Source organism: Vibrio sp. 10N.222.55.C6 (assembly GCF_041473395.1).
GTDB classification, from domain to species: Bacteria; Pseudomonadota; Gammaproteobacteria; order Enterobacterales; family Vibrionaceae; genus Vibrio; species Vibrio crassostreae_C.
On sequence record NZ_JBFRSD010000020.1, the window covers coordinates 57,043 to 110,208 of the forward strand.

A 53,166-nucleotide genomic window follows, 5' to 3' on the forward strand; every position below is an offset into this window, starting at 1 on the left:
GGCTAGCTAAGACAGAAACCAATTCTAACGTTTAATATTGCTTTAAAATGTGAAGATATAGCCAAATAACCCAACCGTTAGTTCCGCAATTATCAGAACTTTGAACTTAGCCAGTTTCTGATTTTATCGAAATCAATTTAGTACTTTAAACCAAGCTAAGGTTGCTCTTACCTCTCTATACTGTACCCTTGCATTATGACTGTTTAACATGAACGAAAGATGAATAATCCTGAATTTTGGCACAATAAATGGGCAGCCAACCAAATTGGTTTCCACCTCGAAGATGTAAACCCACTTCTGATTAAATTTTGGGAAAAGACTGAGCCTAGCTACGAGAAGAGTGTGTTTGTTCCACTTTGTGGCAAAAGTGAAGATCTGATTTGGCTAGCTTCAAAGCATGAAGATGTTCAAGGTGTCGAGTTAAGCCAGATTGCGGTTCGCGCATTTTTTGCAGAGCACCTTTATACCCCGACTGTGACTCAAATTAGCGGTCAGCACGAGCTCTACCAATTCGATGAACTGAACATCTACACGGGCGATTACTTTTCAGCGCCAATCCAACCTGTCGATACCATTTATGATCGCGCGTCTTTAGTCGCATTGCCTGAAGAGATGCGAGTGCAGTATGTCGAGCGTTTGAAACAACTACTGAAACCGGGTGGTAAGATTCTTTTGGTAACACTGGATTACGACCAAAACGAAATGGCTGGGCCTCCGTTTAGCGTACCTAAGTTAGAGATTGCTCAATTGTTTGCAGGATACAAAATTACATTGTTGAATCAAGATATAGCGAACGATGAACATCCGAAGATTGCTAAGAAAGGCTTGTCTCGCTTCTGTGAAGAAGTGTATTTGATTGAGTCAGACGCTTAAGTTCAGTCTGCTTAGTTAAGCGAACAGATAACACCAACAAAAAGACGGGCTCGATAGCCCGTCTTTTTATGGTTCAGATTTGAACTCGTGATTGTTCAGAATTGAATAGCAGGTTAGTAAATCACTTTTACTTTTGACGCGCTCTCAATTGCATCTTCAATCGCTGTCTCAGTGCTGTTGCGACGAGTAAGCGCCACACCAAGACGACGGCGACCATCGATATCAGGCTTACCAAACAAGCGAACTTGCGTTTGTGGTGCGTCTAGCGCTTCTGCAAGGCCTTCAAAGCGGATATTCGTTGATGTGCCTTGACCAAGGATTACGGCAGAGGCACAAGGGCCATACTGAGTAATTGATTTGATCGGCATACCTGTAAATGCGCGTACGTGTAGTGCAAATTCCGATGAGTCTTGAGACATCAGAGTAACCAAGCCAGTATCATGTGGGCGAGGGGAGACTTCATTGAAGATCACGTGGTCGCCTTTAACGAACAGTTCAACACCAAAGATGCCGTGACCGCCTAATGCGTTAACCACTTGCTCTGCCGTGTATTGCGCCGCTTTAAGTGCGTTGTCAGACATGACCTGTGGCTGCCATGATTCGCGGTAATCACCGTCTTCTTGGCGGTGACCGATAGGCGCACAGAAGTGAACACCGTCGACTGCGCGAACGGTAAGTAGCGTAATTTCGTAATCGAAGTCGATGAAGCCTTCAACGATTACACGACCCGCGCCAGTACGACCGCCTTCTTGTGCGTAGTCCCAAGACTTCTGAATGTCTTCCTCTGTTTTGATAACGCTTTGGCCTTTACCTGAAGAGCTCATTACTGGCTTAACAACGCAAGGCATGCCCACGAATTCAACAGCGGCTGAGAAATCTTCAAAGGTGTCTGCAAAGCGGTAAGGAGAAGTGCTCAGCTTTAGCTCTTCTGCAGCTAGGCGACGGATACCTTCGCGGTTCATCGTTAGCTTAGTCGCATTTGCAGTGGGAACGACATTTAAACCTTGCGCTTCCAGCTCTACCAACTTGCTGGTGGCAATAGCTTCAATTTCAGGAACCACATAATCTGGTTTTTCAAGTTCAATGACTGCTTGCAGTGCATCGCCGTCTAACATGTCTAATACATGACTACGATGTGCAACTTGCATTGCTGGTGCGTCTGCATAACGATCACAAGCAATAACTTCCAAACCTAAACGTTGGCACTCGATAGCAACTTCTTTGCCGAGTTCACCTGAACCTAATAGAAGTACACGAGTAGCATTTTCACGAGTAGCGGTACCAAACATAGAAATTCCTTCCGATCTTTTAAACGATTGATTGAAAACGGGGTGATCATACTTATTTAAATGACAAAAGCAAACGTTTGCGCAAGTTGCTACGTTAATTACAAGTATAAAAAAAGCAGCCCCGTTAAATAGGGCTGCTTATTTAAATTATTGTTAACTAGATGTACTTAGATTGCTAAGTAAGTCACTGGAATGTCGGGATTAATCGCTTCTAATGTAGATTGCGTATCCGCTAGGTGACTGATGCTACCTTCGGCAATTTCAACCAACGCTGCACTTTCAATCTGTTCAAAATCGAAGCCAGCCAGTTTAAGTTGAATCAACGCCACTTGTAGAGGAGGTAAGCTCGGGTTGAACGCTGCGTTTTCAGCGTAAGCACCGGTGAAAATCTCACCCGACGTCAATTGCAGTGAAACACCACTTAGGTTTTTGGTGTAAGGAGCATGGCTGCGGTTTAGTGCTGCTAGCGCTTCTACAACAATAGGCGTTGTTTCTTCGGTCGTGTACTTATGATCAAGCTTAGTCATTAGGCCAGTCGTCACACCTAAATCAGCAGGGCCGAATGAGTCTGGTAGGTACTCTTGCAGAGACATTTCATCACGTTGTGGAAGCTGAACTTTAAGTTCTTTTGCTGTGGTCAGTTCGTTCATGAATTGACGACAGTGACCACAAGGACTGAAGTTTATGGTGATATCTGAGATACCTAGTTCGCCTTTCGTCCAAGCGTGGCTGATTGCAGATTGCTCAGCGTGAACGGTTTGACCAAGTTGAGCACCAGCGATTTCAAGGTTTGCACCAAAATACAGAGTACCAGACAAACCACGCACGATAGCACCAACATAAAAGTCAGATAACGGAGCGTAAGAATACGCTGCGGCAAAAGGAAGTAGCGCAATACGTAGCTCGTCATCCGCTAGACCACTTGCTTGCAGTAGGCTAGCAAATTGTTCTGGAGACAATGTCGCGTCAAAGTTGTCTGCTAATACGATGTCACTCAAAAGTGCTTTGATTGCTGTTGGAGCACTTTCCAGCGCCAGGGTGATACGACTGTTCATGTTGAATCCTTAATTGACCTTAGGCTTTAATTCTATGCAATGCTCAGGAATTTTCTGTGACCTTTATCACTACTGCGTTGTTGTTGTTACATTGGTTTGCATAATTAGAGTGAGGTCACAGATGAAATCGATTGCAAGAGTAAAAACTACCATTGATATCCCACTTATTGGCCTAAACAGGGCGCGATTTGACTGCTATTGCCGAGTAATTGCGAGAAAAAAGCCCAAGCTATCACTGAAATAATCAGGTTATGCTTGGGCTTATTGATATCTGTAACGCTTAAAATTCGCGAACCAGTGAGTTTAGCTATTTACCAACTCATCTATTAGAGCGCGTATAAACTGTAATCAAAGTGGTTAAGAATAGAACCAAACCACGAGCGAAAATATACTCGGTGCGATGATTGAGGTAATGACGCCACAAAGCACAAGAGCCAAAGAACTGAATGCTGCATCTTCCTGATTCTTTTCCGCACAAGTCGCGGTGCCTAAAGCGTGAGACACGGTACCCATGGTTAAACCACGGGCGATCGGGCTCTTAATACCAATGAGGTTGTAGATTGGGTAAGCAAAAATTGCCCCAAATAGACCCACAATCAATACCAGTATTGCCGCAATCGCTGCTTCACCACCTAAATGGCTCGATACTTCCATCGCAATTGGTGTGGTGACTGACTTACCTAATAAACTCGCAATCAAAGTTAAGTCCGCTTTAAAAGCCACTGCTATTAATGCCGTTGTTGTCATCGACATCACACTGCCTAGCGTGCACGCAAAGGTAATGATGCGCCAGTTGGCTCTGATTTGAGGTAGCTGCTCATAAAGTGGGTAAGCAAGTGCAACAACCGCAGGCTGCAGCATGTAGGTAATCCAAGTGTTGTCAGCATAGTAAGTCTCAAACGGTACTCTAAAGAACGTGAGCATCGGAATGATGATACCAATGCTGATAAGCAGGGGGTTACACAGCGGCGAGTTTACTTTTTGACTTACCCAGCGAGCAAATAGGAATACCACGATGGTGAGTAGAATCCACATGATCAGTTACCTCTCGAAAGCAAGCGGTCTAAGAACCATGATAAGGATACTAACACCAATAATGTGCCACCAACGGCGCTCGCCATAATTGGCAATGCGTTCGCGATGAGCATGTCGAAGTGATCCATCAACCCAACACTGATCGGAACAAACAGTAAGATCATTAGGCGGATAATCAAGCTTGCGCCGGGTTGTACCCAGTGCGAAGGAACAATACCAATCACCATGGCGGCAAACAGAATCAACATGCCAAAAATACTGCCAGGGATTGAGGTATCCAAAAAGTGCTGTAACGCGTTACCTGCTGTAAGTGCACCTATGATTAAGGTGAAGGAGATTAAGCAGTAAACCAGTTGGATCAATCTTTCTTTCAAAGTGTTACGTCTCTTGATAATGGAATTAGCTAGCTAACTTTTCTACGTATTGATAAACCGCCTTCAAGATAGCCATTTTCTTCTCGTCGCTTTCATGTTCATGCGCGAGGTTTTCAAGGTTTAGCATGTACTCTTCTAAACGGCTTTCATAAAACTCACGACAATGGTTCGCCCATTTCAATTGCTCAGCTTCGTCGAGCGTCCATGGGAAATGACGAGCACGGTAACGGAACAGTAACGGTTTAATACGTTCATCACCGAAGGTGATATCTAAAGCTGCCAAGTTATTCGGGTCAGTTTCGCGAATGATGTTCATCGCTGTTTTATCAGCAGGTGAGAAGAAACCGTCATAAAGGTGTGTATCAACATCATCACTCTTTTCGTACTCTCGCTCTTGTGAGTACAGGCCGATCAGTTTTTCGCGGATCTCTGGGTGTTCGCGCAGCAGTGCCAAGTTCTTCAAGCATTGTTGGCGATCGATACCGATGGTTTCGGCATTTTCAGCCGTCAGCGTTTTGGCTGGAGCAAGAATAGGGCACTTGTTCAGTTGAACCAATTTGATTGGTACTGGTAGCTCGTCTTCACCCAGTTCACTGCGTTTGGTGTAGAGTCTGTCTCTGAGTTCATCAGCGTCCAGTTCTAACAGTGGGCTTGGATCTTTGGCTAAATCAACCACGATAACCGCATTTTGATTGGTTGGGTGCCAAGCCATAGGCACAATCCAACTTGTGTAGTTGCAGTCACGGCCAAACATGCCCGAAACGTGCATCAATGGTGTCATGTTTACGATATCAACCAGATCATTCAGCTTACGCTTATGACGCATGTTGTAAAGGTAATCGAACATCTTAGGTTGCGCAGCTTTCAGCTTCTTCGCTAACTCGATGGTCGCAATAACATCGGCCATCGCATCGTGCGCGTTCTCGTGTTCAATGCCGTTTGCCACAGATAGGTGTTCCAGTTTGAAGCTTGGGTAACCTTCTTCGTTCTCTGGCCAAACAATGCCTTCAGGACGCAGTGCGTGAACAGCGCGCATTACATCTAATAAATCCCAACGAGAGTTGCCATTCTGCCAGCTCCACGCATATGGGTCGATGAAGTTTCGGTAACAGGTGTAACGCGTTACTTCATCATCAAATCGAATACTGTTGTAGCCAAGGCTTGTGGTGTTAGGTTTCGCTAACTCAGCATGGATCTTAGCGATAAACTCAGGTTCAGGAAGACCTTGTGAAGCCGCTTTCTGTGGTGTGATACGGGTGATCAACGCAGCTTCAGGCGCAGGGAGGTAATCAGCGGGAGGTTGGCAATAGATAACCAGAGGCTCTCCAATAACATTGAAATCTTGGTCGGTACGAACACCTGCAAATTGACTCGGACGGTCTTTTGCTGGGCTAACGCCCCAAGTTTCGTAATCGAAAAAGAAGTAGGTCGGCTGATTATCTGAACTCATTGAATTTCCTGAACAGCAAGCGCAGAACGTTTACTGTGGCTGAAGGTTAGTTTTGTTCAGTATCTGATAGTATGCGGTACGCGTGCAACCCAGATCACAAATAAATTGCCGGAAAACGGTGCTTTACTATTCAATCGAGTCAGTGGGGAAGGTTTTGAAACCAATTGAGGCGGTTTCTTAGTTAATACAATCTGTCTATCGTCCGTTTAATCCGATGGAGGCGAGAGTATCAACTGGACTTTCTGCTTCATGGTTAACTCTCGGTTCTTCAAATCTTTGAATATGGCCTTCCATTCTTGAAAGGTGACCACTATCGGGTTAAAACTGTTCACTGGCTTGGTGACGCCGTAACGCACGGTTTCAACTTCAAGTTCGAACGTACCAAACAACTTATCCCAAATGATCAAAACACCGGCGTAGTTCTTATCGATGTATTGCGGGTTTTTGCCGTGATGTACTCGATGATGCGAAGGGGTGTTAAAGATGTATTCAAGTGGCCCCAAGCTTCGTATCCATTGTGTATGGACAAAGAACTGCAAACCTAGATTCAGAAGCACCACAAAGATGACCCATTTAGGGTCGAAACCTATGATGACGAGCGGCACCCAAAATAGCCACATGCCTGCGAATGGGTACATCAAACTTTGACGGAAAGCTGTGCTAAAGTTCATCTGTTCTGAACTGTGGTGCGCGACGTGCGCGGCCCACATCCAGCGAATACGATGGCTTGCTCTATGGAACCAATAATAGAAAAAGTCTTGCAACACCATCAACACAATGAAACTCAGCACGCCAATTTCAATGTCCATTAAACGCCAACCAAACATCAAGAGATACAACTGCACGACCAATAACCCGGTGATCAAATCGGAGAGTTGATGCATTCCTGCAAGCGTGAAGTTACACATCACTTCTGAAAGTTTATAGCTGGAATTATCTGGCAATCGACCTTGCTTCTGACCGATAAAATACTCAGCCAACATGCACACCACGAATAAGGGCGCTAATACCAGCAGTAGCCATTCTGGGTGATTGATTAATGCGTCGATATTCATGTTTTATCCTTGTTGAGACGCCATACGCGTTCTTAGTATCAAGTTTACTTAGACTTGCTCGCCTGAGATTCAATCAGCAGAATTTCGCTACCAGCGAGCAAAGTGATCTTCTGTTAGGCCAAGAACACCATCGAGTTGATGTGTCACTCCATTGTTGTCTTCAATCGAGCCAGAAAAATGACCAATGAACTGACGAAAGTTACTCTTTAACAGCCATAAATTGAGCTTTTCGTTGCGGTTATTTAAGGGCGTAAAGGTCAGGTTTATACGTCCATCTTGTGATGTTATCTGCCAAGGCAAGTTCGTGTCTTGGCGACTGAACGTAAACTGTACCGGGTTAAGCAAGTGTCTGGTTCCATTGACCCATAACACGTTTTCGCAGCCTCCGGTTTCATTCACGCCCGCCGCGAGGTTTAAGCCAATATCTGTGCCATGGGATTGCGTGTTGATACTTGCCCAGCGCCAACTGGTTTCACGTCTCATGTAACCCGCTGAAAAGTCATAACCAGCACGAGCTTGTTCGAGAACGAGTGATTCTCCTTTGATTTGGATGTCGCCGCTGATGCGTAAAGCATTGTGCTTTTGGGTGTAAGTCCAACCTGAATAACCGGTTGGGCTGCACATCGCCATTGGCAAGCTGTCGGTTTCAGGCTCTAAAGCGATATCGGCCTTGATGAGTTTGGTATTCAAGCGAACTCGCCATTGCCCGCCTTCAATATTAAAGGTGATACTTTGGCCTGCAATGTTTGTCGTACCGTCAAATGGCGAAGCGGTAACTTGTTTATCAAACCCTAATGGCCTCAACCAAGATGACTCTTCTAGATGGTTGTTTTCAATATCGTACAGATAACAAAATGCCGAGCCCAAGTAGCGAATATCCGCGATAGCGACACCAATAATGTGTGTGTCGGTGATGATGCTGACAAACTGAAATTGCTTGTAGTGGAAGTGCTTCTGCCAAGGGGCTGCTTTTGAATCCATCGAGTTTCGGTAGTCAAAGCTCTCGATGTTCAGGTGCTTGGGGATGCCATCGAAATGTCCAATGATCGGCTGACCATTAGAATCAATCAAACTGTGTGGGGCTGGGTTCGTTTTTATCATTGCGATGGTTCACATTAATTTAACAATTAAAGCCATTGTGCGATGAGTAGCGTAGAATTGGGAGGTCATATTCGGACAAGAGCGCGTTGCCAATCACGATTTTGTCAGTAGTGTTGTTGAAGCTGAGTAGTCATGTTGATGGGAATGGGCTCGATATAAGGAGAGGCTATTGAAGATTATCGCGGAGTATAAGCCAACCGGACATCGGCATCAGTTGGGGACATTAGATATCGCGCTGCTGTTGAATACGTTAGAGCAACGAGGTATCGATATTGAAAGGTTACTCAATGATGTCGGTTTGCCGAACATGGATTGGCGAGACCCGAATGGAAAGCTGACTTACGCTGATAAACTTGCGTTATTTAGCGTGGCGAATCAGAGCTTTCCTCACGATGGCTTAGGGCTTTGGCTGGGGGAACACGCTAGCTTGAGCCACTTTGGTGTGTTGGGTTATGCGCTATCGACGAGTCAAAATGTCGGGGAGGCCATCAAGTCGGGCTTTAAATATCTGCGCCTGAACGGTCCTATCTTCTCGGTTAAATTGTTTCTAGATTCCGAGCAAGCAGTGATTCAGATTGAGAACACCTTGGAAGTGGGTGATCTCCTTCCTTTCTGCAGTGAATATTTCTTGAGTTCAATCCTCTCTTTGTTCAAAGAACTGACTGGTCATGAGTTGGATATTCATACTTTGGCTTTGCCTTACGCTCGTCCCAATTACACCAAGCTTTATGACAACCGCTTCCAGTGCCCGGTGATTTTTGAGCAAAACCATTGTGAACTGCGTTTTGATGCCTCGGTTTTATCACAAACCTTATTGACTCATGATGCCGCGACACTGAAGCGCTATCTTGCGTCTTGCCAGTCGATAGTCGAAACGCTGGACTCTGAGCACCTGCTGACTAACCAGATCAAAACGATCTTTTATCAAACCGCAGGCAGTTTCCCGAATATTGAACAACTCGCGGATGAGTTTGGTTTTAGCTCTCGTACGCTCAGGCGAGAGCTAGTGACCCATGAGTCCAGTTATCAAATATTGCTTACCGAAGTTCGAGTGGAACTGGCCAAAGAGCTGTTACTCGGCACAACCATGAGTATCGATGACATCGGTGAAAGGCTCGGTTATAGCGACCCCGCAAATTTCAGAAGGGCGTTTAAAGGTTGGCTCAATAAAACGCCCGCGCAGTTTCGTGACGGTTTAAGTTAAAGCGTAACTTGCTAAAAAACTGTTCTCTGAAATCGGTGACTTGCTGTTGATAGTAACTGTCCCAATCGTGTTGAGTCCAAGTGGCATAACTCGAGCTTCGCTGAGAGTCTAAGGTCGCTTTGAGCTGATCCAGTTGCTCGTGATAACTCATCACGGTTTGTTGCTGTTGTGCGACTTGCTGTTCTCGCGCGGCAATGTTGCTAGCCTTCGCTTCATCTAAGTAGGCATCTTGAAGGTCGGCTTTGACTGATACTATCTCAGCAGGGCTATAGCTGCTGGGTATCAAAGAGACTGCCAATTCATATTTTTGAAGCTGTGTTTCGGCGTTTAACGTGTCCGTATTGTTTTGCCATTCACTAAGCAAATCTTGATAGTTGGCCAAAAACTGGCTCGCTTCGTTTTCTTTAAGGGTGTTTGCGTCGAGCGTAAAATCCAGATGCGCAAACTGGTCTGCGAATAGCTGGTGGGCCAACTCGCCCCATATTTGCTGTGCAGACTGCTTGAATAAGGCAACACGATCTTCAAGAGTCTCTATGGATTCAAGTGGGATGGTACTTTGGGCTAATTGCCAGTCGACTGATAACTGCGGATAGTCGCTCAGTAACTCAAACCATATGCTCGGCAATTCTGATTTCAATCGTGCGAGTTGCTCTGCGCAGTCATCGCGTTGTTGACAAAGCTTCCAGAACCCATCGAGTTCATCGAATAAAGCCTTACCTTCGAATTCACTCAAGTTTTCAGCAAGAATTTTACCGTCCAGTGCTCCAGCTTGGGCTTGATTGCTCTGCGATGCTGAATTTCCCGAACTGGTGGTTGCAGTTGGTGTGAAATTATCGTCATCAGTTGTCGTAGAAACACGCGGCTTAGCTTCTGTGTGTTGAGCAGAAGATAGCGGTGTTTCAATTGATTTTGATGACCATGAGTAGCCAACAATGCTCGTCACCGCGACGAGCATTAGGATTAATATAACTCGATGCATTATTGGTTCACCGCGCTACTTGATCACGGCACTGACAGGGAAGTGGTCTGAAAGGTTGTAGTGCTTCCATAATTCACTGCTTGTTGATCTTGGGACATCCACGCGATTGTAGTTATGCGCTTTAGCGGCATACTCTGAGCTCACTACCACATAATCGAGATACTCAACGTTCTCGCCACCCGACATAGGCTCTCCCGCAAAGTTGTTGATGCGTGGGTCAAAGGTTGAAGCGGTGTAACCTGAGTATGTTGGTTCATCAGCCTGCAGGTTAGCAAACATCTGTTGATAGTCGCTTGGGAACTTGAGCTTGTTCACGTTGAAGTCACCGCTGTAAACCACAGTTTCTGATGCCGGGATATTCAGAGACTGCGCCAGTGCACGCATCTGCTTGAATTGACGTTGTCGGTAATCACGAGCGGTGTCCGTATCGAATGATGCCGTGTGGGTACCGAAAACATGGTAAGCCTGACCATTCTTGATAACTTCCGCGTAGTTAACACCTTTATCAGCAAAGCAATCTGTGCCCGTGCAATCAGGGAAAACATACTGCGCTTCATTAACGATAGGATAGCGGCTGACAATGATCACACCACCGTCGTATATGTTAATCCCATCTTTATCGAGCATTTTAGTTTGATAAGGATACTCTTTCGCAAGCTCACGCAAGAACTCATCTCTGCCGTTAGCAAACACCTCTTGAAGCGCCAACACGTCATAGCCCTTTACATATTGAGGGAGTAGGTCATAGCGGTCACCAATATGTGAAGCGATGGCAGGCAGCGCCCAGATGTTATAAGTCATGACTTTAAGTGTATTGGCATCCGGCTCTGGTTGCTCATCCACTTTTGGAGGGGTGATGGTGTAATAAATATCATCGTAGCGCGCTGTAGAATCGGCTTTAAGTGCTAGCTCTGCGTTGACCCCGAACGCATCGGTTGTGCTGCGATGAATATTACGATCGTCATGCAATGTTAGGTTGACGTCTGCGGCACTCAAACCATGTTGCAGTGTCGAGTTATACCAATGTCCCTTCATGGTTTGGTTGAGCGTGACACTTTCGCCCACAGCGTTTGATACCACAGTGTCAAACTCATAGGTCTTCCCAGATTTCACACCAGTCCAGCGGTTGAAACTTATCAGCTTCTTCGTCTCCCAAGGACCAATCTGTTCAACATGCTGTTGCCACTCATCACCGAGTTGAAGCAGGTCGGTACCAGTGTGGTTGGCTTGAATGGTCATCACTTGATTGGTGTTATTGGTGAGATACACGTCGGTGTCTGCGATCGCAGAGGTCGAAGCGATTGATGTGGATGCCACAAGTGCAGCTAACCAAGTCCATTGAGTTTTCATCGTTTACATTATCCTTATTGATTGATGTCTAGAATAACGTAGTCAAGAGTTATGACATTGGAGTTATAACTCTATGGCATTTATTCAAATATGAGATATATGCCAAGGTTTTATAAAATTGATTAACCATTGAAAATTAACATATTGTCTTATCGGAATGATAAGTGGTACGCGCGCGAATAATAGGGTCAGTTAATGCTTTCGAGTCGGTGGAACAGCCAATATTGGCGTGCTTAAGTGAAAACTGTGTGTCGCGGTAAAGTGGAGGTTGTGAGCAACAAGAAGGGAATATGGACACAGCTTAGAGCTATCAGCATAAATTTTGCGATTGTTCTGTAATTTACTCTTGTTCAGTAAACAGAAACCTCAAAAACAGGTATGATAGTGCCGTTTTTAATCCTGAACTGGGAAAGTCATGGCAAAGTTAACACTCCAAGAGCAGATGCTTAAAGCTGGCTTGGTAAATGAGAAAAAATTAAAGAAGGCGAAGAAAGGCTCTAAAAAGTCTCGCGTTCAGTCTCGTGAAGCAAAAGCGGCAGCTGAAGAAACTAAACTGGCGCAGCAAGCGAAAGACAAAGAGCTAAACCAACAGTTGAAAGAACAACAGTTGAGCAAAGAAATTAAAGCTCAAGTGAAGCAACTGATTGAGATGAACAAGATCGAACAGAAGAACGGTGAGATCAAATACAACTTCACCGACGGTACGCTAGTTAAATACCTTTACGTAGAAGAGCTGACTCAAAAGCAACTAAGTAAAGGCATTCTAAGTATTGCTCGTCAAGGCGAGAGCTACGTTGTTATTCCAACAGCAGTAGCGAACAAGATTGCTATGCGCGACGAAGAATCTATCGTTGATACGCAGGCAGGTAGCACAGACGAAGTAGACGAAGATGACCCGTACAAAGACTTCGTGATCCCAGATGATCTAATGTGGTAATCCGTTTTACCTAGCTCCATTTTAATGGTTAGCTAAGTTTACAGGATCTAAGAATGCAGCGAACAATCACTCGATTGGCGCTGCATTTTTTTTGGCGCGAAATGACTTCAACAAATCTTGAATAAAGCTTAGTGTTCTGACATGCCGTAAACAAGGCTATCATTGGCTCTTGCATGATCGATAAAATCGGTATTAGCGCGCTGTTCGTGTTGGTCATAGCCATCGAAGTAACAGTCGCCAATTTCATTGCGCGGGCAAACGTGAATGTGGTCTTTGATGACCAGTTCGGTAGAGCAGCATGGGCAGTGTTTTACATGTCCAGTGAGTACCGTAGATCGATTTGGTTTCATACATCCTCCTGATAGGCACTGTAATCTGATTGCCTATTTGCACCCTAAGTTACGCAAATTAGTGTGTCGTTATGATTTCATTTTTAAGTCAATAAAAAACGATTCGTAGAGTGAATGTTTAGGTATTAATGTAAATGTAAGAGCAAGAAAAAATAAAAGAACTAGGACGAGTAGGCTTGAAAGTAGATCGGCCATATAGTCGACTTTCACTGGTATCACATTCAGCCGAAGAGGTTGAAGTAGAGCTCGCTACGACGAATATGTTGGCCAGATGAAACCAACAAGCCCTAGTGAGCTGTGCATCATTTTATCGACTTAAGCTTTCAAAGTAATTCTGAACAAATTTAACGAACACTTGGTGTTTCTTTGCCGGATAAATAACTTGCGGATAGAACAGATAAATACTGTTGCCTTGTTGCAGACATTCATCAGGCAGCACTCGCTCTAATTCTCCCAGTTCGACCTCTTTCGCAACGTAGTAACTTGCAATACGGATGATGCCACTGCCTGCCATAGCTTGTTGCTTAAGCAGGTGGTTGTCATTACTTGAAAGCCAGCCGGACACATCAATATTTACCGATTTTAAAGGCCACTCGGTTTGGTGCAGAGTTGCTAAGCATTGATGATCACTTAAGTCACTCACATTGGTAGGGCGACCAAATTGGTTAAGATAACCGGGAGTCGCGACTAAATCATGTTGATAGCTAATCAAGTGTTTCGCCACCATGTTGTCAGGTGGCGTATTGGTGGCACGAAACGCGATATCGATATCATCTTGATTGAGATTAAAGTTGGTGTAGCTACTGTTTATCTCGAAACGAATCTCAGGGTATTGCTGCCTAAACTGTTGGCAGATATCGAATAGATATACCTCAGTAAACATCTTTGGCGCAGTGAGGCGTAATAGGCCTTTGACGATGTCGTGTTGCTCAGAAACACTGCGTTCAAGCTGTAAGACTTGCGAGCGAATCGTTAAGCCTTGTTGTAACGCGCGTTCGCCTTCTTGGGTTAAACGAACACTGCGAGTGGTTCTGACCAAAAGCGGGCACTGTAAATCGTTCTCTAAACGTTTGATCTGTTCAGAAAGGTAGCTCTTAGAGATACCGAGCTTTTCGGCTGCCTTGGTAAAGTTGAGTTGCTGAGCAAGTTCTACAAACAGGATCAGTCGTTCTATTCTTTTGTGTTCGTTCATTCGCGCGTTCCTACCAATCTATTGTTCGTCATATCAAACAATCATTTCGTAACTAGCATATTCTGTTTTTTAAAAAGAACAATATGATAGAGGCATATTTCTGGTCAGCAAATCTTCTAAGCGAGAATCGATATGACGAACAGCACTGAATCTACAAACAAAACGAATGACAAAAAACGTATCCCATTATCAAATTATCTACCGAATGTTGGGCAAATTGCCTATGGCTGCATGGGGTTAGGTGGTGGCTGGAATGATAATCCAGTGACGAGTGCGGATGTTGCTCAAACACGAAGCGTAATCGGCACCGCACTAGAATCGGGCATTAACTTATTCGACCATGCGGATATCTATACCTTCAGCAAAGCTGAGCAAGCCTTTGGTCAAGCATTACAACAAGCGCCTGATCTGCGTGAACAGATGTTCATTCAATCTAAGTGTGGGATTCGTTTTGAAGGCGAGGGCAATGTTGGTCGTTATGATTTCTCGGCTGATTGGGTAGGCCAATCGGTAGACGGTATTCTCAATCGATTGAATGCTGAAAAGCTTGATGTGCTGTTATTGCACCGCCCTGATCCTTTGATGGAACTCGATGAGCTAGCAAGAACGTTAGAGAACTTAAAAGCGCAAGGTAAGGTCGATTATTTTGGTGTGTCGAACATGAACAGCCATCAAATTCAGTACCTGCAATCTGCGCTTGGGCAACCCATCGTCGCGAATCAAGTTGAGATGAGCTTAGCCAAATTGGATTGGTTGAATGATGGGGTGATGATTAACTCGCAAGGGCACCATCAATCAGACTTCGCCGCAGGCACTCTTGAACATTGCCAATTGAATAACATCCAACTGCAAGCTTGGGGCTGTTTGGCACAAGGCCGATTTGCTGAGCAAGGTTTGTATTCAGAACATGAAAACGTGAAAAAGACAGCGCACTACGTGGCTCAGTTAGCGAACCAATATGGCGTAGAAAGTGAAGCGATTGTGTTGGCATTTTTGCTTCGTCACTCTGCTCGTATCCAACCTGTAATTGGCACCACAAATCTAGAGCGAATCAAAGCTTCGGCAGTCGCGACTCAGATAAACCTGTCTCGTGAAGAGTGGTACAACCTATACGTGTACTCACGTGGTCAAGCACTGCCATAAGGAATGAATATGTTGAATCAAAAGATCGCGCAACAACTGGTGTCTAACGCTCTAGACATTGCTGAGCGTAATCAACAAGCAATCGCGGTGAGCGTGTGTGATACGCACGGTGAGTTACTGGCGTTTATTCGCATGGATAATGTGAGTGTTCAAGCCGGATTGTTAGCACAGAACAAAGCTTATACATCTGCAAGAGATAGACAGCCAAGCGGTAACTTAGGTGCTTGGGCGAGAGAAACTGGTAAAGACTTAAGTTACTGGACTGACCCAAAGATCACTGGCTTTAAAGGCGGTGTTCCCTTTGAATTAAATGGGCAGGTGATTGGCGCTATTGGTGTCAGCGGATTAAGTGAAGACGACGATGAAGTACTTGCCGAAAAAGTCATTCAACTTGTGTTCTAAGCTGTTGCTCGTGAAGTAATGGAAGTTAGAAGTAACAGATAATAAAAAACCGATGCATGTGCATCGGTTTTTTTGTTTAACGAGACTCAAGTGCTTGAATCAATCGAACCCATTAAGCGTTCGCTTGTTCCAGATCTTGTTGCTTGTCTTTCTTGCCTAATAGGCGGCTTGTGATCGTACCGGCTGTCATAGCACCAGATACGTTAAGCGCCGTACGTGCCATATCGATAAGTGGCTCGATAGAGATAAGCAGTGCTGCAATCGTTACAGGAAGGCCCATAGCAGGAAGTACGATAAGCGCCGCGAACGTTGCACCGCCACCTACGCCAGCAATACCGAATGAGCTCACTGTGATAATAGCAATCAGAGACAGAATGAAGTTGATGTCCATTGGGTCGATGCCAACTGTAGGCGCAACCATGACTGCTAGCATTGCAGGGTAGATACCCGCACAACCGTTTTGACCAATCGTCGCACCGAAAGAGGCAGACAGGTTAGCAATCGCTGGTGGCACGTTTAGCTTAGTGATTTGAGCTTCAACGTTCAGTGGAATTGTTGCTGCAGAACTACGAGACGTGAAAGCGAACGTCAGTACAGGCCAGATCTTTTGGAAGTACTCTTTTGGGTTTACACCAACAAAAGAAACCAACACACCGTGAACGACGAACATCAGGATAATAGCTACGTAAGAAGCAACGATGAAACCGAGTAGGCTTAAGATGTCAGAAGCACTTGATGTTGCGACTACTTTCGCCATTAACGCAGCAATGCCGTATGGCGTGAGTGCCATGATCATCTTAACTAAGCGCATAACGATAGATTGAGCAGCGTCAACGAAAGTACGGATCGGTGATTCTAGCTCTTCTTTCTCAGCCATTACTTTACGAGCAGCGATGCCCGTTAGCACACCAAAGATAACAACCGCGATGATAGACGTAGAGCGAGCCCCCGTTAGGTCTGCAAATGGGTTAGTCGGAATAAAGCTGATCAGCATTTGTGGAATTGTTAGGTCTGAAACGCTACCGATGCGGCTTTCAAGTGTTGCGATACGTGCTGTTTCGCGAGCGCCTTCTGTTAAACCTTCAGCAGACAGGCCGAATGCTTGCGTTACAACAATACCAACAATCGCAGAAATCGCGGTTGTTGCTAACAGTACAGAAATGGTGATACCAGAAATCTTGCCCAGTGAGCCGCCTTTTTCAAGCTTCACTACTGCTGCAATCATTGAAACCAATACTAATGGCATGATCACCATTTTCAGTAGGCCAACATAACCACGGCCAACAATATTTACCCAGTCTAGTGTTTCGTTGATGACCGGATTGCCTTCACCAAATAACAGCTGTAGACCAAGACCAAATGCGCTACCAAATACTAAACCGAGTAAAACGAGGCGAGAAAGTGTGTTTTCTTTTTTCTGCTGTCCGTAGAGAAAAAAGAGGATACCAGTGAATACCGCTAAGGCAGCGATAGCTGAAAGTGACATTTGTTTTCCTTATGAATTTCTTTGAATCGATAGGGCGCTTAGATATATGGGCGCAAATACTGTTAGCTACAGTAGCGACCTGTAACAAAACGTAAAATAAGGAAAAGTAATTAAATAGAACGATAGGTAATATCCACTCAATAGGATGGGTGGATATTCAACATTGTGATGAATAGGTGAGCTTTTTAGCGATATTTTGCCAATAAATTGAGCATGTCACTTGACGAGTAAATTTCGATATTTTGGAAATTATTTTCGAATAACCGGAACAACATTGCTTTGGCTACGTCTTCCGACTGAATAGGGCGTAGGTTTTTGAACTTACCAAGCATAAATGGAGACAGCAGAGGAAAGACACTTTGCAGGAGTTTTTCATCAGCTCTAGGTTCATCACGCTCACCCACCAGAGGCCCAGGGCGTGCGATGAAAAGCTGCTTGAAGCCAATACGTTTTAAGTTTTGCTCCATTTGCCCTTTGCACTTGAGGTAGTGCGAATAGGAATCAGTGGACGCGCCATAACTGGACACAACCGCAAGGCGTTGAACTCCAAGAAACTTCATCGACTGTGCGACTTGGCTAACCAGTTCCACATCGATTTTGCGAAGCGCTTCTTTTGATCCTGCCTTTTTCTTAGTCGTACCTAAGCAGATAACGCCAAGATTAGGCGTCGCATTCGTGTCATCCCAACTGGTAACTTGCAGGTCGCTGTGAATGAGTGTGTGGAGCTTGTTGGAATCAAACTGTGAATCTAACGCTCGGCGAGATAGGGCATAGATATGATCAACGGCGGGTTCATCGATGAGCAACTTCATCACATGATGACCAATTAACCCGGTTGCACCAGCCACCACGACCGATGTTTTGTCTCCAGAAATGCTCATTTTAATCCCTTCTTCACTCCACAAGTGCTTGTTTAATATAAACAGTGTTTGAATTTTAAGCGAATAAAAGTTTGTTAAACGAGTGGTCAGTAGTATGTGGGGAGTCGCCTGTTTATGGAAAAAGAGATGATTTAGTTTGGCTCGACGCATAAGTACGGTCTGAAGCATAAGTACGATATGAAACATAATGGCGGTGGAAAAGATAAATGCGGTTTGAAACTTAAGTTAGGCGTTAAACATAACAAAGCCCGCTGGGCGACGGGCTTTGTTACTTTTCTTGCTTCTTACTAGGTAAAGGACAGTGGGATTTTCCTTACCTTTTTGCTAGCTTTCTTACTTGATTTATTTGGTTTTCTTTTACTTGAATTTGGAATCATTACACCTCCTAAATCGTTGTTCTGTTTTGTCTTTCAATCGATTGTCTTTCTTCGTGTAGCGTCAGTGTTGTGGGCATTCACTGTATGGGTACTTATCAATGGAGAGATTAATAAGTAATTTAGATAAGGCATAAACGATGCCAAAATGTAATTTATTGATAAATCTATTATCAGTATTATTTGTGTTTTAGGGTTCGTCAATTTGACTGTCAATCTGAGAAAAAACCAGTGTGATCTGTTTAAATTAAGAACACTCTCTGCGGTTTCTGCCACATAGCCATAGATACAGCCTTGCTTAACACGTAAACTGAGTCGTAATTCACATAGACCAAGGACGTGCTATGAACCTCAAGCTTGATACTCTTGCTCCCACTCAGATTTATCACCTGATGACACAAACCGTTGTTCCTCGCCCGATTGCGTGGGCATTGACGGAATCTTCTGACCAAGAGTACAACCTCGCGCCTTTCTCTTATTTCACGCCTGTTTCTAGTAATCCGCCGTTACTGATGTTATCGGTTGGGAAGAAGCCGTCCGGCGAAATCAAAGATACCACTCGTAATGCCCTAGAAACGGGTAAGCTAGTGATTCACATTGCTTCTTCAAGTTCTGCCGAAACCATGACGGCGACAGCAGCTACCCTTGAACATGGTGATTCGGAAGTCACCGCGAATAACATTGATCTGGTTGAATTTGAAGGCTTCTCTTTACCGAGATTGAAAGAGTGCGCGGTCGCTTTTGGATGCACCTTGTACGAAGTAAAAGAGGTTGGAGAAGTGCCACAAAGCCTTATCTTTGCTCAAGTCGAAACCGTGTACATTTCCGAAGACGTGATCGACAAAGACAGTGAGCGTCTTAAGATCGACGCGTTAGCACTTGATCCTTTATCTCGATTGGGTGGCGGTGAATACGCCACGCTTTCCAATGTGTTTTCTGTCGCACGCCCTAAGTAGCAGCCCTATATCAACGTACCCAGAATAAGCGTTTTTAAAAACTATGTTAGATACCCAATACTCGCAGTACATCCAACACCGAATTGACCAAAAAACCAAGCCACTTGGCGCACTTGGCTTACTAGAAAAAGTCGCACATCAACTGGCTTTGATTCAGAGCCAAGGCAAAGAAGCTGCGGTTGAACACATCGAATTGAATAAGCCAAGTATCATCATTTTTGCTGGCGACCATGGCATTGCTGACGAAGGCGTGAGTATTGCTCCAAGTGCCGTAACACAGCAGATGGTGTTGAACTTCTTAAGCGATGGCGCGGCGATCAATTGCTTCTGTGCGGTGAATAATATCGATATCACGGTAGTCGACACGGGGATATTGTTGCCTGTGGAATCAGACAGTGACATGTTGATCTCTCAGCGTTTGGGTACGCGAACCAATAACTTTGCCAATGAAGCGGCAATGAGTTTAGAAACGGTTGAACGTGGGATTGAACTGGGTACAGATCTTGTATCTAAAACCATTTCGAATGGCACCAATATCATCATGTTTGGTGAAATGGGTATCGGAAATACCAGCAGCGCATCAGCGATCTTAAGTGCATTAGCGAATCGTGCTGCAGCGGAGTGTGTTGGCCTAGGCACTGGCATCAACAATGAACAGCTTGCACGTAAAGTGGCTGTGGTTGAGCAAGGTGTCGCGCGTTGCAAAGGTTTAGATGCGAATGAAGTTAAAGATATTAAAGAGGTACTCGCACAAGTCGGTGGCTATGAAATCGTTCAAATGGTCGGTGCTTTCCTTGGCGCTTACCAAAACAAAACCCCAGTATTAGTCGATGGCTTTATCGTGTCGGTTGCGGCGTATGTCGCGACTTTAATTGAACCGAGTTGCCGAGACTATATGATCTTCGCCCATCGCTCTGAAGAGTCAGGACACAAAATTCTGTTAGAGCTGCTCGACGCTGAGCCACTGCTCGATCTTGGATTGAGATTAGGCGAGGGCACAGGTGCTGCGCTAGCTATGCCAATCATTCGTGCGGCAGCCGAGTTCTATAACAACATGGCGAGCTTCGAAAGTGCTGGAGTCACGGTTTAATGAGTGATGCACCAGAACGATCGTTGAAAGATCGAGTTACTTATCAGTGGGAGCTTTTTGCGCTGGCGATGGGTTTCTTTTCTCGCTTGCCAATGCCGAAAAACACGCCCTATTCTACAGAGCGAATGAACCGTTCTGGTCGCTACTTTTCAACGGTTGGTTTGTTGCTTGGTGTTCTGTGTGGCGGTGTGTTCTTGCTACTTGATGTGGTACTGCCGAGTGCAGTAGCGATCTTTTTGATGATGAGTTTTAGCCTGATGCTCACTGGCGCATTCCATGAAGATGGTTTGACTGATATGGCCGATGGCATTGGTGGCGGCATGACCCTAGAACGCCGTTTGACCATCATGAAAGACAGTCGAATCGGTACTTATGGTGCGTCTGCTCTGATTATGGCTCTGCTTGGCAAGTGGGTGCTGTTGAATGAACTCATAAGCATGACGGGACTGTTTATGATAATCGTGACCAGTTATACCTTTAGCCGCGCGATTGCTGCATCGCTAATTTACGACATGCCTTATGTCAGTGATTTAGATACCAGTAAAAGTAAACCATTGGCCAACAAGCAAACCAAAGGCGAACTTGTCTTCTTGTTGCTGGTAGGCGTGCTGCCTAGCCTGTGGTTTGGTCTTGAATTCGCTTTGGTTTTATCTGTCGTCGCCTATCTGTTCAGAACAGGTTTTAAAACGTGGTTAACGGCTCGAATTGGCGGCTTTACTGGGGACTGCTTGGGTGCGGCTCAACAGTTAATGGAGTTGCTGACTTACCTTGTATTCATTACTGCATTTTACAATGGCTTTCTATAACGGCTTCCTATGACCAACACGAATGAAACTATTCAAGCTAATCAAATTAATCAAGCAAGTCAGCGAAACAGCCATTTGGTATTGGGCGGGGCTCGTTCTGGTAAGTCTAGTTTTGCAGAGCAACAAGCATTATGTGCGCTTGAAGCATGTTCAAATGGACGCCTCAATTATATTGCGACAGCGACATATCTTGATGATGAAATGCGAGAACGAATCGCGCACCATCAACAACGTCGTGGCGAGCAGTGGATTGAGCATGAAGTACCCGTCGAATTAGCCGAAAAACTGCAGTCTTTTGAGAAAGAAGATGTGGTATTGATTGATTGCCTAACCTTGTGGTTGAACAACATCATCTTTGAACTGGGTGATGACGCAACTAATGAACAGCTTGAAGCCGTGGTTGAAGTGTTGGTCAAAAGCGTCGAGCAAAGTCCGGCGCAAATTATCATGGTCTCTAACGAAGTCGGTTTAGGTGTGGTGCCGCTGGGTAAAGTGTCTCGCTTGTTTGTGGACAATGCAGGACGAATGAACCAAGCGCTAGCTCGCGTCGTTGAGCGCGTCACGCTGGTTGCTGCCGGATTGCCGCTGCACTTAAAACCATCTAATCACTTGCTTGATATTCAAGGCTAGGTCGCACACATGGTCAATGGAACAACCAAAAACATCTATTTGTTAAGACATGGCAAAGTCGAAGGAAAAGCTGCGCTCAATGGTTTATCTGATGTGCTGGTCAACTCTGATCTTCAAGAACAGATATGTGAGGCACTAACTACACAAGACATTACCTTTGATAGCGTGGTTAGCTCTCCACTAAGACGATGTGGTGATCTCGCGAGCTTGTTTGCAGAGCGTATGTCTGTGCCTTTATCAGTTGCATCGGGTTTTCAGGAAATGAACTTCGGTGAAGTAGATGGTGTCCCATTTGATGAACTTGAAGACAAGTGGGGAATGTTAGAAACCTTTTGGAAAGACCCTGCTAATCATCAATTAACTGGCGCAGAAAGTTTACAGAGCTTCCACGACAGAGTAACTCAAGCTTGGTCGCAACTTTTGAATGATTCAAGTGACAACATATTGTTGGTTACTCATGGTGGTGTGATTCGCATACTGCTAGCGCACTGCCTTAATATTGATTGGAAAAACCCGAGTTTGTACTCGAAGTTATCGATAGAAAACGCATCGATAACGCATATTCAAATCACTCAGTTTGCGCAGAGCTTTATCAGCGTTAAATCGATAGGGATACCTGTTCTCTGAGTGTTCAAAAAACACAGTTTAAGAATTAACAATCTTTTAGATCTGTAAATAGAAACAGAAATATAAATAGAAGTATAAAGCGGCGTTCACAGCCGCTATACCTGATTGGTATTACTACCTACGTGAAAGGAATTTAGTCATGACAACACCAAGTTGGGATCTAAGCATTGCTTATAGCGATCTTAATGATGCAAAAATCGAACAGGACATTGAACTCATTCAGCAGTGCATTGAGCTGTTGAACCTACACGTTGAAAAGCGTCATATCATTCTAGCGATGCAAAACGCGATTCAGACTTCAGAAGCGGCAGGCACGTTACTGAGTACAATCAACACCTTCGCTAATTGCCACGCATCGGTCGACGCGACACACACAGAAGCGAAAGCATTGCTTGGTCGTGTAGCGAAGCTGAACTCTGAAATGTCTCAAGCGTTCAGCCCTTACGAAGATACGCTAATTCACGCAGAACCAGAATTTATTGATGCAGTATTAGAGCATGATAGTGCGGACGTAGCAGGGCAGCGCTTTGCGATTGAAAGCTCTCGTAAGTTATCAAGCAGCCGACTCAGTGTTGCTGAAGAGCAGTTATTGGCAGCGATGAAGGTTGATGGTCGTGACGGATGGGGTCGTTTATACGATAACCTAACCGGATCTTTAAAACTGTCGCTAAAGCTGGACGGTGAAGAGGAAGCCCTAGGCTTTTCACAAGCCGCGAGCCTGTTGTACGGCAGCGAATTCGACAAACAAGAACCAGCATGGCGCGCGGTTCAAGGTGCGATGAAAACGCACCAAGAGTCTTTTGCTTCGATTCTAAATGCATTGGCGGGTTGGCGACTGACTGAAAACAAAAAGCGTTCGAAGATTAGCGATGTGCATTTCCTAGATCCAAGCCTACACGGCAGCCGCATTGTGCCAGAAACGCTAGACACCATGATGTCGGTAGCGAAAGCTAATCGAGCTGTTGGTCAGAAAACAGGTTTGTTAATGGCAAGAGTTCACGGGCTAGATGAAATGAAGCCTTGGAATCACTTAGCTGCGATGCCGCCGCTTGGTGACGCTGAATCTAAGGTTTATCCATTTGATGAAGCGATTGAAGTGATCAAAACTGCGTTCGCTGAAGTGAACCCAGAGATGGCTGACTTCGTTGCTTTGATGGTTGAGAATGGTTGGATTGATGCCGCACCAGCAGCCAACAAGCGTTTAGGTGCTTACTGTACTAAGTTTGCCGCGACACGCACACCGCTTGTATTCATGACGTGGAGTGGCAGCCGCTCTGACTTAATGACATTGGCACACGAGCTAGGCCATGCGTTCCACAACTGGGTAATGAAAGACATGCCGTTGTGTCAAACACGCTACCCAATGACGCTAGCAGAAACCGCTTCTATCTTTGCTGAAAACATCGTTCGTGATCACTTGTTAACGCAAGCTCAAACACGTAACGAGAAACTTGAGATGTTATGGGAAGAGTTGTCTTCTTCACTCGCTTTAATGGTGAACATTCCAGTGCGTTTCGAATTCGAAAAAGCCTTCTACGAGCAGCGTGAAAAAGGCGAGCTAACGGCTCAGCAGCTGTGTGACTTGATGGAAACGACTTGGAAAGAGTGGTATGGCGATGCAATGACAGAAGCTGACCCTTACTTCTGGGCGAGCAAACTGCATTTCAGCATCTCTCAAGTAAGCTTCTACAACTACCCATACTTGTTCGGTTACCTGTTCAGTAAAGGTGTTTACGCTCAGCGCGATGCGAAAGGTGAGCAATTCTACGGCGATTACGTTTCGTTGCTTCGTGATACGGGCAGCATGATGGCGGAAGAAGTCGTTCAAAAGCACTTAGGAATGGACCTGACTCAAGCTGATTTTTGGCAACAAAGCATCGACATGGTCAAAGTTCAAATCGATGAATTTGAAAGATTGCTCGATCAGGAAGATTAATTGATCTCAATCTGTTCATAGCAGGTAAGAGCTGTGTTAGCTTACGTGGCTCTTATCTTGCTGGCATAACCTGAGATAAGCCGAAACAACCAAAAGTCTCTTTAAATAGAGAAAGTTATTTGGAACAGATGTCGGTTAGTAAAGTCAGCAGGTAATACAAAAATATATGGGTAGTATTTGTGAGTGATAACGGAGTTTCTATTGATAAGTGCGATCCTAGCAACACAATTTCTATGTACAATTTATTAACATACGGCCGTGCAATTAAGGAGTAACGCATGACGAAGACCCTCTTTCGCCAATCATTTCTTTTTGACAGCCTAGATCTTGAGCAAGAAGTGGTTGCAGGACAGACCGTACTGAGTAACGGTGTTCAAATTAAGCTTCATCAACGCGGTGTATTGGAAGTGATTCCCGCTGAGTATAACTCTGAAACCAAAAACATCATCTTTTCAACAGGTGTTCACGGCGACGAAACTTCACCAATGGAGCTGATTGATAAGCTCATTGAGGATATTGAAACAGGCTTCCAAGTAGTGACAGCAAGATGTTTGTTCATCATTGCTCACCCAGAAGCAACCAACGCGCATACTCGTTTTCTTGATGTGAATATGAACCGTCTGTTTGATGAAAAACAGTACGAGAGCAATCGAGAAGTGGATATCGCGAAGAACTTGAAGTTCTTGGTGACTGAGTTTTACAAAGAAACGGAACCTGCCACTCGTTGGCATCTAGATTTGCACTGTGCAATCCGTTTATCTAAGCATTACTCGTTTGCAGTGAGCCCTAAAGTTCGCCACGAAGTACGCAGTAAAGAGCTGTTTGATTTCATTAACAGTGCGCACGTGGAAGCAGTGTTGTTGTCAAATGCGCCAACCAGTACATTCAGTTGGTACAGTGCTGAAAACTTCGAAGCGCAAGCACTGACAATGGAACTAGGGCAGGTCGCGAGAATTGGTGAGAACCAACTTGATAAGCTAACGGCTTTTGACTTGGCGATGCGTAACTTGATTGCTGAAGTTGAGCCAGAGCATTTACCTAAGCGAACCATCACTTATCGCGTGAGCAGAACCATTGTTCGTTTACATGATGACTTCGATTTCATGTTCTCAGATTCTGTAGAGAACTTTACCGCGTTCAAGCACGGTGAAGTATTCGGTCATGATGGTGATAAACCGTTAATGGCTAAGAATGAAAACGAAGCGGTGGTGTTCCCTAATCGTAATGTTGCTATCGGTCAACGAGCAGCCTTAATGGTGTGTGAAGTTGAAACGCGATTCGACCATGGTCAGCTTGTGTACGATTAATATCGACTCGGGTTTAAACGACGAAAACAACCGCTCAACTGGTTGAAATATCAAGGTTCACATTACGGTGTGAGCCTTGAGTTTATTTGGGGATACAGGTAAGGTTACGCGAACATTTTCAAAGTAGCTTGATATGGATTTCCAACAACTTCTTCACCAAAAACAGCGCAAATGGACTAGAGCCATTTATCTGATGGCAGCACTGCTTGTCGCGCTGAGTGCAATTTACCTAATGGTTGGCGATCTCTTCATTTCCCCTCTGGACACCTTGTCCACGTTAGAACAAAAACTACTGATTGATTTACGCTTACCTCGATTATTAGCAGCTATTGCTATCGGGGCAGGGCTAGCAGTATCTGGCGCAAGCTTACAAGTCTTATTAGGCAACGTATTAGCAGAGCCCGGTGTGCTCGGCATTTCTGGCGGTGCAAGCTTAGCCATGGTTATTGTGCTGTTCTTCTTGCCGTTTGCTCCCACACCAGAACTGTTCATGATTGCCGCCGTTTTAGGCTCGCTCTGTTTCACCGTGATACTGGTGAGCATGGTAAAAACGATGCGACTCACCACGGCTAAATTACTGCTAGTGGGTGTCGCGTTAGGCATTCTTTCTGGCGCGATGGTGACATGGGCGTTCTATTTTAGTGATGACTTAAGTCTACGCTTATTGATGTATTGGCTGATGGGCAGCTTAGGTGGCGTCACTTGGTATCAACACTCGCTCACGTTGGTGATGATCCCCGTGATTATTTGGCTGTGCCTGCAAGGTAGTAAGCTAGATAAGTTAATGATTGGCGAAACGCATGCCGTACAGTTAGGCGTAAACGTACCGAGATTGCGCTGGCGTCTAATTTTCGCCGTGTCTATTTTAGTCGGCTGCGCGGTAGCTTTAGGTGGCGTGATCAGCTTTGTTGGCTTGGTTGTGCCACACTTATTGCGTTTAGCGATTGGTACTGATAACAAATACCTTCTTCCTTTGTCTGCCGTTGCTGGCGCTGCGTTGTTGGTGTTTGCTGATATCTGTGCAAGAACCTTATTAGATTCCGCAGAGCTGCCTTTGGGTGTGATGACCACCAGTATCGGTGCGCCTATCTTCATTTGGATGTTAATTAAAAATCATGATTCAAATTAAGAGCCTGAGCGTCGGCGCTCGTTTATTACCACTCTCATTCGAGCTCAAGCAAGGGCAGGTGACTCACGTTATCGGCCCTAATGGCAGCGGAAAAAGTACCTTACTCGAAGCGATATCTGGTATTGGTGATGGCTACAAAGGTGATATAAAGCTCGACGGACAAGACTTGTCAGTATTATCACTGCAAGACTTGTCATTACATCGTGCTTACTTGTGCCAAAGCGCAAGACCTGCCTTCAACTTAGAAGTGTTCCAATACCTTGCGTTGTCACTGCCAAGTTCATCACACGGCCTTGATGCTGAAATCAACGCAGCTTTGGAAGAAATTAGTCAGATGCTAGACATCACAGACAAACTTCATCGTTCAATTCAGACACTGTCTGGTGGTGAATGGCAACGCGTTCGTTTGGCGGGAATGTGCCTGCAAATTTGGCCGACGCTTAATCCTTACGCAAAGCTGCTGATCCTCGATGAACCCGCAGCTCCGTTGGATATTGCTCAAGAAGCCTTGTTGTACAAGCTTATCGAACGAGTGGCTGAGAAGGGCATCGCCGTGATCATGGCTAACCATGATTTGAACAGAACACTAAGACACGCAGACCAAGTGTTGTTGCTCGATAAAGGTGTACTTCAAGCATCAGGCTCAGCTGATCAAGTGCTTACCCCTGAGCAGCTAGAGTCCGTGTTCAACACCGAAGTCAAAAGTATCTCAGTCGACAATCAGACCTATCTTTTGTTTGGTTAAAAGACTAATTAGTTAAGCTGCTCATTGGGTTTAAGGCGAGTTAGTAAAGGAAGCAAATATGTTTAGATACATCCAAAGAAGAAGAATCAAAAAGGTGATTAAGTCATTGTCTGCAAAGATGGTGAAGAGCTACGGAAGCCGTGATTTCTTCTCTATTGGGCAGGTTGAAACAAGTTCTCGTGAGTTGAGTAAACGCCAACAACAGATTGCTTTAGCCTTGTTTGCGGATCCACAAGATCTTGCTGTTGAATTAGCTCCAACTATTCAGTTGCTGCGTAATGATGTGTCTAATGACTTCTTTGGCGGAGAAGACTACACAGCGCGAGATGTACTTAATCTATTGGGTGGCGGCGGTTGGAAGGGCGGTCGTATGGACGATGACATGTCACATCGCATGGGCATGCATAGCCGTTATTAAATATCTTCTTACTACCTAACGCCTTTATATCCCCAAAGCGGCTTAATCATAAAGCCGCTTTTTTATTCATTCCGAATAATGTTCCCTTAATCAACATAGAATACTGAAATGTCATAATTCGAAGCAACATCATCTATCTACAACGCATTTGTTTGAGTTGTGTGATGCTGATTCCTATCAATATGAAACCCGCTGTTATTGATAAAATTGACGTATATATTTTTCGTTGTTCTTTAAGTCAGAAACTATAAACCTTCGAATTACAGTGCTGGTTGGTTAGTAACCAATTGGTTTTGTGTTTAGGGTAAAATAATAGAGAGTGGGAAAGTGACAACAATAAATAATAATATTCTAAAAATAGCAGTGGGTATGGCTATGCTATCGAGTGTGCCGTCAGTGGCAAATGCTCATGGTTGGTCTGAGTTTCCAAGCGCGCGTCAGAACACGTGTTACGAGCAAGGCGGGATTTGGTCGGGTACACCACCTAATGCTGCGTGTGCTCAAGCAAAAGACATTTCGGGTTCATACCCGTTTGTTCAACGTAACGAGTACGCGAAAAATGTCCAAGATTTCAATAATATCAATGCTGTAAAAGCGGCGATTCCTGACGGCACGTTATGTTATGCCAACGATTCGCAAAAACGCGGCATGGGTGCGCCTCATACTGGTTGGACTCGTACCGAGCTAAATACTGGTACGTTTGAATATGTATTCAATGCGACAGCGCCACACAACCCTTCTTTCTGGGAGTTCTACCTAACGAAACCAAACGCGGACCTAAGCAAAGGCCTAGCGTGGGGAGACTTAGATCTTATCCAAGAAGAGGGTAACGTTCCGGTTAATGGCGGCAAGTACCGCATTAATGTCACTATTCCTTCAGACCGTTCTGGCGATGCGATTCTATTCGTTCGTTGGCAACGTGATGATGCTGCGGGCGAAGGCTTCTACAACTGTTCAGACATCACTATCGCGGGTGGCACAACCCCTCCACCAGAGCCGGGTCCAGAGCCTGATCTAGTGCGTGGTGACCTGTTTGTTTCTGACCAGTTTGGCACGCCAGAAATTGGTGATACGGTTAAATACGACATCATCAACAAGTACGGTGAAGTAGCGCGTAGCTTCACCATCGTCATCGACGCTTCAAACGTTAACGATTGGGCTCGTTTGTTGGCTTCAGAAATTAACGGCTGGCATGAAGAGTTTAAAGACGGCGCGATCTTCATTGGTGATTGGCACGCTGAAATGCAGCACTACATGTACTTCCAAAACGATCCTTCACGTAACTTCTTCAACTCAAAAGATAGCCGTGCTTCTGGTCAGTTAACGTTGATTGATGGTGGCGACGGTGGTGTTGAACCATTGAAAGGTGACATCTACGAGCTAGTGAAGAGTGACAATGTAGTCAATGCTGGCGATAAGGTTGTGATTGCAACAAGCGAAGCCGCGACATTGACTCAAACTCAAGGTTCTTCAGTAAGCATCCAAAATAACGGCACGGCTTCTATCGTAGTTGATACCACTGGCATCACTGCAAACGAAACTTTATCGTTTATGGCTAGCTCGATTGAAAGCGACAGTGTTGAAACCTTCACTTTTGAAGTAATTGCCGATGACGGTGGCGTGACACCAGACCCAGATCCAACGCCGGATCCTGATCCGACTCCTGACCCAGACCCTACGCCAGATCCAGGTACGTGGGACTCATCAGCGACTTACCTTGGTGGCGAAGTCGTGACTTACTCGAATCAGTCATGGAAAGCACAATGGTGGGTTCAAGGTGGTACTAACCCTAAAGCGACTTACGAAAATGACAAATGGGGCGTTTGGCGTCCAGCCAACTAATCTTAACTATTGTTAGTTAATTAGCCTTGCAATAATAACCAAGACACCACATTTTTTGACGAGTGTGGTGTCTTTTTTAGCGTCTGCATTTGCGGTTTTGAATGTCATCAGCCTAGAAAAAGTGATTCAGGAACGGAGTCTTAATCACTCAGCACGGCTCTATAAGAAGATGAGAGTTATATAGAAAACAAGAGCTATATAACGTTTTGTAATGTGTTGACGAATTATTTCAGAATAAGGTTTTCTTTAATCTCATCGTTAAGATACCCCTGATCAAAATCTGGTGTCATAAATTCGACGGAGGAGGAGTCTAGATAGCTGGTTTCTAGATAACTCGGCTCTAGATAATGGGGGTCTAAGTGATCAGCACTTACGTAGGTGGGAATCGCAGAAAACAAAACGATACTGATCGCTGCAGCGATATTAATGGCTTTGTTGCGTTGAGGAGTCATTTTCATAGTAGTGCCCTCGAAAGGTGGGCAAATCCATCTGCCTATGAGAATTGAATCTGAGATGTTTAGAAGTCGTAAGACAAACCAAGCGTAATGATATTGTCGTTGTCGATCGGGCCCATCGATTGGCCGTTCAAGTAAAGGTCACCTTCGTTGGTATTGAAGTAGGTGTATTTCACGTAGGGTGTCCAGTCGTCGATGCTTTTAGAGAGAACGACTTCGTGCTCATTGGTACGGTAGTCGCCTTGATGAAAGATTACGTTGTCATCGTTGTGGGTAAACCCGCCATTGGATCCATCACTGTTTTCGTGAGTGTATTGATAAGCTAAATCCCAGCCTGCGAGTGAGTACCCCGCACCGGCGATGAACTTATTGGTGTTGATCGTGGTGTCGCTTACATTCTCGAGTACTTGCCCTGACTGGTTATATCCCAATCCACTGAATACATTGAAGTTGTCGTTCACTTGGTAATCAATAATACCTTCGATTAATAACTCTTCACCGTTGTCCCATTTACCGAGTTCACCGTATAGGTTGAACGTGAAGGACTCGCTGATGTGAAAGTCGTGGCCGTAACCCGCTGCTAACCAACCTTGGTCATCAAAACCTATATAGACTTGTCCATTTTCTGAGGTATCGATTAATGCGCCAGCTTCTGTGGTGTAGACACCGTTATCAGCAGCATTAGAGGCAACGTTTTGTTCGATGTAAACTTGAGTCGAAGTCGCAAACGCTGCGCTGCTGAGTAACGTAAGTGGTAGAGCAATAAGGTTAAGTTTTTTCATGGATTCTCCAGTGTCGTTCTATTGAATTAACTTGCTGGAGAGTATGTGATTAAACTGAATTTATATTAATAGGGTTAACTTTAGTTAAAACCTCAGTTTCATTTATGTTTCCTTAATGCTGATTTGATTGCTTCACGGGTTTTGATGTGCTGTTCGTCTTTAGCGTAGCGGCGGTGATAGAGCATTCGAAACGTGATCGGTCTTAATTTGATGGGGATAGGGTGAACGCGTAAGCCAAGCGCTGGTGCAAGCATTTCTGCAAAAGAACGAGTAGAAGCGGCAATATAATCCGTCGTGCTCGCCAAAATCAGCATGCTTGAAATTGAGCTGGTTTCAATTCTGACTTTTCTCGGCTCGATATCGCTCTCTGATAAAAACTCGACTGTGTTCATGTTGGCGCGTTTGATCTTGAGTGCAATATGTTCCTCTTGGAAATACTCCTCTTTACTCAGTGTCTCACCAATTCGAGGGTGGTTAATTCGAGTCAGACACACGGGTTCCTCATCGACGATGGTTTCTTCAATCAATGAGTGTTTCTTACTCGAAAGTACATCAATGACGATATCCACTTTTTGTGCAGTAAGCGCATCAAACAGTTCTTCCTCTTCGAGCGGCGCTTCCGTAAAGCTTACGCCTTCAACCTGGCTAACGAAATGAAGCAAGCTCTCTGTGCAATAGACTTTAAGGTCATTCTTTTGCTGCTCAACCGTTCCAATGATGTTCAATGGGTCTTCTATCTTATTAGCGAGTGATACCGCTGCTCCAGTGGGCGCGATACCTCGTCCTTCTCTCACAAATAAAGCCTTGCCCACGACCCCTTCGAGTCTCTTAATCGCCGCGCTTACCGCGGGTTGAGAAATATCGAGCTGCTCTGATGCCACGGTGATAGAGCTGTGTTTGTAAACGGCCAAAAATGTCGTCAGTAGATTAAGGTCCAAATTCAGTTCCCTCTATTCTTATTGCCACTCATCCAAATCATGGTGGAGTCGTTATTAACTCATAAATGAAATGGAGGTTTTAAGTAAAGTTTACACTATATATCAAGGTTCTGTTTATTAATAAACTTGTTTGCATCGGAGTGAGGAAGGAACTTCATTCATTTACTAAATACTCAGACCGATAGGTGAAACTATGAGAACTTTCGCAAAATTATCAATCATCTCTACAGCAATGATCATCACGACCACCGCTTTTGCTGCTGACCCAATGATGCAATACAACACCAAGCAAACTAACTCTGATATTCAAAAACTCGAGAAATTTGAATATCACGAGGGTGAAACCCTTGAAGAGTATCTGAGCACTCAACCTAAGGGGAACTTGTATTCTTCAGAAGAAGAAGTGCTTTCTGTGTTAATGGGCGGTGTAAACAATGGTGACTATCGCAAAGAAACCAATTCAGGTTGGAAAGAAGGCCTGATGTTTGAGGGCATTGCACCTTATGGGGATCACATGGTGTCTGGCGCCAACTGGTTCCCACGCACTGAAGAAGTCCAACCGGATGAAATGCGTGTCACGTTCATGGGTACATCACCAATGATTCGCCCGGGGCAGGCAAACACCTCGATATACGTAGAACTGGGTAACGGCTCTAACTTTGTCTTTGATTTAGGTGAAGGATCAATTGCGAACTACGTAGCGGCGGGTGTCGCGATGAATGAACTCGACCATATTTTCATTACTCACTTGCACGTAGATCATTACGGCTCATTACCTTATCTGTATCAATTTGGTGGTTGGAATGGTCGCTGGGAAAAGCCGCTTAACATTTATGGCCCGAGTGGTGCGACTCCAGAATATGGCACTCGTCATATGATTGAAGGCATGCAACAAATGTTGAACTGGCACACCGATGCATTTGATGTGTTCCCATCAGGCAACGACATTGTGGTTCACGAGTTTGATTTCCGCGACGACGGTGGCGTTATCTATGACCAAGACAATGTGGAAGTGATTCACTGGCGACGCAGTCACGCAAAAGATGGCGCGTCTGGTTACCGCTTAAATTGGACTCAAGATGACGGTCGAGTGCTTTCATTTGTTTGGACAGGAGACGGTCGCCCAACGGAGTTGGATTTGAAATACGCAAAAGGTGCAGACTTGTTCATTACTGAACTGCAAACCGAAACGTTTGGTGTGTCTTCGATTATTCAAGGTGTGCCGCCATTCTTAGCTCGTTACACCGTTGATACTCACCATACGCCAGCGTACGCGGCGGGTTATGTGGCCAATGAAGTACAACCGCGCTTGTTCATGACAACGCACATGACATTCGACCCATATCTCAATGAGGAAACCGTTGCAGAGGTTCGCCACCATTGGCAAGGGCCTTACCACTTCGGTGCGCCAGATGGCATTGTCGTTAACATGACCAAAGATAATGCGTGGGTTCGTGAAGGTATTTTACCTGATTTCCCGAATGCGCGAGCGCCACAATTTGATATGGCAGATGGGTCTGATTTTAGAATTCCATTACCGAAAAATAGCCGTGAAGACATACAAGAACAAGAGATTCGTGATTTAGAGTTAGATCCTAAACTGTACTACCCAGAAGGCTACCATCCAGAGCTGTTAACTGAGTGGCCAGTCGACCGTGACATCGTGATCCCAGCTGAACAAGTACCAGAAGCAATGAAGCAAGGTATGAACACCAAGCAAGAATACATGGATAGAGTGCGTGCTCACCACAACCTTGAGCGCAAGTCGGTAAGTCGTCCAACTGAGCCTGGTGAAGGAGCAGGAACCGATAACAAATAGGGTATTTGCAGTGAGGGCTGATATTGCCCTCACATCCTAAAAAGTTAGGTAAATAAACCCATTCTCTTACTCAATCATAAAACTATTGCTTACCACTTCTTTGCTTAGAATATCTGGAGTTCATTATGAAAAAATCAATTTTAGCGGTCGTCATTCTATCTTTAGTGTCAGCGTCTGTTTTCGCTAACGGACAATCCAATGCTCACAACTATCAACCTGGTGCGACGAATAACTCAGAACGTTTAGCGGATATTGATCCTAACTACGAACTGACCTTACCTTCAGAAAAAGAAGGCTACACCATGTATGACAACCAATCCATGTCAGATGGCGGGACCTACACAACGTATGTTAAACCGAATCCTTCCGATGCAATGCATGTCGCCGATGAAGGCTCACTAAAAATAACGCATGGAGAAGGTGGTGTCATTATGACGGAATACACCACAAAGAATGGCCAACACACGTTTTCAGTGATGTGCGGCTACACCTCGGGTCCATCGTACTGGGCTGACGGAAAACCAGCGAAGGTATGTGAAGAGGCGCAAGCACTAGCGGTTGCATTGGAAGCAAAAGGTGAATGGGAGGTGAAGCCAATGACTTACACCATCGCACCAGCAAGAATCGTAGTTGATAAGTGATTTTTGTCTATAGAACGCTCGTTATATCGAGCCTCGTTATCCAATCATATTGATTATTTGTAGTGAGACAGAGGGGTACTCAGGCTGAAATGGTCTTGAAGTTCCCCTTAACTTAGCTCATCTCACAAGAAGCTAAGTCAGCCAACTAATCAAATTTGTATTCGAAAATACAGAAGGTCTATCCCATGAAAAATACCATTAAGCTACTGGCTATCGCATGTGTTTTACTTACTCCAATGCTTGTCGCCGCTGCCGAACATAATCATAGTCACAATCATTTTAACCCTGAATTAGAGAAACTTGGCGACGATATTATTGGTCTAACCGTGTGTTACAAAAATGGTCATCTATCAGATGAGAATCAAGAGCCTGCGTTTATGAACCTTATCAACCACGCCAATGTAGAAGGTGAGGAGTTGGGGATGTACTACATGGATAAGTTGGGCCCTAAAGCTGAGCAAATCATGAGTGATGACGACGCTCGTCGCTTATGGACTCAAGATTATTGTGCTGATTTGACTGACACTTATTTGGATTCAGATAAGTTAGCTCAAAGATCAAATGAACATCAAAGTCATTCACACGGCCACGATCATGGACATAACCATAATCACGATCACCATGGACATGGCGACTTGACACCAGAGGTGCTTGAGCAAGATATCGAACGAGGTCGTTTACTCAGTATCAACTAAGCCCAATAAGATAAGTTCATCTAACCTATTGTTAAATATTCACTATTTGTTAGTGTGTTTAGGTGCACATTGAGGATGTGTTTCATATTTAGCGAAGAAATATTAGGAGTTGCGATGAGTATTATAGTGAGACGGTCTGAACCGTCAGATGCAAAGGGAATAAAAGAAGTTTACGAATGCACTAATGCTTATACCGGTACGCTGCAACTCCCAAATCCATCTCTGGAAAGCTGGCAAAAACGAATCTCTAATATGCCTGATAACGTGTACTCGTATGTCGCGATGATCGACGATGAGATTGTTGGCAACTTGGGAATGGAAGTGTGCGTGAATCCAAGAAGACGACATGTGGCTTCATTTGGTATGGGTGTTAAAGACGATGTGCTAGGCAAAGGTGTGGGTAGTCAGCTGCTCGCGACCGCGATCGACTTGTGTGATAACTGGATTAACATCAAGCGAATGGAGTTAACGGTATACACCGATAATGAAAGAGCGATCAGCCTGTATAAGAAGTTCGGTTTCGTGATTGAAGGAGAGTCCGCAGGGTTCGCTTTCAGAAATGGCGAATATGTGGCGGCTTATCATATGGCTCGACTGGTATAGCATTTAGCTACGATTAACACACAGCTACGATTAACACAGTTAGAATTAACTGACAGATAATAAAACGCCACGTTATTTAAACGTGGCGTTTGCTATTTTGGTGCGCTGGTGCTTTAAAGAGCTACAGCCATAACCTTAGTTCAGTCGTAAACTTAGTTAAGCCGTTAGTGGCTCAAGGTTCGCAGGACGGTAGTGTACAGATTTTAGTACTTTACCTTGGCGAACTGTCTTGCCTTCCGATACGAAATCTTCCGCACACTTAGCGATGATGTATTCGCCTTTTTGAACCGCCATCAGCTTGATGTTCTGCTCAGCATAGAAAGCTTCTGTTTCAGCATATTCAGTTTCGTTGCGACATACTTTGCTCATGTTGCTTGAGTGTACTTCGTCCCAGCAAGGTAAGAAGTCAATTGAGCGGTTTTTAGAAACATTCAACAGTAGGTCGATCAGGTAGCTGATTGCTAGGTTGTCTTCAACCTTAGCTTGGCCAAGGTGAACCAGACGTCCCATCAAAACATAAACGCTGTCTACGATAGCGTCCGCTTGTTCGATTTTAGAGTCAGCTTCTGCAAGTTCTGTTAGTTCTTCGATCGCTAGAGAGGTATGTAGCGTATCGCCTTTTTCGTCCATTGTTTCAGGAGCAGCAACCGGCAGATCAAAAGTACTGCGGAACTCTTCAATGTCGCGGTAAAGGTGATCGTAGATTTCTTGGTTTAGTTGAGAAAGGTTCATATTCCTATCCATTCTGTTTCGTTAATGGACCATTTTAACAAAGGTAGGAATGGGGTGCTAACGCAAAGTGGAAGAACGCGACTTTTATTCATTGGACCAATGAGGTATTTTGCATACAAACTAATTGATTATTATGTTTTTTTACACTTTACTCTTCTTAATATACGAAATATTAATGTTGTCATTAATGTCAGCAGTAGTGGAATCCCATTTATGAACCAAGCCAATGAAAGCGAAATTGTTATACGCCGCTTGTATCAAATCACCAATGATTATCGAAAGGGCTTCGATATTCAGATCGCTCAGCTGCTTATTATGGGGCTTGAACGCTTCAACCTTGATATTGGTATCTTATCGAAAGTCGATGGCAATACTTATGTTGTTGAACATTGTGTTACGCCTGAAGGGGTAGAACTCAATAGCGGTGACACTTTTGATTATCGTTCAACCTATTGCGAAATTACCTGTAAATCGATTGGTCCTATCTGCATTGAGCATTGTGGTAAACACGATAAGTATGCGAAGCACCCTGCTTACCAGTCTTTTGGCTTGGAGTCTTATATTGGGGTTCCCATTTTCGTTAATGATGAGCTTTATGGCACCTTAAACTTTTCAAGTCCAGCGCCCTATCATCGTGAGTTTAAAGAGTTCGATGTCGACGTGATGAGACTAATGGCGTCATGGATCGAAGTGGAGCTGGTTAGAAGGCAGCAAGAAAGAAAGCTAAAAGAACTGAATGAGAAATTGGAGTATCAAGCTCTGTATGATCCTCTGACACACTTACCAAATAGACGTTGCTTGTTCAAAACATTGAATGCAGAAGTGGAGCAATTAAAAGGCTCTTTAGGAAAGGGAACCTTGGCCGTTGTCGACATCGATTTCTTTAAACAGGTCAATGACACTTATGGCCACCAAATGGGCGATGTTGTCTTAAAGAAAGTGGCGAACGTGCTGAGCAATAACAATCAAGAGGGTGAGTTTGTGGCGCGTTTTGGTGGTGAAGAGTTCATTCTTTGGTATCCAAATAAAACACCAAGTTGTGTTGAAGATAAGTTCATGACTCTTTTGCAAGAGATGAAGAAAATCACACTGGATAGAAAGCCTGTCACTATATCAATCGGTGCGTGTCATTTTGAGTTGAGTACCGGGGATACCAAAGGGGAAAGGATGTCGGCACTCGACTCTTTGATCAAAGTGGCTGACGAGTGTTTATATATCGCCAAACAAAATGGACGAGATCAGTTTGTATCTCGTCCATATCATCAAGAACGCGCAAGTTCGTAAATACAGAAAACGTATTGCATTTTCCGATTCGGAATAGCTTAACTGAACAGGTAAGGGAACAGTTTACGACGCTCTTCTGGCGTTAAAGACTCAACTCTTGCGATGTTGGTGTCTGGGATCGCTTCAGGGTTAGGGTAGTGCTTCAGTACCTTTTCCATGCTTGCTTCACGAATCAAATGGTAAACAGGGTATGGAGAGCGATTCGTTAGGTTTTCATCGTCTTCTGGATCCGCACCACCAAAGCAATAGTCAGGATGGAACGTTGCCACTTGGTAAACGCCTTCCCAGTCTTGCTGTTTGATCAACGCTTCAACCCAATCAATGAACATGTTGTAGTCGAAGAAGTCTTGCAGCATGTTAGGAACCACCACTAAAGTCGTCTCTAATTCAGCAACTGGCGTATTATCTAACTCTACGAAATGCGTCATGATGTCTTCCAGTAACGCTTCTTCCGTATTCGCTTCACTCACAAAGATCTTAATCTGTTTATTACGTTGTGGCTTGGCTGCGAATGGGCACAGGTTTAGGCCAATAACGACATCGTCTAACCATTGTTTTACTTGGTCGTGGATGGTTTGAAGATCTGTGCTTTGAGTGTTCGACATAACAGGTTCCGAAATGAAATTTTGCGTAGGATATCAGAACGGACGTCAATCAAAAGCAATAATTGAGTTACAACCTTAGTCGTACTTATGCTTGTGCGAGTTTAGAGGCCGATACTTGAAGTTGTTTTAATTGGTAGACCCAAGCAAATATCGCAACATAGAAGATTGAACCGCCCGCAATCACGCCATTCCAACCGAACAGTTGCCAGCAATACAAGAGTAAGAAACCACCTAAGCTCCCGCCTATGTAATAGTGTACTAAGTAAAGAGCGGTTGCCGTTGCCTTAGCGCTCGGTGCTTTTTGACTTACCCAAGAGTAGGCAAGGGTATGGGCGAAGAACGCGCCGCCACTAATCAATAACAAGCCTGCTAGCATGAACGGAACTTTGTCGACTGCAGAAATTAGCATTCCGATTAAGCTAATACACACGCCCATCAATATTCCGCTTAACGGGTCAAAGCGAAGTGTCCATTTGTTGGAGAGCTTAGAGCTTACCGTACCGGCCAAGTAACATAGGAATATCAGTGAAGCTAAACCAACGGGTACCGAGTGAGGTTCGGATACTAGCCTAAAGCCCATTACAGAGTACAGGTTAACAAACAGCGCGAAGTTAGCACCACCAATCAACATGGCAAGCCACAAGGTACGGTTTCTTAAGTGCATTACAACGGAGCGGTTGTGATGAAAGAACAGCCCTTTTTGAGGTTTGAAGTTCTGTTGGTCAGGTAGGCGATAGGCAATAAAGAGTGCACCAAGCAATGAACCGACAACGAAAAACAGTACAGTTGCATGCCAATCGAAATAGTCTGTAATTAAGCCGCCTAATACACGTCCGAAGATTCCACCCAATGAGTTGGCCGCAATATAACCTCCAATCGCGACAGCAAAGGCTTTGGGTGTTAACTCCTCAACCATATAGGCAACCGCCACACCAGCAAACGCCGCCACAGCGATGCCCATAAATGCGCGGGCAATAACGAGTTGCAACAAGGTAGTCGTGAACACCATGCTTAACCCTATTAATGGGATAGCGAACAGACTGAACAGAATAATGGGTTTACGACCAAAGGTTTCAGAGGCAATTGCCCAAGGTACCAAGCTAATCGAAAGGCCGAGTGTTGTAGCAGCAAACAACCAGTTGATCTGAGTTTCAGATACTTGGAAGTGCTCCGCCATGTGCGGCAAGATAGGCTGAAAGAGGTAAAGGTTACAGAAAATGATAAATGAACCAATCGCCAATGATTGAGTGATACGTTTGTATTGAGGACTGCCTTTATCAAACATTTACGTTGTGCCTGCGCGAGTTAGTAAGCTATTTGTGAACAAGTTATCAGTACAGGTGTGATTAAAGAAATATATTAAAAATATTACCTCTATATATTAAATATATCGCCATGCTTGAATCAAAACCTCTTCGACATTTTCTGGCCGTTGCTCAGTTTGGTAATTTTACCCAGGCTGCAAAAGCGCTGCATATCGCACAGCCTGCATTGAGTATCTCCATTAAAAAACTAGAACAGACGCTTGAGTTGATTCTATTTCGTCGAGGAGATAAATCCGTCACCTTAACGGAAGAGGGAAAGGTACTGTTTGAGCATGCAAAGCGAATCGCCCAGCAGTTTGATGATGCTCAACTCGCAATGAATGAGCTAAAGGGACTAGAAAAAGGCGAGGTTCGATTAGGCGCTCCAAGTATGATGGGGAGCTACTTTTTCCCGCAAGTCGTGATGGCATTTAAAAGCCAATACCCAAACCTAAAGTTGACCTTGATCGATGCAGGCACCGCATCGATTCGTGAAATGCTGTTAAACGGCGAACTCGATATTGGTGTAATTAATCATGAGAACGTGCCTGATGATTTGGAAACGGATCATCTGTTAAGTTCTGAGATGGTCGCCGTTGTCGGTAAGGAGCATCCGTTAGCACAACAGCCTTCGATGACCTTTGAAGAATTCTTTGCTCAAGAGCTGATCATGTTCAAATCGGGCTATTTCCACCGCGATTTTATTGATGCGACCTGTAAGAAGTACGATCTTGATATGACCATTGCGTTTGAAACCAACTTGCTCCCGATGATTCTTTCTATCGTTAAACAAGAGTTTGCGATCACCGCGCTGTTGAGCTTAGTGACGGAATATGAGAAAGACGTGATAGGCGTGCCATTTAAAGACCCTGTAAAACTGAATCTATCTTTGGCCTGGAGAAAGGAAGGGTATTTGTCGAAAGCTGACAGAACCTTTATTAATTTCGTTAAGCGGTATGTGTGATTTAGTAAGATTTAAATAAACAAAGCCCGAACATCCTAGATTGGATATTCGGGCTTTGTTGTATAGAAGTATGACTGGCTCAGAACACGTTAGGTGTTCTTTGAGTTATACATCTTATCGAAGTTCTTCTGATTCCAGCCGACCATCACTTGGTCACCGATTTTCAGCACAGGGATAGAGCGAGCACCCATCGCCTGTAATTCTTTACGGCCACGCTGCATTTTTGCATTCGTTAGGCGATATTCAATTTTCTTCGAATCCAAATAGCGTTGTGCATCTTTACAGTGCGGGCATTTGTCTGCGACGTACAATACAACACGTTTCATTTTTACAATCTCTTTTTGAGTGTAGCTCTTGGTGAATCTCGCTAAAGTGTAACGAATCCTAGGTGATTAGAAAAGTGTGATCAGTTACACTATGCGGCTCAATTTTCAAGACCACAACATATTGTCGTGGTGTAACTTGTACGGTCTTTCAGCATGCATCCTTCTTTACGCTATATTCAAGGCTACCCGAAGCACATTCTCGACCCGGTAACTCAACTTGTTGAATCAGGTAAATTGGTGCCGTGGTTTGAAGCTCGCTACCCAAAGAATCATGAAATCAAAAGCGAGAAAGCCCTGTTTGACTATGCGATTGAGATTAAAAATCGCTACATGAAAAAAACGCCACCGATCAGTAAAGTGATTTATGACGGTAAGATACACCTAATTAATAACGCATTAGGTCTGCACTCTTACGTCGCGAAGAATCACGGTGGAAAGATCAAATCGAAGAACGAGATTCGTATCGCCAGTGTTTTTAAAAATGCACCAGAACCTTTGCTGAGAATGCTGGTGGTGCATGAACTGGCGCACATCAAAGAGAAAGAACACGACAAAGCCTTTTACCAACTATGCTGTCACATGGAGCCGGAATATCATCAACTTGAGTTAGATGCCCGTTTATTCATGATGTATTTAGACTTAAAGAAGTAGCCCAATGAGCCAATCACAAAATAGAACTACGCTAAGCCTGTCGAAAAACAGTACCTCATCAACAAAAACAAAAGACAACCAAGCTGAACAAGGTAACCGTAAGCACGGTGATATTAAGCCAAATGCAGGCAAGCCAAGCAGCGACAAGCGTATTTCTACAAAGAACACATCAGACCGCAAAAACAGTGCTCCCAAAGGTGCTGACAACAACAAAGCAAAGCGACCTTTTGCAAAAGATAGCAAAGGTAAACCGGGTGCGAATAAAGGGTCATCGAATAAGGGTTCTTTCAATAAAACTGCTTTTAACAAAAACGCAGCCCAGAAAAGACGCTCGACTGAAAAGCCTCAAGGTGGATTACACCCAAGAAATCAACATACAGGTCGCTATGACTTCGAGTTATTGGTTGCAGCATTGCCTGAGCTAAAAGAACATCTGATCAAGAACCCGGTGGGCGAAGACACCATTAATTTCTCTGATCCATTAGCCGTTAAGCTACTTAACAAGGCTTTACTGGCGCATCACTATGGCGTTAAGCATTGGGATATTCCTGCTGGCTACTTGTGCCCGCCAATTCCTGGTCGTGCAGACTACATTCATAGAGTGGCAGACATCCTTAATAGCGATGGCCAAGGTGAACCTTACAATCATGCTTCTGTGAAAGCATTAGATATCGGTGTTGGTGCAAACTGTATTTATCCAATCATTGGTGCGACAGAGTATAAGTGGCGCTGGACAGGTACTGATGTCGATTCAGTCTCCATCAAAACAGCGAACTTCATTGCGGAAAGTAACCCTAATCTAAAAGGTAAGATCCGAGCTCGCCTGCAAGCCGACTCAGAATCTATCTTTAAGGGCGTGATTAAGGATAATGAACGTTACGATGTCACAATTTGTAACCCTCCATTCCATAGCTCTCTAGAAGAGGCGGAAAAGGGATCACAACGTAAACTGGATAACCTAGCGGCAAACCGAGCTAAGAAAGCGGGTAAGTCATTCAAGCCAGAAACGAATAAGACGCTAGCTAAGTTAGATAAATCAACTACGCAAAATAAACCAACTAAGCAAGATAAACCAACCTTAAACTTTGGTGGCCAAAAATCTGAACTTTGGTGTCCGGGTGGTGAAGCGGCTTTCATTATGAAGATGGCGAGAGAGAGCCAGCTTTTTGCTACTCAAGTATTGTGGTTTACGACATTGATCTCTAAGAAAGACAACGTTGATATGGTTCGTTCAGAGCTTGGCAAGCTGAGAGCTAAACAAGTAAAAGTGGTTGAGATGTCACAAGGCCAGAAGGTGAGTCGCTTTATTGCATGGACCTTTATGGATGACGAACAAAGACAAGAGTGGATTGCGCTTAAATAACAGACTGTACTTAGTTAAGATATTAAGCTGAAATTACGAACGGGCTTGTTGTTAACGCAACAAGTCCGTTTTTTATATCTATCGCAACGACTCTAAGCTCAGTTAGCCTTAAACGGAGAGCAGTTCGTCTAATTTACTTTGGTATTTCTGTTGAAGTGCACGGTTACCCGCCTTCTTTTCGAGTTCGACCAAGATTTGAAGTGATGGAATTTGATAGCCATAACGTTGGTGGAATTTGAATAAGCGGAGCCTAGCGTCATTGTATTCGGCCTCACTGACTTCAATTTTAGAAAGCTGTAGTACGGATCTAGCTCGATTTGGGTCGTGGTCAATCGCACGAGAGAAGTAGTATTTTGCTTGCTCGACCTCTCCGGCTTTAAACGCGCAGAATGCCGCATTTTCATAACTGGCAGAGACGAGATAATAATAGGGTTGGTCGATGGCACGGTTAAAGTATTTATCGGCTTGCTCGTATTCGCCCTGTTTACACAAGAATGTACCGTAGTTGTTCAATACGTTGCCGTTTCTTGCGTCTAACCTCAGCGCTTTTTTATAGGCATCTCTTGCTTCGTCAACTTCCCCAACTTGTTCGTAATAGTGCGCAATGGAAAGGCGAGCTCGATAGTAGCTAGGTGCGTGTTTGATGGCGAGCTCTAGGTTCTCACGTGCTCTTACCATATTCCCTTGCCCCATATAACCCAAACCTAATTCAATACGAGATTCAGACATCGCAATAGGGTCACTTTCAATCTTTGGCGGTCCTTCAGTGACAGAAACGCAACCGACCAACGAAAGAGAGGCGAGTAGTATCAGACTCGATAACGAAAGAGGGCGGGATAATGAAATAGGTTTAGATAATAACGACTTGGCGGGCATGTGAAGCTCCTTATGAACACCAACCCATCATATGAAATCAAATCTATTGAAGTGGTAAATCTATTATGGAATGCGACTCAAACACCATAAAAAAACCGCGTCCAATTTGGCGTTTTATCAACAACCTACTGAACACGGCTTTATGTGTTTGTGAATCGGAAGAAAGAACTTAATCGTCTTTGGTAAAGTTGTCTTCGCTGAAGTGATCCAAATCGTAAGGCGTTTGTTGGTAAACGCAGTAGTTCAACCAGTTTGAGAATAACAAGTGCCCATGACTACGCCAACTTGCGACAGGCTTATTATCTGGATTGTTGTTCGGGTAGTAGTTGATTGGAATCACGGGTTCCATGCCTTCGCCTAAATCACGAACGTACTCACCGTGTAATGTATGCGCATCGTATTCAGGGTGACCCGTTACAAACACGTTTCGTTTATCTTTGGTCGCCGCCAGATATACGCCAGCCACATCAGAAGTCGCAAGAACATCAAGGTCGGTATGCTCGGCTAAGTATTCCTGAGAGAAATCTGCGTAGCGAGAATGCGGTGCTAAGAAGGTATCGTCAAAGCCACGCAGAAGCGGGTGGTAAGGGTGATGAATCTCGTGATTATAAACACCAGAAAGCTTCTCTTTACGAGTGCGCTTTGGCAAATCATACAGTAATTTCAAACCCGCCTGAGCCGCCCAACACACATACAAGGTTGAGGTCACGTGCTTGTTTGCCCATTCCATGATGGTTTTTAGGTGGTCCCAGTAGATAACATCTTCAAATTGAACCAAGCCAAGCGGTGCACCAGTAATGATCAATCCATCAAAGTTTCTCCCTTTGACCATTTCAAATTGGCGGTAGAAGTTATCAAGGTGTTCAGTCGGTGTGTTTTTGCTTGGTCGGTCATCAATGCGCAGCAGCTCAACGTCCACTTGCAATGGACTGTTCGATAGTAGGCGTAAGAATTGAGTTTCAGTTTCAATCTTCTTCGGCATTAGGTTGAGGATCAAGACTCGAAGTGGACGAATTTCCTGTGTCGATGCTCTTGATAACGGCATAACGAAGATGTTTTCTTCACGAAGAACATCGGATGCTGGCAATTGGTCTGGAATGCGAATAGGCACAGCTTTCTCCCTAAGCTAGATATGTAGACGTCTATACATCTAAATCTATAGTAGTTTGATACGCTTGTCGATATGCAAAATGGATAGATGTAAATTATTTGTGTTTTCTATCAGAAGCAATCCACGCGCTTCGAGGGGAGTCTCATTGTATTCAGTGATTGTCTGAGTCGTGTGTAAGTACTTGGTTTTCGTATGCTGAGCAGAGGCAGTTATCAGAGCAACTCGTTACTATTTACGATAAACTCATGTTTTCAAATTAGCCTGTAAAGTGACAGATGAAGTTAATACTCATTCGAGGGTTGCCCGGTTCTGGCAAATCAACAAAAGCAAAAACCTACGATGCATTGCATGTCGAAGCCGATATGTATTATGTGAATGAGCAAGGTGAGTACCATTTTGATCCTAGGCAGCTGCGACAAGCTCATGAGTGGTGTCAAAACACAGCTGAAAACGGCTTAAAGCAAGGGTTTGATGTGGTTGTTTCAAATACCTTTATTAAGCATTGGGAAATGAAAGCCTACCGCCAACTTGCACTCAAATATAAAGCAGAATTAATTATCGAAGTGTGCCGAGAGCAATATGGCACTATTCACGACATTGAACCTTCAGTAATTAAGCGTATGGCGAAAGACTGGCAAGAATAGCCTCGTTCTTCTTCTGCTTGCGTGGCTGAATGGCAAATAGAATTAAATTAATAGAACAACTTCAAGGTAACGATTGAAATGGCAAAGCGCTCTGTTGTGGTCGACATGACTTCTTATGGTATCTATTCCACATGGGATTCAAAATCTAAAGATCTTCCAAAAATCCAAGAGTTCACCACCACCGTTGATGCTGAAATCGACGTAGAGTTTGGCTATATCCTGAATATCAAAAAAGCCAAAGGTGAGAAGATCCGTTACTGCATTTATCACCCAAACATCACCACAGACAAAGGTGAAGTGCTCGAACCGTTTGATGGTGAGGAGTATGTCGGTAACAATGACTGGGATTTCTACTTAGGTGACACTATCTGGGCTCCTGTCTCGAACAAGCTAGGAAAGTGGCGCATGACGGTTGAGCTAAAAGGCAACATCATCGCCGACAAGACATTCGACCTAGTAGCAAAAGACGAAGGCCAATTCTGGAAGCGTAGAGGGTTTTAGATTCGACCTTCTATGTTCACCTAAACAACAAAAAGCCGAGCATCGTGATGATGTCTCGGCTTTTTTCATTGTGCTAGATAGAAGTGACTACCTAACTAATGGATTCGATTATTGCGTTACGTAAGCCACAACAAACTCAGTGATTGCGACCATGTCTTTCACTGCAATGTACTCTTCAGTGGTGTGAACTTTCGCCATACCAGTAGAAAGGTTAACTGTTGTCAGGCCTTTTGCGTTGAAGTTGTTTGCATCGCTACCGCCGCCAGTGCGTTTAGTGTTCGCTGTGACGCCAAGCTTCTCAAACGCCGATTTGATAGAAAGAATGTGCGGATGATCGTCTGCAATAACGAATGCATCGTAAGCACGAGTTGATTCGATTTCTACTTCAGCGCCGAACTGCTTAGCACTTTCTTGGAATGTAGAGATCATGTGCTCAACTTGAGCCGTTAGCTTTTCGCCGTTTAGAGAACGTGCTTCAGCCACGACTTTAAGCTCTGGCATTACGATGTTAGTTGCTTGACCACCTTCAACAATACCAACGTTTGCTGTCGTTTCTTCATCGATACGAAGTAGGTTCATCTTAGTGATAGCGTCTGCAGCAACTTGAATTGCGCTGATGCCTTCTTCTGGTGCTAAACCAGCGTGAGCAGGGCGACCTTTGATTTTAGCAACAATCTTCTGCTGGCCAGGCGCTGCGTTTACGATAGTGCCAATTGGACCGCCTGTATCAAGTACGATTGCGTGCTCAGATTGAATGTAAGACATATCGAAGTTCAAAGAGCCGAACAGACCGCCTTCTTCGAATACAGTAAATGCAATCTCGATAGTTTTGTGCTCTTGTCCTTCAGCTTTAATGCAACGAACCGCTTCCATGATAGCTGCGATACCAGACTTGTCGTCACCACCTAGAATTGTGTTGCCTTTTGAACGGATGATACCGTCTTCGATGATTGGCTCAATGCCGATGCCTGGCGTTACTGTGTCCATGTGGCAGCTGAACACTGTGCTACCTGGAAGAGTGCCATCTAGACGAGCGTAGATGTTGAAACCATTAGACACTTCTTCAGGAACCGCCAGTTTGTGAACTTCAAAACCTAGTTCACCGAGTTGCTCAGCCAAAGCTTCAGCAATCGCTTTTTCGTTACGAGATTCACTATCAATTTTCACTAGATCGCAGAAATGTTCTACAAGACGTTGTTCATTAATTTGGGTCATTGTTAATTCTCATTATGCTTCCGCTTGTTCAAAAAGAAGCCGCGGAGGTAGGAACAGGAAAATCACTATAACGCCAATGAGGTAGATGATTGTCTGAGTTAAATCAAGAAAGTTGCCTGATTATTCTAATTAATGAGAAAAACCCAATTCAGATCCACCAGTGCGCAGGATTTTAATCTGTATATCTGTCGGGTATAATGTTTGACCGCTCTTAAAAAACGTCAATAAAATTGGAATTCAATCAATAATGGCCCTGATAAATGAATAGAAACAATGTGTTAGGTTCATTCCTTTTCGTGGTGCTGATGAGTATTGTGCTGGGGCTGTATTTGCTCTATCCAACTTATGACGACGATTTAAAGCATATTCGCCCTGAAAACCCGAGTGTTTATAGTCCAGAGAAAGAGTTATCACTCTCTCAATATGGATCTGCGTTGATCGATATTCTCGATGTATCTCGTGGTGACCCTAATTTAGCTTCCCTACAACTTGAGGCTCTCCAAGCCAAGTTCCCAGACCAAGATAAAGCCATCTATCGTGCTTACGAATTGATGATTTTGTCGAACCTCGCGCAACATAAGTTGGATACCAAAGCGGTTTCCGAATACGTCAGGCAGATTAAAGCACTCGCACAACACGAACATATGGGTTGGTTAAAGGCCCAATCTCTCGTTGAATTAGCGATCGAATACATCAGTACGGGTGAGCTAGCGGAATCTGAAATCCAAATCAGAGCTGCGATAGATATCGCAGAATCGCTCCACTATGAAGAGTTGTTGATTAAGGCCTATAACACGGCTGGTGTCATCAACAACATCCGCAATGACTTTCCTGAAGCTCAATACTTTTTCCATAAAGGTTTAGACCTTGGTAAGAAGTACCCTCAACACATCTACAACAGCAAGTTAGTGTCAAACATGGCATTGCTTTATATCTATTTGGAAGACTGGCCTAAAGCGCTCAAGCTGATTAAAAGAGCCAAAAAACTCTATTACAAGAGTGGACTACTCGAAGCGTCTACCATTGGAGTGCTGCATGTGAATGAGTCTTTTGCTTATCTGCGCAGTGGTGATTTGGTCAAAGGGCGGGAAGCATATCAAAGTGCGGCTAAGCTTAATGGCGATAACGTGAGTGAACGATACAAAATCATCCTATTAAAAGCAGAGAGTGATGTGTTGTTGGCGGAAAAGAACTTTGAGTCAGCACGACAAGTCGCAAACTTGTGTCTTAGATACCCAGGAGTGGACAAATACACACTTCAATTGGGGCAGTGTTACCTAAATAGAGCCTTAGCGAACATTGGTTTGAACCGAGATAATTTTGTTTTTGCTGATCTAAAGCGATCGTCTGCAATGTTCGATGTTGTGGGGACTCGCAGCTGGAAGGTCTTCGGCTTAAGAACACTTGCTGAATACTATGATTCAAGAGGCGACAGCGAGAACGCACTTCGCTACTTCAAGCTCTATTACAAGGGTAATAAAGCGCTGCTATTTGATAAGCGCCAGAGTGATATCTTTTTACTCGAGCAAGATTTCGCTACGGCATCATTAGCTCAAGAAAACGAACTGCTTAACGCAGAAAAAGAGTTGGGTGAGCTGACATTAGATAAGCAGCAATTACGGAATCGAATCGTCGTCGCTTTGGGTATCATGGTGATGATAAGCGCCACGTTACTATTGATAAGGTTACGCTCGATCCAGAAGACCAACAAAGAACTACTTAAGCAATCAACAAGATGCGAACTGACAGGCTTATACAATAGGCGTTACTTAGAGCAACGGTTAACTCAGCCGATGCCACATCATTTGTCGTCGTTTGGGTATACGCTCGCTATTCTAGATTTAGACCGCTTCAAACAAGTTAATGACACTTATGGGCATGATATTGGTGACCAAGTGCTGGTGGAAGTCGCTAAGCGTTTAGAGAAAATCTTATCAACAAACGATGTAGTGGCAAGATGGGGTGGGGAAGAGTTTGTTTTGTTGCTGGCTGGGAATCAAGATCCTAATAAAGAGCTTGAACTGATAAGACAAGCGATCGCTGACCGACCGATTGAAACGCATTCTGGCCCATTAGAATTAACCACATCGATTGGTGCGACGACTCATCTAACGGGGCAACAGTTGAATAGCCGTACCTATAAGAAACACTTGAAATCGGCAGACGATGCTTTGTATCAAGCTAAGCAGTCAGGGCGCAATAAAGTCGTTATCATTTGAGTTCCTAAACTTAGTTAATCCCCTGCAATCAAGAAACCTGAACTTCAATAACTAAGCGAATAAGAGTGCTTATCTGAACTAATACGGCTATTTACTCTTATTCGCTTAATTCATACTGTGATTTAGCTTGGTGGGTTACTTAGCGACACCTTGAAGCATTTCAACCAATTCGCCTTCTGTCGCTGGTTCGCTAGCGAGTTCAATCACAGCCGAAGCTCCTCCCTTTAACATGTAGGCATGGGTTCCGCAGTGGTCATAGTGGAACCATTTACCATCTACACATACGTCGGTATAACATCTTGGGTCTTGTTTAAGTTCCATATCAATTTCCTTATTAACATTTGCCTAACGTTTTTCAGACTAGTTGATCACAAATCTAGGTAAATTGATCTAAATCAATCTAGAGTGTAATTGATGATTTAATTATCAAAATAAGAGAGGTGTGTCTAGCGAAGGAGCGACCTCTCGTTGGGCACTGCGCTCAAAGGTCGTGATTCTGGTTGGCAACTCTCGCTCTTTTGCTTGCCAGGTGATGCTTTTCTACATACGCTAGCTACTCTCTTAATCCCTATACAGACTTGATTGTGCTGGAAAATGACTAATATCTTTATCGTTGTAATTGTTCTGGTTGTGTTCTTTTACTTTATTCAAAAGTATGTGGTGAAACACGATGACACCAAAGACCACGCTTATCAGAAGAAAGGCGCGTTGATGTCGGCGCAACAGGCGACATTCTATAATGCGCTAAAATCAGCTGTGGGCAACCATGGGGAAGTGTTTGCTAAAGTCAGCATGTCGAACGTACTTGTTCCTGCTAAGACGAACAATAAGAAGAATTGGTTTATCGCCAACAACAAGATCTCACGTAGTTACTTCGACTTTGTTGTTTGCGACCCGCGAACGCTAGAGCCCCGCGTTATTATCGAACTTGATAACGGCAAAGAGCTCAATAAAGGGAAAGTCGATCGCGAAAAGCTACTAATTCACGTGTGTAAATCGGCAGGTTTACCTCTGATTGGTGCATCTATTAAACACAGCTACCAAGTGAGCCGTTTGAAGAGGTTACTGGCAGCACACATCGATTTAATCGAGCCATCAAAAGAAGTGCGATTTTGTAAGAAGTGTGGTAGCCCAATGATCATCAAACTGGCAAGCCAAGGCGATTACAAAGGCCGACGCTTCTTCACTTGTAGCCGCCAGCCAAACTGCACCTATACCGAAAACTACAACGTTGTATTCGATGTTGAAGAATAGTTGGTATCGATAGTAATGCATCCGGTTGGACTCGATTCAATCGCTTAGATACGAATAAGTTATACAAACTAAAAAGCCGAGCATTGATTATGCTCGGCTTTACTAATATTAAGTGGATTGGTTTAGACTAAAACGCGTAACGCATACCGAGCTGTAGCTCATCTTCGTCGTTATCGCCTTGCCCACCTTCGCCCTCGTCTAACATGTTAAACTTATAACTACCAAAGAAGGCCACATCGCCAATATAACGTGCGTATTCTAGACCGATAAAGTTAATGTCGTAATCTGCAATATCGTCAGCTTCAAAGTAGCTGTAGGTCAGGTTGACGGTGTTGACACCAAACGAGTATCCCAAGTAAGCATCTGCAGAATCGTAGTCTGAATCTTTTACGCCTAGACCTGAAATACTACCAAATTGATAGAGTGCGGCGAACCAAACCCCCTGATCGTTGGTGTACTTAACCGCACCAATATAGGCATCAGAAGTTTCTGTATCTGTCCCAACGCCATAGGTTTCATCACTTGACGCATAACCGACGCCAATATCTAACCCAATCGAAGTGCTGCCGGCGACAACTGCACCGAAGCCGTCACTTTGTGCTGATTCACTATCTGAATTGAAATTGCCATCAATTTGAAAGGTGATGTTGTCGCTTGTCAGTTCATAACGTAAAACATTTTTTGCTCGATCAGCAGTCGACACCGTGTATTCATTGATATAGCCGCTGAAGGTTTCAGCCATATCCGTCCAATCGGTTAAGTAGGTAACGGCATTATTTTGGTGGCCATAATAGACGTTACCGTGATTGGTTTGAACACCCGTATATAAGAATCGAGTGTTAATGCCGATATCATCTGATGCGCCATCTTCAGACTCTGTTAGTTCGAATTCATATTTCCCAAAAAAGGAAACATCGTCCGACGCTTTTTGTGTGCCATCGACACTTAAGCGGACACGTGATCTATCACTATAGGTGCTACTATTACCAGCACTTTTATTCTCATCAGAGAAATTCCCTCGAACTTCTGCGCGGCCGCCGATATTGAATACTGTTTCATCTGTCTCATAAATGGTCGCCGCCGATACGGCAGATGTCGATAGTATGCTCACCACTCAATGGCGATATGTGATTTTTTCATAATTTATTCCCTATTTTTCACAATTGTATTTATCGTAAACCATAAATTCACGTATAGCATTGAATTTAGACTATTAATTCCTACAGGTTATGAATATAGGCGCGCTTTACCATTATGCAAATTTCATTATGTATTACTGTGCTGTATGTATTCAAAATAGCTATGATGTGTGGGGTTGGGTTTTGAATTGCTTATAGATTGTTGCTCTTGAGGGAGATTAATTGTAGCTGATGTTTTTCGACTATAGAGTGCTATCGTATTTATGTATGTTGGTAATAACCCGGCCACTTTATATGAAAAATCCGAATTTAGTCATTGCGGCCTAGTAATTCGATGACGACGATTACAAAATCGTGGTGATTTTTATGAATGATGTATTTCAGTGAGTTACAAAGCCTCTGCGTGCCTTTCACTTATAATGATCAAAATACTACGGTAACCCAGTGGGCAAGCAAAATTTTTGACACTAAATATAGGCATTGATCTATACCTGTATGGTTACTGTAAAGGCCAAGAAAAACGGTATAGACAACAAAAATCCCAAATTGAACACATTAGGTTAGTTAATTGGTTGTCATCAAGGATTAGAATTTTTTCTAACTAAACTTTGTTTTTCAGCGGTTTGACGATAATCTGGGTGTAAAATCGACATGTTGTTATGTCTTTGATTGCAAAGTGAGCAAACGAATCGCAAGATGCCAGTTAATACTTGCACCATCTGTTTATCATAGATATCATCGTTGGCGTTCTAAGGGAATGCGTCCGTAGCTCAGTTGGTTAGAGTACCGCCTTGACATGGCGGGGGTCGGTGATTCGAGTTCACTCGGACGCACCATTCCTTATTTGTTTTTATTGCATAACTATTGAGTTTGTCACAATGGTAGTAATAAGAAATTAGAACATCGCCCGCTTAGCTCAGTTGGTTAGAGTACTTGCATGACATGCAAGGTGTCACTGGTTCGAGTCCAGTAGCGGGCACCACATTATACGAAAGAGCCCACCTAGTGTGTAATGCCGATCAGTTAAAG

53 protein-coding genes and 2 tRNA genes are annotated in these 53,166 nt (G+C 44.2%); 30 read left to right on the forward strand and 25 right to left on the reverse strand.

Annotation, left to right across the window (positions count from 1 at the left end; all coding sequences use genetic code 11):
* Positions 1-219 precede the first annotated feature (219 nt).
* Entirely contained in the window at positions 220-873 is a 654-nt protein-coding gene (locus tag AB4486_RS14165; protein ID WP_372117441.1) for a thiopurine S-methyltransferase, read from the forward strand.
* A gap of 113 nt (positions 874-986) precedes the next feature.
* Here the strand turns inward: AB4486_RS14165 and purT are convergent, their stop codons facing one another.
* The 7 genes from purT to AB4486_RS14200 form a co-directional block, all read right to left on the reverse strand.
* Positions 987-2,162 (reverse strand): formate-dependent phosphoribosylglycinamide formyltransferase, encoded by a 1,176-nt coding sequence (gene purT / locus AB4486_RS14170; RefSeq protein ID WP_102333250.1) that lies wholly within the window; start codon positions 2,160-2,162, stop codon positions 987-989.
* A 167-nt stretch (positions 2,163-2,329) separates the two neighbouring features.
* Positions 2,330-3,217, reverse strand: coding sequence for a cytidine deaminase (gene cdd / locus AB4486_RS14175; protein ID WP_372117443.1), 888 nt, complete (start codon positions 3,215-3,217; stop codon positions 2,330-2,332).
* A 357-nt stretch (positions 3,218-3,574) separates the two neighbouring features.
* Entirely contained in the window at positions 3,575-4,252 is a 678-nt protein-coding gene (locus AB4486_RS14180; protein ID WP_372102221.1) for an LrgB family protein, read from the reverse strand.
* A gap of 2 nt (positions 4,253-4,254) precedes the next feature.
* Entirely contained in the window at positions 4,255-4,626 is a 372-nt protein-coding gene (locus tag AB4486_RS14185) for a CidA/LrgA family protein (protein ID WP_004734867.1), read from the reverse strand.
* A gap of 25 nt (positions 4,627-4,651) precedes the next feature.
* Entirely contained in the window at positions 4,652-6,076 is a 1,425-nt protein-coding gene (gene sbcB, locus AB4486_RS14190; protein ID WP_017091224.1) for an exodeoxyribonuclease I, read from the reverse strand.
* A gap of 206 nt (positions 6,077-6,282) precedes the next feature.
* The gene (locus AB4486_RS14195) at positions 6,283-7,131 is read right to left on the reverse strand and encodes a sterol desaturase family protein (protein ID WP_372117447.1); all 849 of its coding nucleotides are present in this window, start codon (positions 7,129-7,131) and stop codon (positions 6,283-6,285) included.
* Between the two features lie 87 nt (positions 7,132-7,218).
* Positions 7,219-8,232: a DUF2804 domain-containing protein gene (locus AB4486_RS14200; RefSeq protein WP_108223791.1), complete on the reverse strand. Its 1,014-nt coding sequence runs from the start codon at positions 8,230-8,232 to the stop codon at positions 7,219-7,221.
* A gap of 169 nt (positions 8,233-8,401) precedes the next feature.
* Between AB4486_RS14200 and AB4486_RS14205 the strand changes: the two genes are divergently transcribed.
* The gene (locus AB4486_RS14205) at positions 8,402-9,436 is read left to right on the forward strand and encodes an AraC family transcriptional regulator (RefSeq protein WP_372117450.1); all 1,035 of its coding nucleotides are present in this window, start codon (positions 8,402-8,404) and stop codon (positions 9,434-9,436) included.
* Here AB4486_RS14205 and AB4486_RS14210 read toward each other — a convergent pair.
* Complete coding sequence (locus AB4486_RS14210) at positions 9,396-10,391, reverse strand: chromosome partitioning protein ParA (RefSeq protein WP_372117495.1); 996 nt, start codon at positions 10,389-10,391, stop codon at positions 9,396-9,398. The genes AB4486_RS14205 and AB4486_RS14210 overlap by 41 nt on opposite strands.
* A 39-nt stretch (positions 10,392-10,430) precedes the next feature.
* Positions 10,431-11,765, reverse strand: coding sequence for a sphingomyelin phosphodiesterase (locus AB4486_RS14215; protein ID WP_137002063.1), 1,335 nt, complete (start codon positions 11,763-11,765; stop codon positions 10,431-10,433).
* A gap of 415 nt (positions 11,766-12,180) precedes the next feature.
* Here AB4486_RS14215 and AB4486_RS14220 point away from each other — a divergent pair, with 415 nt between their 5' ends.
* Positions 12,181-12,702, forward strand: a complete 522-nt coding sequence (locus AB4486_RS14220; protein ID WP_010441213.1) for a DUF2058 domain-containing protein — start codon at positions 12,181-12,183, stop codon at positions 12,700-12,702.
* Positions 12,703-12,830: 128 nt separating this feature from the next.
* On the opposite strand, the gene AB4486_RS14225 is transcribed toward AB4486_RS14220, so the two are convergent.
* Both AB4486_RS14225 and AB4486_RS14230 read right to left on the reverse strand, forming a co-directional pair.
* Positions 12,831-13,052 carry a hypothetical protein gene (locus AB4486_RS14225; RefSeq protein WP_372117452.1) on the reverse strand — a complete coding sequence of 74 codons (222 nt, stop codon included), beginning with the start codon at positions 13,050-13,052 and terminating at the stop codon, positions 12,831-12,833.
* Positions 13,053-13,359: 307 nt separating this feature from the next.
* Entirely contained in the window at positions 13,360-14,244 is an 885-nt protein-coding gene (locus AB4486_RS14230; RefSeq protein WP_102393873.1) for a LysR family transcriptional regulator, read from the reverse strand.
* A gap of 132 nt (positions 14,245-14,376) precedes the next feature.
* On the opposite strand from AB4486_RS14230, the gene AB4486_RS14235 reads away from it, so the two are divergent.
* Both AB4486_RS14235 and AB4486_RS14240 read left to right on the forward strand, forming a co-directional pair.
* Positions 14,377-15,387, forward strand: a complete 1,011-nt coding sequence (locus tag AB4486_RS14235) for an aldo/keto reductase family oxidoreductase (RefSeq protein ID WP_372117456.1) — start codon at positions 14,377-14,379, stop codon at positions 15,385-15,387.
* A gap of 9 nt (positions 15,388-15,396) precedes the next feature.
* Complete coding sequence (locus AB4486_RS14240) at positions 15,397-15,789, forward strand: heme-binding protein (RefSeq protein WP_372117458.1); 393 nt, start codon at positions 15,397-15,399, stop codon at positions 15,787-15,789.
* 112 nt (positions 15,790-15,901) lie between these two features.
* Here AB4486_RS14240 and AB4486_RS14245 read toward each other — a convergent pair whose 3' ends face one another.
* Positions 15,902-17,275, reverse strand: a complete 1,374-nt coding sequence (locus tag AB4486_RS14245; RefSeq protein WP_372117460.1) for an L-cystine transporter — start codon at positions 17,273-17,275, stop codon at positions 15,902-15,904.
* A 185-nt stretch (positions 17,276-17,460) separates the two neighbouring features.
* Positions 17,461-18,156 (reverse strand): NAD-dependent epimerase/dehydratase family protein, encoded by a 696-nt coding sequence (locus tag AB4486_RS14250; RefSeq protein ID WP_372117462.1) that lies wholly within the window; start codon positions 18,154-18,156, stop codon positions 17,461-17,463.
* 718 nt (positions 18,157-18,874) lie between these two features.
* Here AB4486_RS14250 and AB4486_RS14255 point away from each other — a divergent pair.
* The 11 genes from AB4486_RS14255 (at position 18,875) to AB4486_RS14305 (ending at position 30,016) form a co-directional block, all read left to right on the forward strand.
* Positions 18,875-19,486 (forward strand): flavin reductase family protein, encoded by a 612-nt coding sequence (locus AB4486_RS14255; protein ID WP_017065519.1) that lies wholly within the window; start codon positions 18,875-18,877, stop codon positions 19,484-19,486.
* A 43-nt stretch (positions 19,487-19,529) separates the two neighbouring features.
* Positions 19,530-20,576 (forward strand): nicotinate-nucleotide--dimethylbenzimidazole phosphoribosyltransferase, encoded by a 1,047-nt coding sequence (gene cobT, locus AB4486_RS14260; protein ID WP_017065520.1) that lies wholly within the window; start codon positions 19,530-19,532, stop codon positions 20,574-20,576.
* A complete protein-coding gene (locus tag AB4486_RS14265) occupies positions 20,576-21,382 on the forward strand; it encodes an adenosylcobinamide-GDP ribazoletransferase (protein ID WP_372117465.1) in 807 nt (268 codons plus the stop codon). Before cobT ends, AB4486_RS14265 begins: the two co-directional genes overlap by 1 nt.
* A 9-nt stretch (positions 21,383-21,391) precedes the next feature.
* Positions 21,392-22,012, forward strand: a complete 621-nt coding sequence (gene cobU, locus AB4486_RS14270) for a bifunctional adenosylcobinamide kinase/adenosylcobinamide-phosphate guanylyltransferase (protein WP_372117468.1) — start codon at positions 21,392-21,394, stop codon at positions 22,010-22,012.
* A gap of 9 nt (positions 22,013-22,021) precedes the next feature.
* Positions 22,022-22,639, forward strand: coding sequence for an alpha-ribazole phosphatase family protein (gene cobC / locus AB4486_RS14275; RefSeq protein ID WP_017059155.1), 618 nt, complete (start codon positions 22,022-22,024; stop codon positions 22,637-22,639).
* A gap of 139 nt (positions 22,640-22,778) precedes the next feature.
* The gene (locus AB4486_RS14280) at positions 22,779-24,575 is read left to right on the forward strand and encodes a M3 family oligoendopeptidase (protein ID WP_372117470.1); all 1,797 of its coding nucleotides are present in this window, start codon (positions 22,779-22,781) and stop codon (positions 24,573-24,575) included.
* Positions 24,576-24,853: 278 nt separating this feature from the next.
* Positions 24,854-25,882 (forward strand): succinylglutamate desuccinylase, encoded by a 1,029-nt coding sequence (locus AB4486_RS14285; RefSeq protein WP_372117472.1) that lies wholly within the window; start codon positions 24,854-24,856, stop codon positions 25,880-25,882.
* A 133-nt stretch (positions 25,883-26,015) separates the two neighbouring features.
* Complete coding sequence (gene btuC, locus AB4486_RS14290; RefSeq protein ID WP_372117474.1) at positions 26,016-27,011, forward strand: vitamin B12 ABC transporter permease BtuC; 996 nt, start codon at positions 26,016-26,018, stop codon at positions 27,009-27,011.
* Positions 26,998-27,756 (forward strand): vitamin B12 ABC transporter ATP-binding protein BtuD, encoded by a 759-nt coding sequence (gene btuD, locus AB4486_RS14295; RefSeq protein ID WP_372117477.1) that lies wholly within the window; start codon positions 26,998-27,000, stop codon positions 27,754-27,756. The genes btuC and btuD overlap by 14 nt, the downstream gene beginning before the upstream one ends.
* Before the next feature lie 58 nt (positions 27,757-27,814).
* Positions 27,815-28,174, forward strand: coding sequence for a DUF6559 family protein (locus AB4486_RS14300; RefSeq protein ID WP_017066163.1), 360 nt, complete (start codon positions 27,815-27,817; stop codon positions 28,172-28,174).
* A gap of 375 nt (positions 28,175-28,549) precedes the next feature.
* Positions 28,550-30,016 carry a lytic polysaccharide monooxygenase gene (locus AB4486_RS14305; protein WP_372117498.1) on the forward strand — a complete coding sequence of 489 codons (1,467 nt, stop codon included), beginning with the start codon at positions 28,550-28,552 and terminating at the stop codon, positions 30,014-30,016.
* A 224-nt stretch (positions 30,017-30,240) separates the two neighbouring features.
* Here the strand turns inward: AB4486_RS14305 and AB4486_RS14310 are convergent, their stop codons facing one another.
* The 3 genes from AB4486_RS14310 to AB4486_RS14320 all read right to left on the reverse strand — a co-directional run bounded on the left by AB4486_RS14310 (position 30,241) and on the right by AB4486_RS14320 (position 32,191).
* Complete coding sequence (locus tag AB4486_RS14310) at positions 30,241-30,474, reverse strand: hypothetical protein (RefSeq protein ID WP_171733535.1); 234 nt, start codon at positions 30,472-30,474, stop codon at positions 30,241-30,243.
* Positions 30,475-30,533: 59 nt separating this feature from the next.
* A complete protein-coding gene (locus AB4486_RS14315; RefSeq protein WP_372079384.1) occupies positions 30,534-31,253 on the reverse strand; it encodes a hypothetical protein in 720 nt (239 codons plus the stop codon).
* A 98-nt stretch (positions 31,254-31,351) separates the two neighbouring features.
* Positions 31,352-32,191, reverse strand: a complete 840-nt coding sequence (locus tag AB4486_RS14320; protein WP_017068280.1) for a LysR family transcriptional regulator — start codon at positions 32,189-32,191, stop codon at positions 31,352-31,354.
* A gap of 193 nt (positions 32,192-32,384) precedes the next feature.
* Between AB4486_RS14320 and gntH the strand changes: the two genes are divergently transcribed.
* The 4 genes from gntH to AB4486_RS14340 all read left to right on the forward strand — a co-directional run bounded on the left by gntH (position 32,385) and on the right by AB4486_RS14340 (position 35,949).
* Positions 32,385-34,010, forward strand: coding sequence for a guanitoxin biosynthesis MBL fold metallo-hydrolase GntH (gntH, locus tag AB4486_RS14325; protein ID WP_017068281.1), 1,626 nt, complete (start codon positions 32,385-32,387; stop codon positions 34,008-34,010).
* 125 nt (positions 34,011-34,135) lie between these two features.
* Complete coding sequence (locus tag AB4486_RS14330) at positions 34,136-34,651, forward strand: hypothetical protein (RefSeq protein ID WP_017068282.1); 516 nt, start codon at positions 34,136-34,138, stop codon at positions 34,649-34,651.
* Between the two features lie 185 nt (positions 34,652-34,836).
* On the forward strand, positions 34,837-35,346 hold the full coding sequence (locus AB4486_RS14335; protein WP_017089287.1) for a hypothetical protein: 510 nt from the start codon (positions 34,837-34,839) through the stop codon (positions 35,344-35,346).
* Between the two features lie 114 nt (positions 35,347-35,460).
* Positions 35,461-35,949 carry a GNAT family N-acetyltransferase gene (locus AB4486_RS14340; RefSeq protein WP_017068284.1) on the forward strand — a complete coding sequence of 163 codons (489 nt, stop codon included), beginning with the start codon at positions 35,461-35,463 and terminating at the stop codon, positions 35,947-35,949.
* Between the two features lie 156 nt (positions 35,950-36,105).
* Here AB4486_RS14340 and AB4486_RS14345 read toward each other — a convergent pair whose 3' ends face one another.
* The gene (locus AB4486_RS14345; protein ID WP_304564037.1) at positions 36,106-36,681 is read right to left on the reverse strand and encodes a nucleoside triphosphate pyrophosphohydrolase family protein; all 576 of its coding nucleotides are present in this window, start codon (positions 36,679-36,681) and stop codon (positions 36,106-36,108) included.
* Positions 36,682-36,894: 213 nt separating this feature from the next.
* On the opposite strand from AB4486_RS14345, the gene AB4486_RS14350 reads away from it, so the two are divergent.
* Complete coding sequence (locus tag AB4486_RS14350) at positions 36,895-37,965, forward strand: diguanylate cyclase domain-containing protein (protein WP_372117481.1); 1,071 nt, start codon at positions 36,895-36,897, stop codon at positions 37,963-37,965.
* A gap of 38 nt (positions 37,966-38,003) precedes the next feature.
* Here the strand turns inward: AB4486_RS14350 and AB4486_RS14355 are convergent, their stop codons facing one another.
* The gene (locus tag AB4486_RS14355) at positions 38,004-38,570 is read right to left on the reverse strand and encodes a DUF1415 domain-containing protein (RefSeq protein WP_065584218.1); all 567 of its coding nucleotides are present in this window, start codon (positions 38,568-38,570) and stop codon (positions 38,004-38,006) included.
* 85 nt (positions 38,571-38,655) lie between these two features.
* Positions 38,656-39,855: an MFS transporter gene (locus AB4486_RS14360; RefSeq protein WP_017065532.1), complete on the reverse strand. Its 1,200-nt coding sequence runs from the start codon at positions 39,853-39,855 to the stop codon at positions 38,656-38,658.
* A gap of 110 nt (positions 39,856-39,965) precedes the next feature.
* Here AB4486_RS14360 and AB4486_RS14365 point away from each other — a divergent pair, with 110 nt between their 5' ends.
* Positions 39,966-40,838 carry a LysR family transcriptional regulator gene (locus AB4486_RS14365; protein ID WP_102534774.1) on the forward strand — a complete coding sequence of 291 codons (873 nt, stop codon included), beginning with the start codon at positions 39,966-39,968 and terminating at the stop codon, positions 40,836-40,838.
* An 89-nt stretch (positions 40,839-40,927) separates the two neighbouring features.
* Here the strand turns inward: AB4486_RS14365 and AB4486_RS14370 are convergent, their stop codons facing one another.
* A complete protein-coding gene (locus AB4486_RS14370) occupies positions 40,928-41,164 on the reverse strand; it encodes a glutaredoxin family protein (protein WP_004734934.1) in 237 nt (78 codons plus the stop codon).
* 153 nt (positions 41,165-41,317) lie between these two features.
* Here AB4486_RS14370 and AB4486_RS14375 point away from each other — a divergent pair, with 153 nt between their 5' ends.
* Positions 41,318-41,815 (forward strand): YgjP-like metallopeptidase domain-containing protein, encoded by a 498-nt coding sequence (locus tag AB4486_RS14375; RefSeq protein WP_004734935.1) that lies wholly within the window; start codon positions 41,318-41,320, stop codon positions 41,813-41,815.
* Between the two features lie 4 nt (positions 41,816-41,819).
* Complete coding sequence (gene rlmF, locus AB4486_RS14380; protein WP_102534773.1) at positions 41,820-43,178, forward strand: 23S rRNA (adenine(1618)-N(6))-methyltransferase RlmF; 1,359 nt, start codon at positions 41,820-41,822, stop codon at positions 43,176-43,178.
* A 108-nt stretch (positions 43,179-43,286) separates the two neighbouring features.
* On the opposite strand, the gene pilW is transcribed toward rlmF, so the two are convergent.
* Together pilW and metA are read right to left on the reverse strand one after the other, a co-directional pair.
* Positions 43,287-44,054 (reverse strand): type IV pilus biogenesis/stability protein PilW, encoded by a 768-nt coding sequence (gene pilW / locus AB4486_RS14385; RefSeq protein WP_017080657.1) that lies wholly within the window; start codon positions 44,052-44,054, stop codon positions 43,287-43,289.
* 169 nt (positions 44,055-44,223) lie between these two features.
* Complete coding sequence (metA, locus tag AB4486_RS14390; protein WP_004734938.1) at positions 44,224-45,165, reverse strand: homoserine O-succinyltransferase; 942 nt, start codon at positions 45,163-45,165, stop codon at positions 44,224-44,226.
* A 275-nt stretch (positions 45,166-45,440) separates the two neighbouring features.
* Between metA and AB4486_RS14395 the strand changes: the two genes are divergently transcribed.
* Both AB4486_RS14395 and AB4486_RS14400 read left to right on the forward strand, forming a co-directional pair.
* Positions 45,441-45,809 (forward strand): ATP-binding protein, encoded by a 369-nt coding sequence (locus AB4486_RS14395; protein ID WP_102333268.1) that lies wholly within the window; start codon positions 45,441-45,443, stop codon positions 45,807-45,809.
* Between the two features lie 78 nt (positions 45,810-45,887).
* The gene (locus AB4486_RS14400; protein WP_019824122.1) at positions 45,888-46,310 is read left to right on the forward strand and encodes a DUF3859 domain-containing protein; all 423 of its coding nucleotides are present in this window, start codon (positions 45,888-45,890) and stop codon (positions 46,308-46,310) included.
* Between the two features lie 108 nt (positions 46,311-46,418).
* Here the strand turns inward: AB4486_RS14400 and AB4486_RS14405 are convergent, their stop codons facing one another.
* Positions 46,419-47,525, reverse strand: coding sequence for a M20/M25/M40 family metallo-hydrolase (locus tag AB4486_RS14405; RefSeq protein ID WP_017059177.1), 1,107 nt, complete (start codon positions 47,523-47,525; stop codon positions 46,419-46,421).
* A 260-nt stretch (positions 47,526-47,785) separates the two neighbouring features.
* Here AB4486_RS14405 and AB4486_RS14410 point away from each other — a divergent pair, with 260 nt between their 5' ends.
* Positions 47,786-49,744, forward strand: a complete 1,959-nt coding sequence (locus AB4486_RS14410) for a diguanylate cyclase domain-containing protein (protein WP_372117487.1) — start codon at positions 47,786-47,788, stop codon at positions 49,742-49,744.
* A gap of 135 nt (positions 49,745-49,879) precedes the next feature.
* Here AB4486_RS14410 and AB4486_RS14415 read toward each other — a convergent pair whose 3' ends face one another.
* Positions 49,880-50,065 (reverse strand): hypothetical protein, encoded by a 186-nt coding sequence (locus AB4486_RS14415; RefSeq protein WP_372100454.1) that lies wholly within the window; start codon positions 50,063-50,065, stop codon positions 49,880-49,882.
* 273 nt (positions 50,066-50,338) lie between these two features.
* Here AB4486_RS14415 and AB4486_RS14420 point away from each other — a divergent pair, with 273 nt between their 5' ends.
* Positions 50,339-50,998 (forward strand): DUF2726 domain-containing protein, encoded by a 660-nt coding sequence (locus AB4486_RS14420; protein WP_017065541.1) that lies wholly within the window; start codon positions 50,339-50,341, stop codon positions 50,996-50,998.
* 127 nt (positions 50,999-51,125) lie between these two features.
* Here AB4486_RS14420 and AB4486_RS14425 read toward each other — a convergent pair whose 3' ends face one another.
* A complete protein-coding gene (locus AB4486_RS14425) occupies positions 51,126-52,109 on the reverse strand; it encodes a porin (protein WP_372117490.1) in 984 nt (327 codons plus the stop codon).
* Between the two features lie 787 nt (positions 52,110-52,896).
* On the opposite strand from AB4486_RS14425, the gene AB4486_RS14430 reads away from it, so the two are divergent.
* Positions 52,897-52,973, forward strand: a tRNA-Val gene (locus AB4486_RS14430).
* A gap of 69 nt (positions 52,974-53,042) precedes the next feature.
* Positions 53,043-53,119 (forward strand) — tRNA-Val (locus AB4486_RS14435).
* Positions 53,120-53,166: the final 47 nt, after the last annotated feature.

Excerpts from the sequence above, each read along its gene's own strand:
- AB4486_RS14165 (WP_372117441.1), top strand. The coding sequence starts at position 220 with ATGAATAATCCTGAATTTTGGCACAATAAATGGGCAGCCAACCAAATT.
- purT (WP_102333250.1), bottom strand. The coding sequence starts at position 2,162 with ATGTTTGGTACCGCTACTCGTGAAAATGCTACTCGTGTACTTCTATTA.
- cdd (WP_372117443.1), bottom strand. The coding sequence starts at position 3,217 with ATGAACAGTCGTATCACCCTGGCGCTGGAAAGTGCTCCAACAGCAATC.
- AB4486_RS14180 (WP_372102221.1), bottom strand. The coding sequence starts at position 4,252 with ATGTGGATTCTACTCACCATCGTGGTATTCCTATTTGCTCGCTGGGTA.
- sbcB (WP_017091224.1), bottom strand. The coding sequence starts at position 6,076 with ATGAGTTCAGATAATCAGCCGACCTACTTCTTTTTCGATTACGAAACT.
- AB4486_RS14195 (WP_372117447.1), bottom strand. The coding sequence starts at position 7,131 with ATGAATATCGACGCATTAATCAATCACCCAGAATGGCTACTGCTGGTA.
- AB4486_RS14200 (WP_108223791.1), bottom strand. The coding sequence starts at position 8,232 with ATGATAAAAACGAACCCAGCCCCACACAGTTTGATTGATTCTAATGGT.
- AB4486_RS14210 (WP_372117495.1), bottom strand. The coding sequence starts at position 10,391 with ATGCTCGTCGCGGTGACGAGCATTGTTGGCTACTCATGGTCATCAAAA.
- AB4486_RS14215 (WP_137002063.1), bottom strand. The coding sequence starts at position 11,765 with ATGAAAACTCAATGGACTTGGTTAGCTGCACTTGTGGCATCCACATCA.
- AB4486_RS14220 (WP_010441213.1), top strand. The coding sequence starts at position 12,181 with ATGGCAAAGTTAACACTCCAAGAGCAGATGCTTAAAGCTGGCTTGGTA.
- AB4486_RS14225 (WP_372117452.1), bottom strand. The coding sequence starts at position 13,052 with ATGAAACCAAATCGATCTACGGTACTCACTGGACATGTAAAACACTGC.
- AB4486_RS14230 (WP_102393873.1), bottom strand. The coding sequence starts at position 14,244 with ATGAACGAACACAAAAGAATAGAACGACTGATCCTGTTTGTAGAACTT.
- AB4486_RS14235 (WP_372117456.1), top strand. The coding sequence starts at position 14,377 with ATGACGAACAGCACTGAATCTACAAACAAAACGAATGACAAAAAACGT.
- AB4486_RS14240 (WP_372117458.1), top strand. The coding sequence starts at position 15,397 with ATGTTGAATCAAAAGATCGCGCAACAACTGGTGTCTAACGCTCTAGAC.
- AB4486_RS14245 (WP_372117460.1), bottom strand. The coding sequence starts at position 17,275 with ATGTCACTTTCAGCTATCGCTGCCTTAGCGGTATTCACTGGTATCCTC.
- AB4486_RS14250 (WP_372117462.1), bottom strand. The coding sequence starts at position 18,156 with ATGAGCATTTCTGGAGACAAAACATCGGTCGTGGTGGCTGGTGCAACC.
- AB4486_RS14255 (WP_017065519.1), top strand. The coding sequence starts at position 18,875 with ATGAACCTCAAGCTTGATACTCTTGCTCCCACTCAGATTTATCACCTG.
- cobT (WP_017065520.1), top strand. The coding sequence starts at position 19,530 with ATGTTAGATACCCAATACTCGCAGTACATCCAACACCGAATTGACCAA.
- AB4486_RS14265 (WP_372117465.1), top strand. The coding sequence starts at position 20,576 with ATGAGTGATGCACCAGAACGATCGTTGAAAGATCGAGTTACTTATCAG.
- cobU (WP_372117468.1), top strand. The coding sequence starts at position 21,392 with ATGACCAACACGAATGAAACTATTCAAGCTAATCAAATTAATCAAGCA.
- cobC (WP_017059155.1), top strand. The coding sequence starts at position 22,022 with ATGGTCAATGGAACAACCAAAAACATCTATTTGTTAAGACATGGCAAA.
- AB4486_RS14280 (WP_372117470.1), top strand. The coding sequence starts at position 22,779 with ATGACAACACCAAGTTGGGATCTAAGCATTGCTTATAGCGATCTTAAT.
- AB4486_RS14285 (WP_372117472.1), top strand. The coding sequence starts at position 24,854 with ATGACGAAGACCCTCTTTCGCCAATCATTTCTTTTTGACAGCCTAGAT.
- btuC (WP_372117474.1), top strand. The coding sequence starts at position 26,016 with ATGGATTTCCAACAACTTCTTCACCAAAAACAGCGCAAATGGACTAGA.
- btuD (WP_372117477.1), top strand. The coding sequence starts at position 26,998 with ATGATTCAAATTAAGAGCCTGAGCGTCGGCGCTCGTTTATTACCACTC.
- AB4486_RS14300 (WP_017066163.1), top strand. The coding sequence starts at position 27,815 with ATGTTTAGATACATCCAAAGAAGAAGAATCAAAAAGGTGATTAAGTCA.
- AB4486_RS14305 (WP_372117498.1), top strand. The coding sequence starts at position 28,550 with ATGCTATCGAGTGTGCCGTCAGTGGCAAATGCTCATGGTTGGTCTGAG.
- AB4486_RS14310 (WP_171733535.1), bottom strand. The coding sequence starts at position 30,474 with ATGAAAATGACTCCTCAACGCAACAAAGCCATTAATATCGCTGCAGCG.
- AB4486_RS14315 (WP_372079384.1), bottom strand. The coding sequence starts at position 31,253 with ATGAAAAAACTTAACCTTATTGCTCTACCACTTACGTTACTCAGCAGC.
- gntH (WP_017068281.1), top strand. The coding sequence starts at position 32,385 with ATGAGAACTTTCGCAAAATTATCAATCATCTCTACAGCAATGATCATC.
- AB4486_RS14330 (WP_017068282.1), top strand. The coding sequence starts at position 34,136 with ATGAAAAAATCAATTTTAGCGGTCGTCATTCTATCTTTAGTGTCAGCG.
- AB4486_RS14335 (WP_017089287.1), top strand. The coding sequence starts at position 34,837 with ATGAAAAATACCATTAAGCTACTGGCTATCGCATGTGTTTTACTTACT.
- AB4486_RS14340 (WP_017068284.1), top strand. The coding sequence starts at position 35,461 with ATGAGTATTATAGTGAGACGGTCTGAACCGTCAGATGCAAAGGGAATA.
- AB4486_RS14345 (WP_304564037.1), bottom strand. The coding sequence starts at position 36,681 with ATGAACCTTTCTCAACTAAACCAAGAAATCTACGATCACCTTTACCGC.
- AB4486_RS14350 (WP_372117481.1), top strand. The coding sequence starts at position 36,895 with ATGAACCAAGCCAATGAAAGCGAAATTGTTATACGCCGCTTGTATCAA.
- AB4486_RS14355 (WP_065584218.1), bottom strand. The coding sequence starts at position 38,570 with ATGTCGAACACTCAAAGCACAGATCTTCAAACCATCCACGACCAAGTA.
- AB4486_RS14360 (WP_017065532.1), bottom strand. The coding sequence starts at position 39,855 with ATGTTTGATAAAGGCAGTCCTCAATACAAACGTATCACTCAATCATTG.
- AB4486_RS14365 (WP_102534774.1), top strand. The coding sequence starts at position 39,966 with ATGCTTGAATCAAAACCTCTTCGACATTTTCTGGCCGTTGCTCAGTTT.
- AB4486_RS14370 (WP_004734934.1), bottom strand. The coding sequence starts at position 41,164 with ATGAAACGTGTTGTATTGTACGTCGCAGACAAATGCCCGCACTGTAAA.
- AB4486_RS14375 (WP_004734935.1), top strand. The coding sequence starts at position 41,318 with ATGCATCCTTCTTTACGCTATATTCAAGGCTACCCGAAGCACATTCTC.
- rlmF (WP_102534773.1), top strand. The coding sequence starts at position 41,820 with ATGAGCCAATCACAAAATAGAACTACGCTAAGCCTGTCGAAAAACAGT.
- pilW (WP_017080657.1), bottom strand. The coding sequence starts at position 44,054 with ATGCCCGCCAAGTCGTTATTATCTAAACCTATTTCATTATCCCGCCCT.
- AB4486_RS14395 (WP_102333268.1), top strand. The coding sequence starts at position 45,441 with ATGAAGTTAATACTCATTCGAGGGTTGCCCGGTTCTGGCAAATCAACA.
- AB4486_RS14400 (WP_019824122.1), top strand. The coding sequence starts at position 45,888 with ATGGCAAAGCGCTCTGTTGTGGTCGACATGACTTCTTATGGTATCTAT.
- AB4486_RS14405 (WP_017059177.1), bottom strand. The coding sequence starts at position 47,525 with ATGACCCAAATTAATGAACAACGTCTTGTAGAACATTTCTGCGATCTA.
- AB4486_RS14410 (WP_372117487.1), top strand. The coding sequence starts at position 47,786 with ATGAATAGAAACAATGTGTTAGGTTCATTCCTTTTCGTGGTGCTGATG.
- AB4486_RS14415 (WP_372100454.1), bottom strand. The coding sequence starts at position 50,065 with ATGGAACTTAAACAAGACCCAAGATGTTATACCGACGTATGTGTAGAT.
- AB4486_RS14420 (WP_017065541.1), top strand. The coding sequence starts at position 50,339 with ATGACTAATATCTTTATCGTTGTAATTGTTCTGGTTGTGTTCTTTTAC.